Genomic DNA, 57,671 nt, shown 5'->3' on the forward strand with positions numbered 1-57,671 from the left:
GTCGCATGCGCGACCTGTAAAGGGTTAGTCGGCCGCTGTACGGCCTGGAAGTGAAAAAAGCCGGTGCTTTGGAGCACCGGCTTTTTCTTTGACCGCTTTACAGCTTTACAGCCGGCAAGGCCGGCGACTGACCCTTTACAGGCCGCACAGCGGCCGACTAACGCGCGCTCACTTCCAGCCCGAGGTGATCGGATAACGACGTTCGCGCCCGAACGCACGCGTCGTCACACGCGGGCCCGGTGCCGACTGACGGCGCTTGAACTCGTTGATCAACACCAGGCGCACCACGCGGCGCACGGTGTCGGCGTGGAAGCCCTGCGACGTGATCTCCGCCTGCGATTCCTCGCCTTCGATGAAGCGCGCGAGGATGGCGTCCAGCTCATCGTAGGGCGGCAACGAATCCTGGTCGGTCTGGTTGTCGCGCAGTTCGGCCGAGGGCGGGCGATCGATGACGGCGGATGGGATGAACTCCGGCTCGCCGTTGCGCGCGGCATGCATGTTGCGCCAGCGCGAGAGGCGATACACCACGGTCTTGTAGACGTCCTTCAGCGGCGCGTATGCGCCGCACATGTCGCCGTAGAGCGTGGCGTAACCCACCGCCATCTCGCTCTTGTTGCCGGTGGCCAGCAGCAGGCGGCCATGCTTGTTGGACAGGGCCATCAGGGTGACGCCGCGCGTGCGCGACTGCAGGTTTTCTTCCGTGGTGTCCGCGGCCTTGCCGGCGAACGCGGGGGCAAGTGCACCCAGGAACGCATCGACCATCGGCTCGATGTTGATGATGTGGTACTCCACACCCAGCTTTTCCGCCTGATCACGCGCGCCATCCAGCGACAGCTGTGAGGTGTAGCGCGTGGGCATCATCACGGCCGTCACGCGGTCGGCACCCAGCGCATCCACGGCCAGCGCCAGCGTCAAGGCGGAGTCGATGCCGCCGGAAAGCCCAAGCAGCACGCCCGAAAAACCGTTCTTGTCGATGTAGTCCCGAATGCCGCGCACCAGCGCCGCGTACAGCGTCGCCTCGATGGAATCATCAGCAGTGGTCGGCCAGTTGTCGGCGCGCAGCGTGCGTGTCTCGCTGTCGAACTCGGCCCACAGCATGGCATCGACGAAATGCGGTGCGCGGGCAGCAATACTGCCATCCGCATTCACCAGCATGGAGCCACCGTCGTACACCACTTCGTCCTGGCCGCCGACCATGTTGACGTAAGCGATGGCGCAACCCGTTTCCAGCGCGCGTGCGATCAGCACTTCCTCGCGCGAGGACTGCTTGGCGTCGTCAAAGGGCGACGCGTTGATCACCACGATCAGCTCCGCTCCGGCAGCGGCCGCCTGGGCGGCGGGTTCCATTTCCCAGATGTCTTCGCAGATCAGCATGCCCACGCGCACGCCGTCGATCATCGCCACGGCGCTGTCGCGGCCAGGGCGAAAATAGCGCTTGTCGTCGAATACGCCGTAGTTGGGCAGCGCCTGCTTGTGCGTGGTCAGCTCGATGGTGCCGCCACGCAGCAGGCTGGCCGCGTTGTACACCTCGCCCTCGCTGTGGGGATGACCGACCAGCGCGGCCACGCCATTGGTGGCGCCGGCCAGTGCATTGAGCTCGCATTGGCACGCCGCGAGGAAACTGGGGCGCAGCAGCAGGTCTTCCGGCGGATAACCGCTGAGGGTGAGTTCGGGAAAGGCCACCAGCGCCGCGCCGCCATCGCGCGCCTGCGCCAGCAAATCACCCACCTTGGCCGCATTGGCCGCAACCGCGCCTACCGGGAAATCGAACTGGGCCAGCGCGAAGCGTAGGGAAGACATACCGTGGGGATCCGTTGCCTGGGGAATCCCATTGTAACCGAGCACCCGCAAGGGCTTGCCCGGGACGGCACCCCGCAGGAATCAGGCCACCGGCTGGCGAAGCAGCATCGCGGCCAGCACGAGCATGAAGATCGCCACCGCCACGTCGAATACGCGCCACGCCCGCGGACTGCGGAACACGGGCAACAACAGGCGGGCGCCATAACCCAGCGCCAGGAACCAGGCCACGCTGGCCGTGGATGCACCCGCCGCGAACAGCCAGCGCGCCTCTCCCTCGTAGTGCGTGGACAAGCTGCCCAGCAGCACCACGGTATCCAGATACACGTGCGGATTGAGCAAGGTGAACGCCAGACATGCCAACACCACGCGGCCGCGACTCAGCGTGCCATCGCCGACGGGTTGCAGGCCGCTCTCGCCCTGCCAGGCACGCCGCAGCGCCATGGCGCCGTACGCCGCCAGGAACGCCGCACCGGCAAAACGCAGCCACTGCAGCAAGCCGGGATGCTGTTGCACCACTAGTCCCATGCCGCCCACGCCAAGCAGGATCAGGCTGACGTCGGCCACCACGCAAACGGCCACCACCGAACCCACAAAATGCCGCTGCAAGCCCTGGCGAAGTACGAACGCGTTCTGCGCGCCAATGGCGATGATCAGGCCCGCGCCTGCGGCGAGGCCGGCCAGGTAGGCCGTGGAAATCATGGGAATATCCTCCGAAAGCGCCCTACTGTGACGTAGACGTCCGGTTCAGTAAAACTAATTATCTTTACACCGATTAAGAAATTCTGAATTTGTTGCCCGTAGCTGCGCAGAGGGAAACCTATCCATGAGCCTGCTCAATCCCCAGCTCACTGCCTTTGCCGCCGTACTGGCCGAGGGAAGCTTCGACTGTGCGGCGCAACGCCTTTCCTTGACGCCTTCTGCCATCTCCCAGCGCGTCAAGGCATTGGAAGATCGCCTCGGCCAGGTGCTGATTCTTCGCCGCACGCCGTGCGAAGCCACCGATGCAGGCGAGCGCCTGCTGCGCAGCGTGCAACAGATGCGACTGCTGGAAGCGGAGACGCTGAACGACTTCCATGTCGGCGCTGAAAGCAGCGGCCCCACCACGGTCTCCATCGGCGTCAACGCGGACTCGCTCGCCACCTGGTTCCTCACCGCGCTGGCACGGCTGCACGACGAGCACTCGCTTCTGTTCGACATCCGGGTGGAAGACCAGGACCACTCGACCCGCCTTTTGCGTGATGGCTCCGTGCTCGGCGCCATCACTGCCGATGCGCAGCCTGTGCAGGGCTGCAGCGTGAAGAAGCTGGGCGTGATGCGCTACCTGCCCGTGGCCTCGCCCGCATTCGTCAAACGTCATTTTGGCCATGGCGTGAACGCCGCTTCGCTTGGCCAGGCGCCCATGCTGGTGTTCAACCGCAAGGACGCGCTGCAGTGGCGCTTCATCCATGGCGTGACCCGCGCCAGGCTCGCGCCGCCCGTGCACTACGTGCCCTCTTCCACCGCGCTCGTGGAAGGTGCCGCGCTGGGTCTTGGCTGGGCCATGGCGCCCGAGTCGATGCTGGACAAGCATTTTGCGGAAGGAACGTTGACGCCGATCGCACCCGGTCGGTCGCTGGATGTTCCGCTGTACTGGCAGTGCTGGTCGATCCGCTCGACGACGCTGGCGATCGTCACGGAGAAGTTGTTGCAGGCTGCTGCCGGTGGATTGCGTCAGCGTCGATAGAGCCGAACGTTTTGGCTCCTTGCGGGAGCCCACTTTGTGGGAGCGCACCCTGTGCGCGACTGTCCCTGTACCCAGCTTATCCATGAGCCTGCTCGCGAAGGGCTGTCGCGCACAGAGTGCGCTCCTACAACAGCGAGCCAGGCGCGTGGCGACCATGCAAAGAAAAAGGGCCGCATCGCTGCGGCCCTTTTCGTATCGGTTGTGAAAACCCGAATTACTTCTTCATCAGACCGGCGAGGGTCTTGCCGAGGTCGGCCGGGGACTTCACCGTGGTGACGCCCGCCTTCTCCAGCGCAGCGAACTTCGCCGCTGCCGTGCCCTTGCCGCCCGAGATGATGGCGCCGGCATGGCCCATGCGCTTGCCCGGAGGGGCCGACGCACCGGCGATGAACGACACGACCGGCTTGGTGACGTATTCGCCGATGAACTCGGCGGCGTCTTCTTCAGCCGAGCCGCCGATTTCGCCGACCATGATGATGCCTTCGGTCTGCGGATCGTCCTGGAACATCTTCAGGCAGTCGATGAAGCTCAGGCCGTTGATCGGGTCGCCGCCGATGCCGATGACCGTGGACTGGCCCAGGCCTTCGTTGGTGGTCTGGAAGACCGATTCGTACGTCAGCGTGCCGGAGCGCGAGACGATGCCGACCTTGCCCGGCATGTGGATGTGACCCGGCATGATGCCGATCTTGCACTCGCCCGGGGTGATGATGCCGGGGCAGTTCGGCCCGATCAGCACGGTTTCCGGATGCTGTGCCAACACGTTCTTCACGCGCAGCATGTCCAGCACCGGGATGCCTTCGGTGATGGCCACGATGACCTTGATGCCAGCATCGATGGCTTCGAGGATCGAGTCAGCCGCGAACGGCGGCGGCACGAAGATGACGGACGCGTCGGCGCCGGTTTCATCGACGGCTTCGGCGACCGAGTTGAAGACCGGCAGGCCGATGTGCTCGGTGCCGCCCTTGCCCGGGGTCACGCCGCCCACGACCTTGGTGCCGTAGTCCAGCGCCTGCTGCGCGTGAAAGGTGCCCTGCTGGCCGGTGAAGCCCTGCACGAGGACCTTGGTGTTCTTGTTGACGAGAACGCTCATGGTTCAGTTGCTCCTCAGGCCTTGGCCGCAGCCACGGCTTTCTGCGCCGCATCGTTGAGATCGTCGGCCGGCGTGATCGCCAGGCCGGAGTTGGCGAGCAGTTCGCGGCCCAGCTCCACGTTGGTGCCCTGCAGGCGAACCACGACGGGGATCTTCAGACCCACTTCCTTCACGGCCGCGATGATGCCTTCGGCGATCAGGTCGCAACGCACGATGCCGCCGAAGATGTTGACCAGGATGGCCTTCACCTTGTCGGAGGAGAGGATGAGCTTGAACGCCTCGGTGACGCGTTCCTTGGTGGCGCCGCCGCCGACGTCAAGGAAGTTGGCCGGCTCGCCGCCTGCCAGCTGGATCACGTCCATGGTGGCCATGGCCAGGCCTGCGCCGTTGACCATGCAGCCGATGGAGCCGTCCATCGTCACGTAGTTCAGGTTGTGCTGCACGGCAGCCGCTTCGGCCTGGTCTTCCTGGGTCAGGTCGCGCATGGCGGCCAGGTCCGGGTGACGGAACTCGGCGTTGTCGTCGGAGTTGACCTTGCCGTCGAGGGCGGCGAGGTTGCCGTCTTCGAGGATGGCGAGCGGGTTCAGCTCGACCAGGGACAGGTCCTTCTCGTTGAACAGCTTGTACAGGCCCAGCATGATCTTGGTCAGCTGGCCGACCTGCTTCGCGTTGAGGTCCATGGCGAAGCCGAGCTGGCGGCACTGGTACGGCTGCAGGCCTTCCACGAAGTCCACCACGATGGTGTGGATGTCTTCGGGCGTGTCCTTGGCGACCTGCTCGATGTCCACGCCGCCGTGCTTGGAGGCGATGAACGAGATCGACTTGGAATCGCGGTCCGTCAGGATCGACAGATACAGTTCCTTGGCGATGTTGGTGGCGTCGGTGACCAGCACCAGGTTCACCGGCAGCGCGCGGCCGGCGGACTGGTAGGTTTCCATGTTGGTGCCCAGCATGCCCTTGGCTGCTGCACGGACGTCGTCCAGGCTCTTGCAGAACTTGACGCCGCCGGCCTTACCGCGGCCACCTGCGTGGATCTGAGCCTTGACCATCCACTGCCCGCCACCAAGGTGCTTGGCGGCGTCGACAGCGGCATCGGGAGAGTTGGCGACCTTGCCCGGGGGCACGGCAATGCCGTACTTCGCGAACAATTCTTTGGCCTGGTACTCGTGGAAATTCATGGATACCTCGAGAGTACGGGGAACGTGGCGGCCGTGATGGACTGTGGGTGGTCCATACGGTCAGGGGAACGACGGCGGTACAAGCGCTGCCGGATGCAGTGCGCCGCCGCCTGCCTGTCGACAAGACGAAAACCGCGCAATACGGCCCGGTATTTTCGCAGCCCCGGCCCCCGATGGAAAGGGGCGGCCCTACGACATGTCCCATTCCCGGCCTCTGGCGGCCGGTGCTCACACCTTCCCGAGGCCCGTCTATACTGCTCGGAACCACCCTCAGACAGCCCGGGAGAGCCCGCCAGGTGTCCAGCACCGTGCAGCCCGCCTACCCCAATGCGCGCGCCACTCCCGAGGCCGCGCGCCATGAACTCCTGTTCCTCAACTGTTTCCGGCTGGCCCAGGCCCTGGTCTACGTCGGCCTGGCCCTGAGCCCCAACACGCTGGGCTGGCCCAAGCTGGCCGATGTGGGGCTGGCCCGCGGCGTGGCGGTGCTGTTCCTGCTGTTTGCGCTGGGCATGCTGTCGCTGACGCGCCGCTCCACCCCGTGGATGCGCTGGACGGTGTCGGGCGCCCTGACGGTGGACATCATCGCCGCCGTGCTGGCGATCATTACCATGCACGACGCCCGCATCGGCATTGCCATGATGCTGGCGGTGAACCTGGCGGCCGGCGCTCTGATCCTGCCGCTGCGCCTGTCCTGCTTCTTTGCGGCACTGGCCACGCTGGGCGTCATCGGACACTCGGTGGTCGAGGCGCAGCACGGCCAGGTGGGCATGGACCGCGAACTGCTCGAATCGAGCCTGTTCGGCCTGGCCTACTTCGCCATCACCATGCTCTGTTACGTACTGAGCCGGCAGATTCGCGCGAGCGAAGCGCTGGCCGAACAGCGCGGCGTGGACCTGGCCAACCTGGCGCAGGTCAACGAGCTGATCATCCGCCGCATGAAGACGGGCGTGATGCTGGTGGACGACGCCAACCGCATCCACCAGATGAACGAATCGGCCTGGATGCTGCTGGGCAACCCCACCGCCGACCAGCGCGACCTGGGTCGCGTGGCGCCGGAGCTGTCGCGCCGCCTTTATCACTGGATCACCTCGGGCAAGCTCGACGAATCGGCCACCCAGCTGGCCGACGGCGTGCCCGAAGTGGTGCCGCGCTTCACCCGATTGGCGCCGAACGACGACTCGCACGTGCTGATCTTCCTGGACGACACCTCGCTGGTGTCGCGCCGCGCCGAAGAGCTGACGCTCAGTTCGCTCGGGCGCCTGTCGGCCTCGATCGCGCACGAAATCCGCAACCCGTTGGCGGCCATCCGCTATTCGGCGCAGCTGCTGGCCGAGTCGGAAGACCTGCCACCCACCGACCAGCGCATGGTGGAGATCATCAACAACCACTGCGTGCGGTTGAACGAGATCATCGAGAACATCCTGCAGCTCTCCCGCCGCGAGCGCTCACGGCCGGAAACGCTGGACCTGGGCACCTGGGCCAACCTGTTCGTGGACGAATATCGCCAGGGCAACGACCTGGGCGAAGACTCGCTGCGCGTGATCCAGGCCAGCACGCCGGTGGCCGCGGTGGCCGACCCGCAGCAATTGCAGCAGGTGGTGTGGAACCTGGTGCAGAACGCCCTGCGTTATGGCCGCATGCCCGGCGAACCGGCGCGCGTGATGGTGGTGGCGCGTCATGGCGAGCATGGCGTGCCCATTCTCGAAGTGATCGACCGCGGCCCGGGCATTGCGCCCAAGGTCGCGGCGCAGATTTTCGAGCCGTTCTACACCACGCACGAGTACGGCACGGGCCTGGGCCTGTACCTGGCGCGCCAGATGAGCGAGGCGAACCAGGCATCGCTTGAGTATGTGCGCGTGGCGGGCGGCGGCAGCTGTTTCCGCCTGGTACTGACGCCGGCAACGCGCGTGGGCAAGGCGGCCGGGGATACGGCGGCGGCAGGTTAAGCGGGCAAGCCCGGCAGAGCCGCTCGCACTTCTCTCCGCTCGTTGCGGTGACGAATCACGGGCTGTCCATAAGACGATCGCGAAATGCTTCGATCGTCACTTTTCCCATACGTAGGCGCATATTCGAGTTTCAGACTTTGCCCCTTGGGAAGGCGCCGGTTATCCTAGTCGCGTCCATAGCCCACTGTGACGACATGAGCCAACAGACCGTCCTGGTCATCGACGACGAACGCGACATTCGCGAGCTTCTCACCATCACCCTCGGCCGCATGGATTTGCTGGTCGATGCGGTAGGTACCGTGACCGAAGCCCGGCGAGCCCTCGCCGAACGGCATTACGACTTGTGCTTCACCGACATGCGGTTGCCCGACGGCACCGGTCATGAGGTGGTGGAGCTCATTTCCGCCGAACACCCGGATACGCCGGTCGCCATGATCACCGCCTACGGCAACGTGGACGCGGCGGTCAGCGCGCTGAAGGCCGGTGCCTTCGACTTCGTGTCCAAGCCGGTGGACATCCAGATGCTGCGCCGCCTGGTGCGCACCGCGTTGCGCCTCGCCGAGGAAAAGCGCAGTGGCCAGGCCGCCGCCAAGCCGGACGGCAACGAACGCCTGATCGGCGACTCGGCGGCCATGCAACAGGTGCGTTCCACCATCGGCAAGCTCGCGCGCAACCAGGCGCCGGTGTACATCGCCGGTGAATCGGGCGTGGGCAAGGAACTGGTCGCCCGCCTGATCCACGAACAAGGCCCGCGCGCCACCGGACCGTTCGTGCCGGTGAACTGCGGCGCCATTCCGTCCGAGTTGATGGAGAGCGAATTCTTCGGCCATCGCAAGGGCAGCTTCACCGGTGCGGTGGGCGACAAGGAAGGTCTGTTCCAGGCCGCGCATGGCGGCACGCTGTTCCTCGACGAAGTGGCCGAGCTGCCACTGCACATGCAGGTGAAACTGCTGCGCGCGATCCAGGAAAAGGCAGTGCGCCCCATCGGCGCCCGCGAAGAAGTGCCGGTCGACGTGCGCATTCTTTCCGCCACCCACAAGAACCTTGCCGCGCTGGTCGAACAGGGCCAGTTCCGCCAGGACTTGTTCTACCGCATCAACGTGATCGAGCTGCGCGTACCGCCCCTGCGCGAACGCCGCGGCGACGTCCCCTTGCTCGCCAACTTCGTGCTCCGCCAGCTCGCCGCCAAGAGCGGCGGCGCCACCGGTCACCTGCTGCCGGCCGCGCAGCAGGCCCTGGAGGGCTACGACTTCCCGGGCAACGTGCGCGAACTGGAGAACATCCTCGAACGCGCCATGGCGATGTGCGACGGCGACCAGATCGACGTGAGCGACCTGATGCTGCCGCAGCGCACGCCGCGTTCGCCTGGCGAAGCTGCTCCCGTTGCCGCTGTACCTCATGGCATGCCCGTCGCGGAACCGGCACCGGTTGCCGCATCGCCGACGGCAAGTGGTGGCCTGGACGACTACATCAGCAACCTCGAACGCACCGCCATCATCAAGGCGCTTGAAGAGTCGCGTTACAACAAGACCGCGGCGGCCAAGAAGCTGGGCATCACGTTCCGCGCGCTGCGCTACAAGTTGAAGAAGCTGGGCATCGACTGAGATTCACTGGTCGATGCGCAACGAAAGGCCGGACTTAGTCCGGCCTTTTTGTTTCGGGGTCAAAGCCACCGTCGCCTATCAACTCCCTCTCCCCTCCGGGGAGAGGGCCGGGGTGAGGGGCGGGTGCTCGAGAAAGGACCGCCAAGCCGAGCTTCGGCTTTCGGCTTTGGGCTTTGGGCTTTGGGCTCTTCGCTCCCGGGCCCCGTATGACAGCGGCGTGCGGGTGAAGGATCAGCCCGCCAGGGTGGCCGGCAGGACGCCGGCCAGTTTGTCGTCAGGGCAGGATGCCCTGTCGACAAACCCCGCAACCCGCACGCGAACCTGGAGGGCTGAAAGCCCGGAAGGCGCGTCATCCGGGGTGCCCTTTCTTTTGGTTACTTTTCTTTGGGCAAGCAAAGAAAAGTGACCCGGCGATCGGCAGATCGTCGGAAGCCCGCGGCAGGCGAGCCAGCTCGTGAAAAGGCCGCAAAAGAGCCGAAGAGCAAAGTCACTGGATTCCCGCCTTCGCGGGAATGACGGTGAGGGGTATAGACGTCATCGCAAGGATGGCGGTGGGGGATAGGGCTTCGCTACCAGCGGGGGCAGCAAACCGTTCCCGCGAGCACCCGCCCCTCACCCCAACCCTCTCCCCGAAAGGGAGAGGGGGCAAAAAGCCGTGCCTCCATGCGCTTCAGGCACCGCTAAACGGCGCCAGAAAACCCTACAACGGCCCCTCCGGCCCCGAGGCACCTGCCTCCAACGCCTCTCTCACCGTCCTCAACAACTTCATCGTCGAGATCGGCTTGTCGACCAGGAACAGATGCTCCATCACCGGCAACTCGTCTATGTCCGGCGGCGCATCCGGCCGCGCCAGCAAAATCACCGCGCGTCGATAGCCGTGATCGAACAACGCCGCCAGCGTGCGCACACCCGTGAACAGGTTCATGTCCGCATCGAGCACCACCAGATCCGGCACGCCCTGCGCTTCCAGCCATTGCAGGGCCGCCGTGCCGCTCTGGCTTGCATGGGCCTGGTAGCCCCACGAATCGAGCGTATCGACCAGCAGCGACAGCTGGCCGGCTTCTTCCACCACCACCAGGACACGTTCGGCTTCACCCTGCAGGTTGGCGGTTTCCTGCTCCACCATCACCTCGGCAACCTGCTGCATCAGCGGGATGTGCATGTGGAAACGCGTGCCTTCGCCAGGCCTGCTATCCACGCGCATCACGCCGCCGTGCGCGGTGATGATGCGTTTGCACGACACCAGGCCAAGACCGGTGCCGCTTTCCTTGGTGGTGTAGAACGGTTCGAACAGATGCTGGAGGGCGGCGTCATCCATGCCTGTGCCGGTATCGCACACGGTCAGGCACACATAGTTGCCTTCGCGCACTTCTTCGCCAGGCTGGAAAAAGCTTTCGGGCAACGAGGCGAGCGACGCGCTGATGCTCAGCTTGCCGCCTTCGGGCATGGCCTGGATGGCGTTGAGACTCAGGTTGAGCAGGCACTGCTGCAATTCGGTGTGATTGCCGTCGAAGCTCAGGTCGTGATCGTAGGCGTCCAGTTCCAGCGTCACGTTGCGCGGCACACTGCCTTGCAGCAGCAGGCCAAGCGCATCGAGCAACGCGCCCACGCGCACCTGCTCCGCACGGCGCGCACCACGTGCGAACGACAGCATGGACTGCACCATGTCCAGGCCGCGCTTGCCGCAATCGCGCACAAGGCGACCCAGGCGAGCGAGTCGCGGGTCTTCCTGGTAATCCTGCAGGCTGTCGCCCGCCAGCAGCAGTGGTTGCAGCAGATTGCGCAAATCGTGACTCAGGCCGCCGGCCAGCATGGCAAGGCTTTCGAAACGTTGTGCGCGGATGAGCTCGGTTTCCGCACGACGTCGCGCACGCTGCGCCTCGGCCTCGCGCATGGCGCGGCGTACGGCGGACGCGAGTCGCGCAGGGTTCTGCTTGAGGATGTAATCGGTGGCGCCATTGCGCAGCGCTTCGATGGCCGCCTCTTCGCCGAGCGTCGCCGAGACGAAGATGAAAGGCAGGTCCTGGTCGCGTTCACGCAGGATGTCCAGCGCACGCTGGCCCGAAAAGCCCGGCATGCTCAGGTCCGAGAGCACGATGTCCGGCTGGAACTGTTCGAGCGCGGAAAGATATTCGCGCTCGGCGTCCACCAGGTGCACGTCGTACTCGATGTGGTCGGCATCCAGTTCGGACAACACAAGCTCGGCATCGAGCTGGCTGTCCTCGATCTGCAGTACCCGGATTCGGGGCAATGCCCACTGCTGCCTGTCCACTTTCACCCGCCCTGTCGTGGAGCTTCCCGCGTCTTCGTGTCTTTCAGGTCTGGTCCGGTGCCTGGTTGAGCACTGCCCAGAACTGACCCAAGGTTCGAACTGCTTCAAAAAACTGATCGACGTCCACCGGCTTGATCACGTACGCATTCGCGCCGATGTCCCAGCTGCGCGCCAGATCACTCTCTTCGCGCGACGACGACAGGATGACCACCGGTACGCGCCGGAAACGGTCGTCCTCACGCATCTTCGTCAGCACCTCAAGACCGTTCATGCGCGGCATCTTGATGTCCAGCAACACCACGGCAGGATCGGTCGGCTCGCGACCGGCCCATTCGCCACGGCAATAAAGATAGTCGAGGCAATCCACGCCGTCTTCGACGTGCACCACGGGATTGGCCAGATGGGCACCGGCAAGCGCATCCAGGGCCATTTCGGCATCGGCGAGGCTGTCCTCGACGAGCAGGATGGTACGGAGATCTCGAGTGTTCATTGGCGCCTCTGCGCAAAGCTTTCGGCGAGGTCCGACGATGGCAGGGTGAAGTGGAAGCGCGCACCCTGCCCCGGCTGTGCATCCGCCCACACGCGCCCGCCATGCCGCGTCACGATGCGGCGCACGTTGGCCAGGCCGATGCCGTTGCCCGGAAATTCGGAGGCGCGGTGCAACCGCTGGAACACGCCGAACAGCTTGCCCGCGTACTGCATGTCGAAACCGGCACCGTTGTCGCTGGTGACGAATTCATAGCTGCCATCGCGATGGCGTTGCACATCCACGTCGATGCGCGCGACTTCGCACTTGCCGGTGTACTTCACCGCGTTGCCCAGCAGGTTCTGCCACACGGTGCGCAGCATGTTCTCGTCGCCGATGACGATGGGCAACGGCGCAATGGACCACACGATATGGCGACCGTGCGCATCGGTTTCGGCCAGCGCGCGTGCTTCGTCCGCGAGTGACTGCATGTCGACCGGTTGCAGGCGAAGTGCACCACGACCCAGGCGCGAGAACACCAGCAGGTCTTCGATCAACAACGCCCTGCGCTTGGCGGCGTCGTTGATCACTTCGATGTAGTGGCGCGACCGTTCATCCGCGCCTTCACCCAGATGCTGGTGCAGCTTGCCGGCAAAGCCACTGATGTGGCGCAGCGGCGCACGCAAGTCATGCGACACCGAATAGCTGAAGGCTTCCAGCTCGCGATTGACGTCGGACACCTGCTCGATCTTGCCTTCGAGCTGGCGATTGAGTTCCTTCACCTGCTGCTCCACGAGCGCACGCGCCGTGACGTCGCTCAGGGTCAACAGCAGCACTGGATCGCCACCGCCGTCCTGTTCGAGGCGGCGTGCGTTGATCACCACGTGGCGATCCACGCCATCGACCGTGCGCTGGATCAGTTCGTAATCCCAAAGTTCGCGATCGAGCAGCAGCACGTCGTTGAGTCGCTGCAACAGCGCGCTGTCGGTCCAGGCGCCATCGCCAATCTCCGTAAGCGGCAGCGACAGGCGGAAATCGGGTGGCAAGCCGTAGAGTTCGCCAAAAGCGGCATTCACCAGCAGCGTGCCAAGGCTTGCATCGAGCAGCGCAATCGGTTCGCGCACCGCCTGCACGATGAGCTGCGAGCGTTGCACGGCCTGGCCTTCGCGCACTTCGGCCTTCAGTCGCCGACTGATCTGCCGCTCGGACACGATCACCACGATGGTCAGCAGCAGCACCTGCGCAATGGCGGTGATGGTCAGCGCCAGTTCGCTGTTGAATGACTCGCGGCTTGCCGCATCGCGACGACTCAGCAGCGTGTTGTTCTCGTTGCGCACGACGCCGTCGATCAGGTCGTCCATCTTGAACAGCGTGCCGGAGTCGCGCATGGCGTCGCTGGCGCCGGACTCATCGCCGTGGTCATGGCGCATGATCGCCTGCCCGCTCAGGGCGAGGCGTCCGCTCACGGTGGAACTCAGCGAACCGATCAGCGCCTGCTGGTCGGGGCTGTCGCGCGTCATCTCGCGCAGCTGCTGCAGCAACCCGGGGGTTTCATGGGTGGCACGCTCGGCGCGCAGGCGTACCTGCGGATCCTTGTCGCCATGAATGAGGCGATAGATCGCCGCCTCGCTGTCACGTGTGACATAGGCGATGCGATACGTAAGCGATTTCACCTCGCTGGAGTGCGTCACCCGCTCGTTGGCGCGAATGGCTTCACTGGCGCCACTGCGGGTCACCACGTACGGCAACGCCACGATCACCAGTACGGCAGCCAATAGGCCACCGAGCCGCCAGCGCAGGGCGACGCGGTCCTTCATGGCGGGCCGTAGTGTCGACGCCAGTTTCCAGGATGAGCGCAACATGTCAGGCATGGTTGCAGAATCACCCCGGCGAACGCCACCTCTTAACGTGGCGTTTTGCCTTCAGTTTTGCCGGAAGCAGCTGCGACCTTGGTCGAAGGGACACTCATGGAGCTCGGACGCTCACCCGCCGCCTGTCCCCATGCCCGGTTCGGCTCGGCCTGCATGGTGAAGTGCAGTTCGCCGCCCGCCACGATTTCCCCATGCTTGAGGTACACGCGGTCCAGCGGCTTGCCGTTGAGCGTCACGCTGCCGACGTACGGATGCGCATCGTCCAGCGGCTCGGCCGTGACGGTGAACGTCTTGGCGCCAGCCAGATGCAAGGTAGCGCGCGACACAAAGGGACGACCGATGGCGTATTCGTCGCTGGCCGGCGTCACCGGATAGAAACCCAGCGCGGTGAAGATGTACCAGGCCGACATCTGGCCAAGGTCGTCATTGCCAGCCAGGCCATCGGGACGCGTGGCGTACTGGCTGTCCATGATCTGCTTGAGGCGCTTCTGCGTCTGCCACGGCGCGCCGGCATAGTCGTAGAGGTAGGCCAGGTGATGGCTGGGCTCGTTGCCGTGTGCGTACCAGCCGATCAGGCCGGTGATGTCTTCGACGTTGGCGAAGTGCGACTTGTCGACCTTGGCATCGAACACGCTGTCGAGCTTGGTGACAAAGGCCTGGTCGCCGCCCATGGCCTTGATCAGCGCTGCCACATCCTGCGGCACGTACCAGGAGTACTGCCACGCATTGCCTTCGGTGTAGTCGCTGCCGTAGCCGGCGGTATCCGGGTTGAATGGTTCGCGGAAGCTGCCGTCGGTCTTCCGCGCCCGCATGAAGCCCGTCTTGGGGTCGTAGGCGTTGCGCCAGTTGCCGGCGCGCTTGTCGAACGTGGCGGCAATGTCCTTGCGGCCCATGGCCTTGGCCATCTGCGCCAGCGACCAGTCGTCGTAGGCGTATTCCAGCGTCTTGGAGGCGGCTTCCGGTTCCTTGTCGATCGGCACGTAGCCGAGCTTCATGTAATCACCAAGGCCGCCGTACGGCGCGTAGGTGGCGCTCGCCACCATCTTCTTGAGTGCCTCGTCCGCATCGAAACCGCGTACACCCTTGATGTACGCGTCGGCGATCACCGGCACGGCGTGGTAGCCGATCATGCACCACGTCTCCATACCCTGGTACGCCCACACCGGCAGGATGCCGAACGGGCTGGCTTCAGCGGAAGCGATCAACGAACGCACGAAATCCGTGCTGCGCTCGGGCATCAGCAACGCCATCAGCGGCTGCTGCGCGCGGTAGACGTCCCATAGCGACCAGGTGGAGTGGAATTCGAATTTGCCGTTCTTGTCGACGGCCTCGTGCACGGCGCCGTCCGGACCGCGGAACTGGCCGTTCACGTCCATGCTGAGCGTGGGCGACAGCAGTGCGTGGTACAGCGAGGTGTAGAAGCCGACGCGCTGGTCCTTGGTGCCCTCGACATCGATGGACGCCAGGGCCTTGTCCCAGCTTGCGCGGGCTTCGGCACGACGCGCATCGAAGTCCCAGCCCTGCCCTTCGGCATCGAGGTTGGCGACCGCGTTGGCTTCGCTCACCGAAGAAATCGCCACCTTCACTTCCAGCGGCTGCTTGAGCGTGCCGAAGTCGAACACGCCTTCCAGCGCGCGACCGCTCTGCCCGTCATGATCTTCCGGCTGGTTGCCCGGACCCTTGAAGCCCTTATAGGTGATGTCGGTTTCGCGGTTGTAGAGCGTGCGCGCCGTCATCGGCTGGGAGAAGCGCATGGCGAAACACAGTTCGCGACCGGGCGCCCAGCCGCGCGTGGTGCGGCAGCCGGTGACGGTGCCGTCGTCGTGCACGCGCCCGCTCGCCCACAGCACCTTGCCCTGGTAGTCGTAGATGCTCGGACGCAGGTCCAGCAGCAGGTGGGCCGGCTTGCCTGCGGGGAAGGTGTAGCGGTGCCAGCCGATGCGGCGACCGGCGGTCAGCTCGGCACGCACGTTGTAATCGGCCAGTGTCACGGCGTAGTAGCCCGCCTGCTCCACTTCGGTGTCATGGCTGAAGCGCGAGCGATAGCCGCTGCCCGGCTTGGCCACGTCGCCCGGTTCCAGGCGCACGTCGCCGGCAATGGGCATCACCAGCACGTCGCCCATGTCCGAATGGCCGGAGCCGGAGAAGTGGGTGTGCGAGAAGCCCAGCAGGCTGCTGTCGCCGTACTGGTAGCCGGCGGCGTACTTGTAGGCGTGCTTGAAGTCCGGCATCGCCGTGTCGGGCGACAGCTGGATCATGCCGAAGGGCACCGTGGCGCCGGGGAAGGTATGGCCATCGCCGCCCGTGCCGATGCGGGGGTCGACGTCGGCCGAATGCCCCTCGCTGGCGGCCGCCAGGACGGGTGCAGACAGGCCCATCGACACCGCGGCTGCCAGCAAAGTGGGCAGCCACGCACGGAACGGCAAATTGCGCATAGAATTCCCCAAAGTAGTGGATTTGAATCGTTCTAATTTCGCCTGACGCTAACATCCCTGCAGGCATCGTTGCATGCTGCGTCGCGCCATCGAAAGTGTTTCCGTTCGCTGGCGGGAGCAGGTTACCTTTAGATCGTTCCAATCAACCCAGGCCTGCGATGGAAAGCCAGACCCCGGTCGGTAGAAAGATCACACTCAACGACATCGCAGCGGGCTGCGGTGTGTCCCGTGCCACGGTTTCGCTCGTGCTGCGCGGCAGCCCCCTGGTCAACAAGGCCACCCGGGCGCGCGTGGAAGAGGAACTGCGTCGCCAGGGTTACGTGTACAACCGCGCCGCCGCCAACCTGCGCCGGCGTACGTCGTCCAGCGTGGCGCTGGTGATCAACGAACTGGCCAACCCGTTCTTCGCCGAATTCGCCGCCGGGGTGGACGAAACCCTGGGCGCGGCCGGCTTCGTCACCCTGCTGGGCAGCACCGGCGACTCGGCCGAGCGCGAGCATGCGGTGCTGGGCTCGCTGATCGAGCATGGCCCGGGCGGCATCATTCTTTCCCCCGCCGAGGACAGCGAGGCCCGCAAGGTGCTCGCCGCCGTCGGCACGCACACGCCGGTGGTGCTGTTCAACCGCGAGCTCGGCGGCCAGTTGCCGGAATACGCGCACTGGGACCGCCTGATGCTGGACAACGCCCGCGGCGCTCGTGCGGCCACGGAACACATGATTGCCCAGGGCCATCGCCATATCGCCTTCTTCGGCGGCCATGACCATGCCAGCTCCACGCGCGAACGCCACGATGGCTACATGCAGGCCATGAAGGCGGCCGGTTTGCCGGTGGAAACCCACTGGCGCGTGCAGAGCACACCTACACGTACCGACGCTGCGCGCGCTGTCGGCGAGCTGTTTGCCGGGCCGGGTGCCGCGCCCACCGCAGCAGTTTGCTACAACGACGCGGTGGCGCTGGGCCTGATGCTCGGCCTGCACCAGCACGGCCGCCAGGCCGGACGCGATTTTGCGGTTACCGGCTTCGACGACATCGCCGAAGCCTCCATGAGCATGCCCTCGCTGACCACGCTGTCCACGGCGCCCCGCGCGCGGGGACGGCAGGCCGCGGAAATGCTTCTTGCCCGCCTGCGCGATCCGCAGGCTCCCTCGGGCACCACCGTCGCGCCGGTGGAACTCGTCGTGCGCGAAAGCAGCAACCCTCTTTCCTGACCCACGGATTTCGCATGGCCTTCGCAGCTCCACCCGTCCAGTCGGCGACCTCGTCGCCGGCCTCCGGCAAGACGCGCTACACCGATTACCCGATGGCGATGGCGGTCACCACCACGATCTTCTTCATGTGGGGTTTCCTGACCGTCCTCAACGACATCCTGATTCCGCATCTGAAGACGGTGTTCGAACTGAATTACGCGCGCGCCATGCTCGTGCAGTTCACCTTCTTCGGCGCGTACTTCCTGATGTCGTTGCCAGCCGGCCGCCTGGTGGCAGCACTGGGCTACAAGAAAGGCATCGTGGCGGGCCTGGCCATTGCCGCCGTCGGTGCGTTCGGCTTCTGGCCCGCAGCGCAACTGCATTCCTATGCAGCGTTCCTTGCCGCGCTGTTCGTGCTCGCCACGGGCATCACCGTGTTGCAGGTAGCTGCGAATGCGTACGTGGCGCTGCTGGGTCCCGAGCGCACCAGCTCCAGTCGTCTTACGCTGGCGCAGGCCATGAATTCGCTGGGCACCACGCTGGGCCCCTGGTTCGGTGGCCTGCTGATTCTCGCCGCCGTTTCCACCGCCGTGCCCGACGGCGTGCGCAAGGCACCGGAAACCGTGCAGTTGGTGCAGACGATCAACGATGCACCGCCCGCCCAGGCCGTGGATGCCATCCGCCAGGCGAAGCCGGAACAGCTGGTCGCTGCACTCAACGACGCAGCCGCCAGCGCGCTGGACCGCCTGCCGAGCAACGACATTGGCGCCAGCATCGCGCACCTGCCGCAGGAACAGTTGCCGCAGGCCCTGGACAAACTCTCCGGCGCGCCGCTGCTTGCCACACTGTCGGCGCTTTCGCCGCAGCAACTGGCTGCGCTGCCGTCGGCCGCGCTCGCCACGGCGCTGGACAAGCTGGCTTCCTCGCGACTCGATGCCAGCGATGCCGCGCAATTGGCCAGCGTACGCGCCAACCTTCCGCAGGACACCGCGCAACAACTGGCCGGTTACCGCCAGAAGCAAGCCGAGCTGGTGCAGAAGCCGTATCTCGGCCTGGGCTGCGCGCTGCTGATTCTCGCCGTGGTGGTGTGGCTGTTCCGCCTGCCGCCGCTTACCGAATCCACCGAGCAGGCCGACACCTCGCATCACACGCTGATGGATGCGCTGCGCCACAGCCATGTCTTCTTCGGCGTGCTCGCGATCTTCTTCTACGTCGGCGCGGAAGTGTCGATCGGCAGCTTCCTGGTGAACTACCTGTCGCTGCCCGAGATCGGCCACATGAGCGAACAGCAGGCGGCCAAGTACGTGTCGCTGTATTGGGGCGGCGCCATGGTGGGCCGACTGGCCGGCTCCGCACTGCTGGTGTGGCTCAATCCGCGCAAGCTGCTTGCCGCCTTTGCCGGCGCGGCGGCGCTGCTGCTGCTCACCACCATGCTCACGCATGGCGACGTGGCGATGGTCAGCGTGATCGCCATCGGCCTGTTCAACTCCATCATGTTCCCGACCATTTTTGCGCTCGGCATCGAACGCATGGGTCCGATGACCGGCAAGGCATCGAGCCTGCTGATCATGGCCATTGTTGGCGGCGCGCTGCTGCCACTTGCACAAGGCCTGCTGGCTGACCACATGGGCATCCAGCACGCTTTCATCCTGCCGCTGCTTTGCTACGGCTACATCGTGTTTTACGGACTGCGCGGTTCGATCGTTCGCGATCCCGTGGCAGCCGCTACCCACTGACGGGCTTTACGTAGATGTCACGTACCATCCTCTGTTTCGGCGAAGCGCTGATCGATTTCCACAGTGAAGGCGGCGACGAAGCCGGTTTCCCGCGCAGCTTCGTTCCCTATGCCGGCGGTGCGCCGGCCAACGTGGCCGTGGCGGTTGCCCGCCTTGGCGGCGATGCGGCGTTCGCCGGCATGCTCGGCAAGGACATGTTCGGCGACTATCTGCTGCACAGCCTGCAGCGCATGGGCGTGAATACCGATGGCGTCGCGCGCACGGACGAAGCGAACACCGCGCTGGCGTTCGTGTCACTCGATGCCAGCGGCGAACGCAGCTTCAGCTTCTATCGCCCGCCCTCGGCCGACCTGCTGTTTCGCCCGCTGCACTTCCACGCCACGAGTTTCGATGGCGCGGCCGTGTTCCACGTGTGCTCCAACAGCATGACCGACGCCGCGCTGGCCGAAACCACGCGCGAAGGCATGCGTCGCGCGCACGCGGCAGGCGCCCTGGTGAGCTTCGACCTCAACCTGCGCCCGGCGCTCTGGCCACGCGACGTGGAACCCCGCCCGCTGATCTGGCCGGCCCTGCACCTGGCCGACGTGGTGAAGCTGAGCGCCGAGGAGTTCGCCTGGCTCGCCGTGGATGGCGAAGAAGCCACGCTGGAAAAATTGTGGGAAGGCCGCACGCGCCTGGTCATCATCACCGATGGCGACAAGCCGCTGCGCTGGTTCCATCCCGACGTGGAAGGCGAACTGCCGGTGTATGCCGTGCCCGCCGTCGACACCACGGCCGCGGGCGATGCCTTCGTCGGCGGCCTGCTGTATCAGCTCGCCACGCTGGAACACACCAACGACCGCATCGACCACCTCATCACCGAACTGCCTCGCCTGCATGCAGCCCTGCGCTTCGCATCGGCCTGTGGCGCGCTCACCGTGACGCGCCAGGGTTCGTTCTCGGCCATTCCCGACGAAGCCGAAGTGCTCAGCTTCATGGAGACCTACGCATGACCACCACGCCCGATTTCCGCAGCGAGGCGTTCCTGCGCGAACACATCGCCACCACGATGGCGTTCTACCACCCGCACTGCATCGATCCGGACGGCGGCTTTTTCCATTACTACAAGGACGACGGCACGATCTACGACCGCAGCCATCGTCACCTGGTAAGCAGCACGCGCTTCGTCTTCAACTACGCCATGGCGTACAACGAATTCGGCAACGCCGAGTATCTCGACGCCGTGCATCACGGACTGCGCTACCTGCGCGATGTGCACCGCAACCCGGCGACGGGCGGCTACGCGTGGACCATCCGCGACGGCAAGCCCGAAGACACCATGTACCACGCGTACGGCGTGGCCTTCGTCCTGCTCGCCTACGCCACCGCCAAGAAAGCCGGTGTGCATGAAGCCGAAGCATGGATGGACGAAACCTGGGAACTGCTCGAAAAGCATTACTGGGATGCCGACGCGGGCCTCTATCGCGACGAAGCCAACGACCAGTGGCAGTTCACCGATTACCGCGGCCAGAACGCCAACATGCACATGTGCGAGGCGATGCTCGCCGCCTACCAGGCCAGCGATGAGCCGCGCTATCTCGAACGCGCGCTGCAGCTCGCCGACCACATGACGCGCCGCCAGGCCGCGAAGGCCGACGGCCTGGTGTGGGAACACTACGACGTGAACTGGAATGTCGATTGGAAGTACAACCTCGACAATCCCAAGCACCTGTTCCGTCCCTGGGGTTTCCAACCCGGCCATCAGACCGAATGGGCCAAGCTGCTGCTGATCATGGAGCCGCTGCTGCTCGAACGCGGCCGCGAGGAAAACTGGCTGGTGCCGACCGCCAAGCACCTGTTCGATACGGCGCTCGCCCGTTCGTGGGACAACGAATTCGGCGGCATGGCCTACGGCTTTGCCCCGGATGGCACCGTGTGCGACGACGACAAGTACTTCTGGGTGCAGGCCGAGTCGCTCGCTGCCGCAGCACTGTTGCACGCCCGCACGGGCCTGCCCGAATACGACACGTGGTACGAGAAGCTGTGGGCTTACTCGTGGGAACACTTCGTGGATCACAAGTACGGCGCGTGGTTCCGCATCCTCACGCGTGACAACCGCAAGTACGACGATGAGAAGAGCCCCGCCGGCAAGACGGATTACCACACGATGGGCGCGTGCTACGAAGTGATCGCGCTGGTGCGCGACGGCGGCGTGCCGTAACACTGGTTGGTTCCCTCTCCCGGCGGGGAGAGGGTTGAGGCATCGGCATCTTTAGCGTGGCATTGCGATCTTTTGGCTCGTGACGGGTGAGTGGTCGCGAGAATGGCATTCTGCGGGCCTGTGTCTTTGCGCGTTTCTCGCTCCCGCGTGTCGAAAGCCTTCACCACTCCCTCACCGTCACTCCCGCGAAGGCGGGAGTCCAGTGACTTTGCTTTTTTTTTTGCGGTTTTGGTTGTTCGCAACTTCGAGCGCTGCCGCGATCTGGCCGCTCACGCCGCGGAGGCGTTTCGATCGTCTGCCGACGACGCGAAGCTAGTCCCGTGGGACGCTCGAGTCACTTTTCTTTTGCTGGCCCAAAAGATCCCACGGGGACTAGCGTTGCGTCGAAAGTAACCCAAAGAAAATGGCCTTTAGAGCCAAGGCTCGTAGCATTGCGACGGGATAAGCCCGAACGGTTGAGGTGCGTTGGCACTTGGCAACCTTCGCCGAGACACAGCGGGTACTTCATTCCGCTTCGCAACGCGCCGATGCCAAGAGGGCTTAAAGCAGGTGGTCGCTACGCTTCCCGACCACTGCGATGGATCAAAGCGAACGCTACGCTTCCCGACCGCTGTGGTGTGACAAAGCCCTCGCCCTGCTTTCCGACCACAGGGGCGATTCAAGAGACGCGCTTCGCTTTCCGACCGTCGTGGGCAATGAACTCGGATACGTGCGGCGGTACGCAACCACAGCTTTGGCTCCCTCTCCCCTCCGGGGAGAGGGTTGGGGTGAGGGGCCAATCTAGCCTCTCCCTTCCAATCGATCCTTCTTGAAGGCAGAAGCAAAGCGACCTGCCCACGACGCGATGTGCAGCAAAGCTGCACGAGCCGTCCGCTCCGCTCTTGATCCTGGGCCCCCTGTGCGGCGGTGAGGGGTGGACGAGCAGGCCCCGCAGGGGTGCCGGACATGGATGACAGGCACTTTTCGCCCGGGCAGGAGCCCGGTCGAAAAGCCCGGCCGCCCCTCACGGACTGTCTGGGCGTAGCCCAGACAGCGCCAAGCGGGGGTGCCCTTTCTTTTGGTTACTTTTCTTTGGGCAAGCAAAGAAAAGTGACCCGGCGATCGGCAGATCGTCGGAAGCCCGCGGCAGGCGAGCCAGGTCGCGGAAAGGCCGCAAAAGAACCCAAAGGCAAAGTCACTGGATTCCCGCCTTCGCGGGAATGACGGTGAGGGATAGGGACGTCATCGCGAGGATGACGGTGAGAAATAGCGACGTCGTCGCAAGGATGGCGGTGAGAAATAGCGACGTCGTCGCGAGGGCGGCGGTGAGTAGATAGACACGTTCCCGCGAGCACCCGCCCTTTATCCCCTTTTCGGGACTCACCCCAACCCTCTCCCTGGAGGGGAGAGGAAGCAGAAGCTGAAAAGGCAGCGACTACTCATCCGCCCCCGGATCCATCCCCGGAAACAACACCTCGGTATACCCAAACTTGCTGAAGTCCGTGATCCGCGACGGATACAACCGCCCGATCAAATGATCACATTCGTGCTGCACCACACGCGCATGAAACCCCTCCGCCGTGCGATCGATCACCGCACCCTTCGGGTCCACGCCCTGGTACCGGATCAGCGTGTAACGATTCACCGCCCCACGCAGCCCGGGCACCGACAGGCAGCCTTCCCAGCCCTCCTCCATGTCCTGCGACAAGGGGGTGATGACGGGGTTGAGCAGAATGGTGCGCGGTACGGCAGGCGCATCGGGGTAACGCTCGGAACGGTCGAAGCCGAAGATCACCAGCTGAAGGTCCACGCCGATCTGCGGTGCAGCAAGGCCCACGCCGCCCGCATCGTGCATGGTGTCGAACATGTCGGCGATCAGTGCGTCCAGCTCAGGGCTGCCGATCATGGCGTCGGGCACGGGAGGGGCCACCCGCAACAGTCGCGGGTCGCCCATCTTGAGGATCTCGTGGATCATGAAAAAACCTCACCTTGTCATCGATTTAGCAAAGCCGCGAAGGGTGGCGGCCAGACGATCAGTGTACGCGTCGGCCACGGTGCCGGCGTCAGCATGCGGCTAAGGCCCATTCGACCAATGGCTAATGTTTGACGGCGCATAATGGCATTGACCCCTGACGCCACCGGGTTGACCCTTGCGGGGGACTTTCCAGGAGCCAGCGCGAATGTCTACCGTCGCCGTCAAACCAAGCCCCGCAGGCAAGATTCTGTGGGCCGCCATCGCCATCGTCGGCGCCTGGTGTCTGAGCGTGGTCGCGCTGCGACGCGGCGAGCCGATCAACGCGATCTGGCTCGTAGCCGCGTCCATAGCCGTCTTCGTCATCGGCTATCGCTTCTACAGCAAGTTCATCAACGAACGCGTGCTGTGCATGGACCCAAGTCGCGCCACGCCCGCCGTGCTGCGCAACGATGGCCTGGACTATGTGCCGACCGACAAGTGGGTGGTGTTCGGTCACCACTTCGCTGCCATCGCGGGCGCAGGCCCCCTGGTGGGCCCGGTGCTGGCGGCGCAGATGGGTTATCTGCCAGGCACGCTGTGGATTCTGTTCGGCGTGGTGTTTGCCGGCGCCGTGCAGGATTTCATGATACTTGGCCTCTCGGTACGCCGTGACGGCCGCTCGCTGGGCAACATGCTCCGCGACGAACTCGGGCCAACCGCCGGCGTGGTCGCCATGTTCGGCGTGCTGGTGCTGATGATGATCGTGCTTGCGGTGCTGGCGCTGGTGGTGGTGAAGGCGCTGACGCACAGCCCGTGGGGCACGTTCACGGTCGCCGCAACCATTCCGATCGCGCTGCTGATGGGCGTCTACCTGCGCTGGATTCGCCCGGGCAAGATCCTGGAAGTGTCGATCATCGGCCTGATCCTGCTGCTGGCATCGATCTGGTTCGGCTCGCACGTCGCCGCTTCGCCCACGTGGTCGAGCGTGTTCGATTTCGACGCCAAGGCGCTCGCCTGGCTGCTGATCGCCTACGGCTTCTGCGCCTCGGTGCTGCCGGTGTGGCTGCTGCTGGCCCCGCGCGATTACCTCAGCACGTTCCTGAAGATCGGCACCATCCTGCTGCTCGCGCTGGCCATTTTCCTGGCCGCCCCGACGCTGCAGATGCCGGCCGTGACCAAGTTCATCGACGGCACCGGCCCGGTGTTCCAGGGCAACCTGTTCCCGTTCCTGTTCATCACCATCGCCTGCGGCGCGGTGTCGGGCTGGCACTCGATCATTGCTTCGGGCACCACGCCCAAGCTGATCGCCAGCGAAGGCGAAGCACGCATGATCGGCTACGGCGGCATGCTGATGGAGGCCTTCGTCGCCATCATGGCACTGGTCGCCGCATGCTCGTTGCACCCGGGCGTCTACTTCGCCATGAACTCGCCGGGTGCACTGATCGGCACCACCGCGCAACAGGCGGCCACCACCATCAGCCAGTGGGGCTTCGTGGTGACGCCGGACGAATTGCTCACTACCGCCAAGAACATCGGCGAGTCGAGCATCCTCAGTCGCGCCGGTGGTGCACCGACGCTGGCGGTGGGCATGGCCCAGCTGCTGCACGGCATTATCCCGGGCGAAGGCATGATGGCCTTCTGGTACCACTACGCCATCCTGTTCGAAGCGCTGTTCATCCTCACCACGGTGGATGCCGGCACGCGCGTGGGTCGCTTCATGATCCAGGAGATCGCCGGCCTGGTGCACAAGCCTTTGCAACACACGGAATCGTGGACGGGCAACCTGCTCGCCACGGCCATCTGCGTCGGCCTGTGGGGCTACTTCCTCTACCAGGGCGCGGTCGATCCGCTGGGCGGCATCAACACGTTGTGGCCCCTGTTCGGCATCGCCAACCAGATGCTCGCTGCGGTGGCACTGATGCTGGCCACGGTGGTGACGGTGAAGCTCAAGCGCGAACGCTATGTGCTGGTGCCGGGCATTCCGGCCATCTGGCTGGTGGTGTGCACGCTTACCGCGGGTTGGGAAAAGTTGACCGGCCCGATCAGCTTCACGGCAGCCGCGCAGAAGTACGCGCAGGCCATGGCCGATGGCAAGCTGTTGGCGCCGGCGAAAACGGCTGAGGAAATGCAGCGGATCATTACCAACAACTACGTGGATGCGGCGCTTACCGGCATCTTCATGTTGTTGATCCTGACCATGCTTGCCTTCGCCATCCGCTCCATCGTGAAGGCCTGGGGCATCAACCACCCCACGGCGCACGAGGAGCCTTATGTCGCCCTGGGCACGGTGCCCACCCGCTGAGGATCGCAACCATGAATGCGAAGCTGCAGGCGATCAGGAAGTGGGCGGTACAAACCGCCCGCCTCTGCTGTGGCGTCCCCGACTACGACGTGTATGTGAGGCACCTGCGCGAGCACCATCCCGAGCGCCCCGTGCCCAGCTACAAGGAGTTTTTCAGGGAGCGGCAGATCGCCCGCTACAAGGGCACGGGCGGGCGCTGCTGTTAAGGCAACCCCGCCACCACAGGTCATGCCGAAGGCCGCGTCCCGCCAGGGTGCGGCCTTCGGCGTCTCTGAACCCGCGCAAAGGAGGACAGAAGGCCCTAGGCTTATGCTCCCCTGCCCTTCATCATCGGGCGACCATCATGGCTGCTCGCTCCTGCCCGACTTCCGATGACCGAACATCACCACCATCCCCGCCTTCAGCCTTCCTCCGAGATCGAGGCCAGCCATAGCCTCGGCCTGCGTGTCATCGCCATCTACAAGGCGGTGAAGACGGTGTGCCTGATCCTGGTGGCGATCTTCGCCTTCCACCTGGACCGCGAGCAGAACTTCGAAAAGCTGGTGCACTGGCTGGAACACCTGTCGCTTACCGACAGCAACGGCTTGCGCTGGCGGTTGGTGGAACTGCTGCAGTCACTGGGACCGAGCAAGTTCGTCGCCATCGGCCTGGTCGCGCTTGCCTATGCCGCCATCTTCGCCACCGAAGGCACGGGCCTGTGGTTGCGCAAGCACTGGGCGGAATGGTTCACCGTCGTCGCCACCGGCTCGCTGATTCCGCTGGAGCTGTACGAAACCGTCCACAAGTTCACCTGGCTCAAGCTGGGTGCGCTCGTGGCAAACGTCGCCATCGTGATCTATCTCGTGCGCATCGCCATGCAGCCACGACCGCCAAAGCGCAAGGACTGATCGCAACACTTCCCTGTGGGAGCGCACCCTGTGCGCGACGAGACCACAGAGCGGTGACCATCCGATGCCGCAGTCGCGCACAGGGTGCGCTCCCACAACGAGCATCCGGCATTCCTACACCTCGTGATGCAGACTTTCCGCCTGCACCGCCGAACTGCGCGGCGCGAGCTCCACCAGATACATCGCCGCCAGCACCAGCGCACCGCCGGCGAGCATGCGCCAGGTCAGTGCATCCTGGCCGAACGTGACGGCAAAACCGGCAGCGAACACGGGCTCCAGCGTCATCACGATGGCCGCGCGCGTGGGCGACAGATGCGCCTGCGCCCATGTCTGTACCAGCATGGCACCGGCGCCCGCTGCCAACGCCATGTAGACCACTGCCGCCCATGCACCCGCATCAGGCGGCATCGATGGGCCGGCTGGGATCGTGGCTGCAAGGCAAATCAGGGCAATCACGATCATCTGCACGGTGGACAGCGCAAACGCACTACCGGCGCGCGACCAGCTGCCCAATCCCACGATGTGCAGGCCATACAGGGCCGCGGATGCGAGCGTGAGCCACACGCCGTAGCCAATGCTGAGACCATGCAACGCCAGCAGGCCAAGACCGCCCACGGAAAGCAGCACGGCGATCCACGTCACCGACGGCAGGCGCTGCTTCAGCAACACGGTGCCAAGCAGCGGCGTAAACACCACGTACATGCCGGTAACGAAACCGCTGATGCTGGCCGAGGTGTGCTCCAGGCCGGAGGTCTGCAGCAACTGCGCAATGCCGTACACCGCGCCCAACGCAATGCCTTGCCACCATTCCCGCTGACTCAGGCGCAGCAGTGGACGATGAAAGATCACCACCATCGCCAGCGCGGCAATGAGAAAGCGCACGGCCAGGAAATCGGCGACAGGCATGCGCGCCACGAGATCCTTGATCAGGAAGAACGTGGAACCCCAGATGGCGGTGACGGCAACAAGCCCGGCGGTAGCGATGGCCGCCATGCGTGACGCGGGCGCGGTCACGCAGCGTCCTTCGTACGCTTGCGGTTGGCCAACCGCCAGAGCTGACCGGGAATCTGCAACACGAAGTGCGACCAGATGCCGAGCCAGACCACGGCGGCGACCCACGGCTTGCGCGCATCCGGATCGAATTTGCGGAACCAGCGCCACATGCCGCGATGCTTGTGGCGGCTGACAAACACCGGGCGATGCCGGCTTGAGCTGCCCTTGCCATGCAGCACGCGCACATCACCAGCGAGCATCACGCGATAGCCCGCATCACGCACGCGACGGCACAGGTCCAGGTCTTCGCAATGCAGGAAATAGTCTTCGTCGAAACCGGCAAGGAATTCGAACACACGACGCGGCATCAGCATCAACGCGCCCGACACCGCCTCCGCTTCAACCAGCGTGTCAGGCACGGGACCTTCGATGTTGATGCCTTCGCCGGAACGATGGAACAACGTGTTCAGCGCACGACGCATCAATGGATCACGTCGATAGCACGCCGGATCAGGCGTGCCGTTTTCGTCGCACACCACCGCACCGATCACACCCGCGCGCGGATTCGCCGCCAGCAGCCCGAGCAGGCGCACCAGCGTGTCGTTGTCGATCAGGCAATCGGGATTGAGGATAAGCAGGGACTTGCCATGCGACTGGGCCGCGCCACGATTCATCGCGGGACCGAAACCCAGATTGGCGTGGTTGTAGATCACGCGCAGCCGATGATCACCTTCATGCGCCCGCGCAATGGCCTGCGGAATGCCATCGGATGACGCGTTGTCGACCAGGATCATTTCCAGCGGCACGTCGCACGCGAGCACGCGGCGCACGCAATCGCGCATGCTCGGTCCACTGTCGGCCGCCACCACGATCACGCTGATCGGCAGCACGGTGGACAGGGAGGAAGAAGCGTCGGTAGTCACGGCTACAGTCATGCGTCGTCAGTACGTTCCAAAGCTACAACGGTTGCGTTTTCCCTCAGCGTCCCAGCACTTCGTGAAGGGACACGGGTACGCCATCGCTACCCCGCGCCAGCCAAGGCTGGTCATGCTCCCAGCCGCTGAGCTGCCAGCCCGCCAGCCGATGCATGTGCCCATGCTGGCGATCCCACAGTATTTCACCACGACCACCCGACATGTTCGCGACAAACCATCGACCACCGGGGCTGATGCAAAAACGCGGACTCGCCCGATCGATGGTCTGCCCCTGCCCGAAGACGTAACGCCCGTGCTCCGCATCGGTCGCCTCGAATCTGGCGGCAAGGGTGCCATCGGAGAATTCGCCGGCTATCTCCCGCCACTCGATCCGCGCCAGCTCAATGATGTGCGCGGGCGGTCCCACCGGAGCCAGCGCCAGCTCGCTCCATTCCGGCGACGCCTGCGCGGCCTGCGTGCGGCGCACGCGATGGTCGAGCAGCGACTCCATCAGCACCACCAGCGAAAAACCGGCCAGCGCCCCGAGCAGTGCCGCGCCCCATGCGATCAGGTCTCCACCCAACGCACGTTGCACCGCGAACAGAAGGCCCGGCAATCCCCAGCGAAGCGTACGCCGGCACCATTCCGCGTAACGGACGATGCGCCGGTCGAACGCCACCGCTCCCGCCGCAGAGAGCAACACCAGTGGCAAACCTGCCCACCACGGCAACAACGCGACAAAGACAGTCCACGTCGCTGCCGGCAGTATCCGCACCAGCCAGCGCGCGACGGGGGCCATGCTAGACACTCAGCCTAGCGTGGCCCGAACGCATCAGCCGCACCACACCCGTGCGTTGCGGAACATGCGCATCCACGGCGAATCCTCGCCCCACTTCTCCGGATGCCAGCTCATCTGCACGCTGCGGAACACGCGTTCCGGATGCGGCATCATGATCGTCACGCGACCGTCGGCAGCGGTGAAACCGGTGAGACCGCCCGGCGAACCGTTCGGGTTCAGCGGATAGTCTTCGGTCGGCTTGCCACGGTTGTCGATGTAACGCAGCGCGGCACCCGCCTTCGACGGGCTGCAGCTGTACGGGAAGTTCACGCGGCCCTCGCCGTGCGCCACGGCCACCGGAATGCGCGAACCGGCCATGCCGCGGAAAAAGATGCTCGGCGAATCGAGCACTTCCAGCGTGGCGACGCGCGCTTCGTACTGCTCGGACGCGTTGCGCAGGAACTTCGGCCAGTGCGACGCGCCCGGAATGATGTCCTTCAGCTGGCTCATCATCTGGCAGCCGTTGCACACGCCCAGCGCAAACCGCGAGGCGTCGGCGAAGAACGCGCTGAACTCGGCGCGCAGGTATTCGTTGTACAGGATGGACGTGGCCCAGCCGCGACCCGCGCCCAGCACGTCACCGTACGAGAAGCCACCGCACGCCGCGAAGCCGCGGAAATCGGCGAGCTTGATGCGGCCGCTGGCGAGATCGGACATGTGCACGTCCACCGCTTCGAAGCCGGCACGCGTGAACGCCGCAGCCATTTCCACCTGGCCGTTGACGCCCTGCTCGCGCACCACCGCCACACGCGGCTTGGCGCCTCGCTTGATGTACGGCGCGGCAATGTCGTCGGCCGGTTCAAAGGTCAGCTTGGGCGTGATGCCCGGATCGGCATCGTCCAGGCGCCAGTGGTTTTCGGCATCCGCCGACACCGGGTTGTCGCGCAGGCGCTGCATGGCGTGGCTGGTTTCGTTCCACGCCTCGAACAGCGTGCGCCAGTTCCACTTGAACAAGGTGTCGCCGTTCTGGAACAGCTTGATGCCGAGCTTTTCCTTCGGACGTCCAATGCGGTACGCCATGCTGGTCAGGCCGTGCTTCACCAGCAGGGCTTCGAACGCCTCGCGGTTGGCCGAGGCCACCTGCATCACCGCACCCAGCTCTTCATTGAAGAGTGCGCGCAGTGTGGCTTCCGCCCAGCCGTCCAGATGGATTTCCAGGCCGCAATGGCCGGCGAACGCCATTTCCAGCAGCGTCACGATGACGCCGCCGTCGGAACGGTCGTGGTACGCCAGCAGCAGGCCGCCTGCGTTGGCTTCCTGCACCAGATCGAACAGCGACTTCAGGCGCTTCGCATCGTCCAGATCCGGCGGCACGCCGCCACCGCGATTGAACACCTGCGTCAGCGCGGAGCCGCCGAGACGGTCACGGCAAGCGCCAAGGTCGAGCAACCACAGTTCGGAATCGCCGCGATCAAGCCGGAGTTGCGGCGTCAGCGTGCGGCGCACGTCGGTGACGCGCGCAAAGCCCGTGATGACCAGCGACACCGGCGAGACCGTGCGCTGCACGGTGTCGCCGTCCTTCCACACGGTCTGCATGGACAGCGAGTCCTTGCCGACTGGAATGGAAATGTCGAGCTCCGGGCACAGCTCCATGCCGACGGCCTTCACGGCGTCGAACAAGGCAGCGTCTTCGCCCGGGAAATTCACCGCCGCCTGCCAGTTCGCCGACAGGCGCACTTCACCCAGCGAGGCAATGGGTGCAGCGGCGAGATTGGTAATGGCTTCGCCCACGGCAAGACGCGCCGCATCCGGGCTGCTGAGCAGTGCCACCGGTGCACGCTCGGCCATCGCCATCGCTTCGCCGGTGTAGCCGTCGAAGTCGGTGATGGTGACGGCGCAGTCAGCCACCGGCACCTGCCACGGGCCGACCATCGGGTCGCGCGCGTTCAGGCCACCGACGGTGCGGTCGCCAATGGTGATGAGGAAGCTCTTGCTGCCCACGGTAGGCAGACGCAGCACGCGCAGCAGCGCTTCGTCCATGCTGATGCCCGAAAGATCCGGAATCAGATCGACGCGCGGCTTCAGGCGCGTGGCATCGCGATGCATGCGCGGCGGCTTGCCGAACAGCACGTCCATCGGCAGGTCGATCACCAGCGTGTCGGTGCGCGGGTCGTGCACGACCAGGCGACGCTCGGCAGTGGCATCGCCCACCACGGCATACGGGCAGCGCTCGCGCTTGCAGTAATCCTCGAACTCGCCCAGGTCGTCGGCGCCGATGGCCAGCACGTAACGCTCTTGCGATTCGTTGCTCCACACCTGCATCGGCGACAGCGACGGGTCGTCGCACGGGATGGTGGAAAGGTCGATGCGACCGCCCACGCCAGCATCGTTGAGCAGCTCGGGAATGGCGTTGGACAAGCCGCCCGCGCCCACGTCGTGCACGCTGACGATGGGGTTCTTGTCGCCACGCGCCCAGCAGCTGTCGATGACCTGCTGCGCGCGACGCTCCATCTCGGCGTTGTCGCGCTGCACGGAGGCAAAGTCGAGCTCCTTGCTGGACGTGCCCGACGCCACCGACGACGCGGCACCGCCGCCCAGGCCGATGAGCATGGCCGGGCCACCCAGCACGATCACCTTGTTGCCCGGCTGCACGTCGCGCTTCTGCACGTGATCCGCGCGAATGTTGGCGAGGCCGCCGGCAATCATGATCGGCTTGTCGTAGCCGCGACGCACGCCGGCTTCGCCGGTCTCGTGCTCGAACGTACGGAAGTAACCACCCAGGGCGGGACGACCGAATTCGTTGTTGAACGCTGCGGCGCCCAGTGGGCCGTCGCGCATGATTTCAAATGCAGTCGCCATGTGCGGCGGCAGCGGGCGATCCACTTCCCACGGACGCGGCAGGCCCGGAATACGCAGGTCCGAGACCGAGAAACCGGTCAGGCCGGCCTTCGGCTTGGCACCGCGGCCAGTGGCACCTTCGTCGCGGATCTCGCCGCCGGCACCGGTGGCAGCACCGGGCCACGGCGCGATGGCCGTCGGATGGTTGTGCGTCTCCACCTTGATCGCGTATTCGATGCGCTCAGGGTGCGCACGCCACACGCCATCGTGGTCGGGGAAGAAGCGCTTGCCTTCGAAACCCTCGATCACCGCCGCGTTGTCCTTGTAGGCGGACAGCGTGTACTTCGGCGAATGCTGGTGGGTGTTCTTGATCATGCCGAACAGGCTCTTTTCCTGAGCCTCGCCATCCAGGGTCCAACTGGCGTTGAACACCTTGTGGCGGCAATGCTCGGAATTGGCCTGCGCGAACATGAAGAGTTCGGCGTCGGTCGGGTTGCGACCCAGCTCGGCGTAACGCGCAACGAGGTATTCGATCTCGTCGTCGGCCAGCGCAAGGCCCAGTTCCTTGTTGGCCTTGTCCAGCGCCGCCTTGGGTTCGCTGCCCAGCTCGATGTACACGAGCGGACCGGGCGTACCGCCCAGGAACAGGCCCTTGGCCTCATCCAGGCTGGTCAGCACCGATTGCGTCATCGCATCGTGCAGCACCGCCAGCATGGCGTCGTACTGCTCGCTGCCGGCCGCCGGCAGGCCAACGACCTGCCAGGCTACGCCACGCTCCACGCGGCGCACGTCGAAACCGGCGCCGTGCAGGATGTCGGTGGCCTTGCTGGACCACGGGGAGATCGTCCCCAGACGCGGCACGACCCATAGGGAGGCGGCTTCCGGCACGCCCTCCTTGGCTTCGAGCACCTCGAGCAGGCGGCGATGTTGCTCGCCCTCCGGCGCGCGGTCGGCGTCGATGAAATAAACGAACCACGAAGCCTGCACACGCGTGCCACGGTGAATGGCCTCCAGGCGTGCGTTCAGGCGTTCGAGACGAAAAGGCGAGAGGGCGCTCTGCCCGTCGAGTGCGATCATCGGGGAACGGGGATAGGCGAAAACACCTATTGTACCTCAAGGACGGTCGAAGCTGCCGCGACGCAGCATCGAACCCCTTGCGGTGGCGGCGAAAGCACCACCACCGGGAAACAGCCTCAAGTTACTGTTTAAACTGAAAAAATGGCGCGCCATCGCACGTGGCGGCGCGCCCGGGCTATCAGCGGTCAGCCGCCCGTCTTCAGCGCCTGCAGCAGCTCGTCAGGAGTGACGTATCCCCCGACCATGGAGCCGTCCTGCGCGATGATGGTCGGCGTGCCGGTCACGCCCAGCTTTACGCCCAGCTCGAATTCGTCCTTCACCGGGTTCGGGCAGTTGGTGGCCTTGGGCGTCTTGCCCTGCTTGGCCGCGGTGAAAGCAGCCTTGCGGTCGGCCGCGCACCACACGGAAACCATTTCGTTGTAGGTCTGCGTGGTACGGCCCGCCTCGTTGGTCACGCCTTCGCGCGGCCACGCGATGTACTCCACCGCGATGCCGGCCTTGTTGAAGTCGGCGATGTGTTCATGCAGCTGGCGGCAATAGGCGCAGTTGACGTCGGTGAACACGGTGACGTGATAGCGCGGGTTGGCCGGCGAAAACACGATGCGGTCGGCCTCCGGCACCTTGGCCAGTTCGGCCTTGCGGTACGAAGCCCAGCCATCGTCGGTGATGTTCTTTTTCTTCGCCAGATCAATCAGGGCGCCATTGAGCATGTACTTGCCGTCACTGGACACGTACACGAGGTGGCCGGAGGCAATGACCTGGTAGAAGCCCTGCATGGGAGCCGGCTGGATGGAGTCGATGCTGGCATTGGGCACCAGACCCAGCACGGCCTTGCGCACCGCAGCTTCCGGGGCGCTCGTGGCGGCATCGGGTGCGGCGCAGGCATTCAGGGCCAATCCGCTGACGCACAGCGCCAGCAACCATTTCTTGAGCATTGCAGACCTCATCGACATCCGTTTTCCCAGCTGGGAAACGTGGGGAAATCCATTCTCGCACAGGCAGATGAACGCGGATGCGGGCCGTTTGGCACACGCGATGACAGCTAACCGCGCGGGTGATGCTGGGCATGCAGCCGCTTGAGACCCTCCTTGGCCACCAGCGTGTAGATCTGGGTGGTGCTCAGCGCGCTGTGGCCCAGCAGCATCTGAAGCGCACGCAAGTCCGCGCCGTGATTGAGCAGATGGGTGGCGAACGAATGGCGAAGCACGTGCGGCGAAATGCGCTTGGACACGATGCCCACCGTCTGCGCGTACCGCTTCACCAGCGTCCAGAACATCTGCCGGGTCATGCCTTCGGCGCGATTGGAAAGGAACAGCGCCGCCGGCTGGCGTCCGCGCGCCAATGCGGGGCGGGCGGCGGCCAGATAGGCCTCGATATGGTTGGTTGCCACCTCGCCGATGGGCACCAGCCGGTCCTTGCCGCCCTTGCCGGTGACGCGCACCACGCCCTGGCGCAGGTTGAGCGAGGCAAGCGGCAGCTCGACCAGTTCGGACACGCGCAAACCCGAGGCATACATCAGCTCCAGCATGGCGCGATCGCGCAGGCCAAGCGTCGTGCCCGAATCAGGCGCTTCGAGCAGGCCCTCGATCTCGCGCTCGGCCAGTGCCTTGGGCAGGCTGCGCGGCGTCTTCGGACGTTCGATCAGCAGCGTGGGATCGTCAAATCCGGGTTCCGTACGCACCACGTGCGCGTAATAGCGACGGAATGCCGATTGCCGCCGCGCCAGCGAACGCACCGCTACCGGCTGGCTGCCGTGATAGGCGGACAGATGATGCCGTTGCGCACTGCGCAGGCTTTGCCCCTGCGTGGCGAGCCAACGCGCCAGCCCTTCCAGGTCGCGGCGATACGCATCGAGCGTGCGATCGGATAACCCATCTTCGGACCACACGCGCTCGATGAAGGCATCGATGCTGCGGCGGTCGGCTTCGGCGATACTGTTTTCTTCTTGCTGCATGGACGCGATGCTCGCTGTCGGCCTCGTGACGCGCAAGCACCCCTACGTTGCAGGCTGCCGATTCGATGAGCTCCGTCACCGCTACCGATGTCCATTGCCCGCTGTGGCGCCGCCTGCTGGCACTGGTCTACGACCTCCTCGCCGTACTGGCGCTGGTGATGGTCGTGGGCTACATCTGCCAGCGAATCACCGGCGGCAACGTGGTCACGACCGACGGTCATGCGCACATCGCCTGGTGGTATCAGCCGCTGCAGGCGCTGGTGGTGTCGGCGTACTTCGTTGCGTCATGGGTTCGCGGCGGGCAAACGCTCGGCATGCGCCCCTGGCGCATTCGCGTTACAGGTTCGGAAGGACAGCGCGTATCACTCATGCAGGCCATCGTGCGCTTGCTCGTTGCGGCAGTACCACTGCTGTTGCTTGGCCTCGCTCCATGGCTCGGCACAACGACCGCTTTGTGGTGCGTGGCTTTCGCCTGGCTGGCGTGGTTTGGCGTTGCAGCATTCGATTCGCGCAAGCGAGCACTCCACGATGTGATCGCGCGCACGGAATTGCGTAGGTAAGGAAAACTTCACATTACAGTGAGTGACTTTCAGGCAACACTTTGTGTATGCCGACGCTTGCCCTTCCCCATCGCACTGCTGCAGATGCAGATCTGAAACGCATCAACCAGGCGTTTTACGATTCGCTGTGGTCAGGTTCGCGCTTGGTGGACCCGCGCCGTTTCAATACGTGGCCCATGGTGCGCGAGCTGGCCATGGCGTTGCCGCGTCGCCTGGAAATTGCACCTGGCCTGCGTCCCCGCCTGCCGCTCGATGGCACGTATTTCGTGGACATCAGCCTGGCAGCGTTGGGCGAACTTCGCTCCCACGGCGCCAGCGCGGCCCGCGCCAGCATCAGCGCGCTGCCCTGCGCTGATGAAAGCTTCGACCTGGTGTGCGCGCTGGACATCCTTGAGCACGTCCTGGACGACGACAAGGCACTGCGCGAGCTGTCGCGCGTCGCCGCATCCGATGCCCGCATGCTGATTTCCGTGCCGCTGCACGAATCGGCATGGACCGAATTCGACGACTTCGTGGGCCATTACCGGCGCTACGAACCGGATCAGATCCTGCACAAACTGTCCCAGCACGGCTGGACGGTGGAGCAGAGCGCCATCTACGGCATGCAACCCTCATCCCGCAGCGTGCTGCGGCTTGGTCAGTGGTATCTCACCCACCAGCGCGAACGCGCCCTGTGGTGGTACAACCGGGTGATCATGCCGCTGGGCCTGCGCATGCAGAAGCCGCTGCGCTGGCAGCTGGGCATGCCCGTCTGCGACGGCGTCGACGAACTACTGCTGCTCTGTCGTCGCACGTAAGCATCTGATTCACCTGACTTGAGACTATGCCGCGGCGCAGCACGAAGGCGCCAAACCGGGTAAGATGCGGCCTCTGACCCACGTCCGGTTTCCGCCATGCTCTATCAGATTCACGAATGGCAGCGCGCCATCCTTGGCCCGCTCAGCCATTACGCCGAAGCCAGCGCCAAGCTGTTGAGCGACGTGACCAGCCCGCTTTCGCACCTGCCGGGTGCGCAGCGCATGGCGGCCGGCTACGAGCTGCTGCATCGCCTGGGCAAGGAATACGAGAAGCCCGGTTTCAACCTGCCGCAGGTCACCGCCCACGGCCAGGAAATTGCGGTGATCGAGCGCGTGGTACTGGACAAGCCGTTCTGTCAGCTCAAGCGCTTCAAGCGCTTCAGCGACGATCCGGAAACCATCGAGAAGCTCAAGAACGACCCCACCGTGCTGGTGGTTGCGCCGCTCTCCGGCCATCACGCCACGCTGTTGCGCGACACGGTGAAAACCCTGCTGCAGGACCACAAGGTGTACATCACCGAGTGGGTCGACGCACGCATGGTGCCCGCCAGCGAAGGCCCGTTCCATCTCGATGACTACGTGGCCTACATCGAAGAATTCATCCGCCACATCGGTGCCGAACGCGTGCACGTGATCTCGGTGTGCCAGCCGACCGTGCCGGTGCTGGCCGCCGTGTCGCTGATGGCCGCGCGCGGCGAAAAGACGCCGCTCAGCATGACCATGATGGGTGGCCCCATCGAGCCGCGCAGCAACCCGACCGGCGTCAACAACCTCGCCACCACACGCCCGCTCAGCTGGTTCCGCGGCAACGTGATCCACACCGTGCCGCCGAACTATCCCGGCACCGGCCGCGAGGTTTACCCGGGCTTCCTGCAGCATGCGGGCTTCATCGCCATGAACCCCGGCCGCCACCTCAACTCGCACTGGGATTTCTACGAAAACCTGCTGCGTGGCGACCAGGACGACGCCGAAGCGCACCGCAAGTTCTACGACGAATACAACGCCGTGCTCGACATGCCCGCCGAGTACTACCTCGACACCATCTCCACCGTATTTCAGCAGTTCCTGCTGCCGCGCGGCCTGTGGGATGTCTCCGGCGAGCGCGTGAAGCCCTCGGCCATCACCACGACCGCGCTGTTCACCGTGGAAGGCGAACTGGACGACATCGCCGGCCTCGGCCAGACCGAAGCCGCACACGATTTGTGCAGCGGCATTCCGGCCAACCGTCGCGAACACCGCATGGTGGAAGGCGCCGGCCACTACGGCATCTTCAGCGGCCGCCGCTGGCGCCAGACGGTGTATCCGCAGGTGAAGGAATTCATCCGGAAGTTTGACGCGCGTCCGGAGTGATTCGGGTTTCCTTGAGGACCTGAACCCTCAATCCCACGTCTCCCTCTCCCCTCCGGGGAGAGGGTCGGGGTGAGGGGCGGGTGCTCGAGAAAGCAGACCCAAAGGCAAGCCCTCGCTCCGCCCTCTATTGACTCTGCCTCTTATAAGAAAAAGCAAAGTCACTGGATCCCAGCCTTCGCTGGGATGACGGTGAGGGAAACATACGTAGTCGCGAGCGTGGCTTTTGCTTTGCTTTGCTTTGCTTTGCTTTGCCTTTGCCTTTGCTTTGCTTTGCTTTTGCTTTTGCCTTTGCCTTTGCCTTTGCTCTTAGCCCTTAGCTCTTCGGGGTCCCCGTATGACAGCGGCGGGCGGGTGAAGGAATAGCCCGCAGGGTGGCCGGCAGGACGCCGGCCAGTTTGTCGTCAGGGCAGGATGCCCTGTCGACAAACCCCGTAACCCGCACGCGGACCTGGAGGGCTGAAAGCCCGGAAGGCGCGGTCATCCGGGGTGCCCTTCTCTTTGGTTACTTTCTCTTGGGCAAGCAAGAGAAAGTGACCCGGCCTCCGGCAGGAGGTCGGAAGCCCGCGGCAGGCGAGCCAGGTTGCGAGAGCGCGAAAGAAGAACCAAACATCGTCACGCGACAACCTAATGCGAAGGCGCTGGATCCCGGCCTGCGCCGGGATGACGGTTAGGGGTAGAGACGCCATCGCGAGGATGGTGGTCAGCGATGGGATCGGCGTCGCCAAGATGGCCGTAAGGGGTTGAAACGCCATCGCGAGCACCCGCCCCTCACCCCAACCCTCTCCCCGAAGGGGAGAGGGAGCAAAGCGGCACACGATGTCAACCAAAAAACTGACGAAACGCCGCGACAGTCCGCGCCATACCCTCATCATCGATATCCAGGTGCGTCACCAACCGCAACGTCGGCAGATAGCCGATGCTGATGCGGATACCCGCACCCCGCAAATGGACGTCCAATTCGCGCAGTCGATCCGCCGGCACATCGATGAACACCATGTTCGTGTGCTGCCCCAGCAACGTCACGCCGGGAATGTCTCCCAATCCCGCCGCCAGCGCAGCCGCCCGCGCATGATCGTCAGCAAGACGCGCCACGTGATGATCCAGTGCGTATTGCGCCGCCGCGGCAAGCATGCCTGCCTGGCGCCAGCCGCCGCCCGTCACCTTCTTCCAGCGACGCGCCTTGTCGATCACGGCAGCCGAGCCCACCAGCACGGAACCCACCGGCGCACCCAGGCCCTTCGACAGGCACACCGACACGCTGTCGAAATGTTTGGCGATCTCCCGCGCCAGCACGCCAGAGGCCACCGCAGCGTTGTAAAGACGCGCGCCATCCAGATGCAGGGCAAGACCACGCTCACGGGCAAAATCGTGCGCCGCCTGCAGATAGTCCATGGGCAGCACGCGGCCATGCCAGGTGTTCTCCAGCGCCAGCAGGCGCGTGCGTGCGAAATGCGGGTCCACCGGCTTGATGGCCGCCGCCACCTTGTCCAGCGGCAGGCTGCCATCGGCATCCTGCGGAATCGGCTGCGGCTGGATGGAGCCGAGCACGGCGGCGCCGCCCCCTTCGAACTTGTAGGTATGCGCATCAGCGCCCACCAGGTATTCGTCGCCACGCTCGCAGTGCGCCATCAGCGCCACGAGGTTCGACTGCGTGCCTGTCGGCACGAACAAGCCGGCCTCGAAGCCCAGGTCCGCAGCAAGGCGCTGCTGAAGCGCGTTGACCGTCGGGTCTTCGCCATAGACATCGTCGCCCACGGCAGCATCGAGCATGGCGGCGCGCATGGCCGGCGTGGGACGGGTGACGGTATCGCTGCGCAGGTCGATCGCTTCCACGGTGCTTCTTCCGCTGGGAAACCAGAAGGCAAGCTTGAACGCATGCCTGTGCAGGGGCAAGGGCCATGAACACGGGCGCGTGACATCGACCTGGGCTAGCCTTGCGGCAGCGTCCCGGCATGACGCGGGGACAAAACACTCGAGGCCACGGCATGTCGTTCCTGCGGCTCTATGTGCGTGTCATCGCGCTGCTCGCCCCGGAGAAGAAGCTGGCGATCACGCTTGCGTTAGCCAACCTCGCACTGGCGGGCGTGTTCTTTCTTGAGCCGGTGCTGTTCGGTCGCGTGGTGGATGCACTGGGCGGCCACCCGGGCGACGCGCCTCGCCTGATCGCCCTGTGGGCGGGCGTCGGTTTTGCCGGCGTGCTGGCCAACGTGTGGGTATCGCTGCATGCCGACCGGCTCGCGCATCGGCGCCGTCTTGCCGCGATTGCGTTGTTCTTCGAGCACGCGGCATCCATGCCGATGTCGTTTCACGGCGAATATCACACGGGCCGCCTGGCGCGCATCATGAACGTGGGCGTCAGCAACCTGTTCAATCTTTGGCTGAGTTTTTTCCGCGAACACCTCGCCACCTTGCTGTCGATCTTCGTGATGGTGCCGGTGGCGCTGTGGCTGAACTGGAAGCTGGCGATGCTGATGATCGCGTTGCTGCTCTGCTTCTCCGTATTCAACGCCGTGGCGGTGCAGCGCACGCACAAGGCGCAGGGCGAAGTGGAGGAGCTGCATCAGGAGATCGCCACGCGGGCCGGCGATGTGTTCGGCAATGTGACAGTCGTGCAGAGTTTCACGCGCCTCGCTGCGGAATCGCGCGCACTGCACGACCTGATGACGCGAACGCTCAATGCGCAATATCCCGTACTGCGTGGCTGGGCGATCCTGTCGGTGCTCAACCGCGCCGCCAGTACGCTGACCATCGTGGCCATTTTTGCCGTGGGAGCGGCGCTGCATTCGCGCGGCGAGATCACCGTGGGCGGCATCGTCAGTTTCGTGGGTTTTTCCATGCTGCTGATTGGACGGCTGGAGCAATTCGCCACGTTCCTGTCTAACCTGTTTTTCCAGTCGCAGTCGCTGCGTGATTTCTTCACCGTGCTGGATCGCCAATCCGAGATTGCGGACCGGCCCGGCGCCATCGCCCTGCCCCGCCTGCGTGGCGATGTGGTGTTCGAGCACGTGAGCTTTGGCTACGACCCGGTGCAGCCGGCATTGCACGATTTGAATTTCCGCGCACCGCCGGGCAGCACTATCGCGCTGGTTGGCCCCACCGGCGCAGGCAAAAGCACGGCCTTGAGCCTGCTGTACCGCGCCTACGATCCCAGCGAAGGCAGGGTGACGGTGGATGGACACGATGTGCGGGATGTGACGGTGGAATCCCTGCGCCGGAACATCGGCGTGGTGTTCCAGGATGCAGGCATGTTCTACCGGACCATCCTGGACAACCTGCGCGTGGGCAATCCCGAGGCAGATCCCGCCCAGATCGACGCCGCCGTCGCGGCCGCCGAAGCCGCGACCTTCATCGCACGCAAGCCGGAGGGACTGGAAACGCTGGTTGCCGAGCGCGGCCGGTCACTGTCCGGCGGCGAACGCCAACGCCTGGCCATCGCACGCGCGATGCTGAAGGACGCGCCAATACTCATACTCGACGAAGCCACCAGCGCGCTCGACAACGCCACCGAGGCGCGCATCCAGCGTGCGCTTGACCGCCTTACGGTGGGACGCACCACGTTCGTCATCGCGCATCGATTGTCGACCGTGCGCAACGCCGACCTGATCCTGGTGCTGGACCAGGGGCGACTTGTCGAGCAAGGCCGCTACGACGAACTCATCGCGAACGAAGGCTTGTTCGCCCAATTGGCGCAACAAGGCAAGTTTGCGCCGGATGCACCATCGGACGAAGAGTGACCTGCAAGTTCCGCCAGGCCGCCACGTCTACGCAGCCATGTCTTTGCAGCCGTGGAAACGGTCGCCGCAGAGCGCGGCGACGCGTCAGCCGTGCTTGCGGAAGTACACCCACGCAATGATCGCGAGGATCACCGCCGGCAACAGGTTGGCGACCAGCGGCGGCACGCCGTACACGGTGCCGAAGTTCACCATCGCCTTCTGCAGGAAGTACCAGCCGATGGCGAGCAGCATGCCGATGAACATGCGCTTGCCCAGGCCGCCGGAACGCAGCGTGCCGAACGAGAACGGCATGGCCAGCAGCACCAGCACCAGTACGTTGAGCGGGTACAGTGCGCGCGTCCAGAACGCCGAGGCATACACGCCCGGGTTCTGTCCGTTCTGCTCCAGGTAGGCGATGTTCCGGCGCAGGTCGCGCATGGGCAGGTATTGCGGCTGGATCACCGACTGCTCCAGCACCTGCGGATTGAGCTTGGAATCCCAGGTCTGGCTGTCGGCGGTGGTCGAATGCGTGCCGGCATCGTCCAGCGTGGTGCTGCGCACCTTGCTCATCACCCACTGGTGGCCGTCGTGCTCGGCGGTCTGCGCCCAATCGAAGCGCTTCACCTGACCGTCGGGCGTGAGCGTGAACACGCGTACATCGTGCAGCTGCACGGTGCTGTGCGTGGCCGTGTGCTTGGCCATCCAGCCCTTGGCGTTGATGACGCGGTCGCCATCGCGTGCCCACAAGCCGGAGTCGCCACCCAGGCCCACGTTGTTGGACTTCAGGCGCAGCTGCATGGCTTGCGCCTGCTGGTCGCCCCACGGTGCCGCGGTTTCGCCGAGGATCACCACGCCAACCACGAGAATGGCCACCACGCCCACGGCCGAGGCCGCGATGCGCAACTTGGACAGGCCGCAGGCGCGCAGCGCGGTCAGCTCGTTGGTGGCCGCCAGGCCACCCAGGCCAAGCAGGCCGCCGATAAGCGCGGCGTTGCCGAACATTTCGTACAGGCGACGCGGGAACGTGACCAGCACGTACACCACGGCGTTGGTCAACGTGTAGCCGTTCTTGCCGACGTTGCCCAGCTGGCGCAGGAACTGGAATACGGCATCGAGGCCGGTGATCACCAGCCACACGGTGAGCATGGCGCCCAGCACGGTGGTGCCCACCAGCCAGTCGACGCGGCGAATACGCAAGGAAGGCATCACGCCACCGCCTTGCGCGGCTTACGCGCGGAGTACTGGTTCTGGAACATGCGCGCGGCGGCCGCAAACACGATCAGCGTGATCATCCACATGGGGAACGAATGGTGCCAATGTCCCTTGATGATCTGGCCACGGCAGATCGCCAGCAGCAGGTAGTAGAAATAGAACGTGAGGATGGCCAGGAACATGCGGCCGAAGCGCGGCTCACGTGGGCTCTGGCGCGACAGCGGCAACGCAAGCGCCAGCAGTACCAGGGTCTGGAACGGCGCGATGGTGCGCCAGGCGAATTCCGCGCGCGTGTCCGGGTTGTCGGTGCGCAGCAGCTGCGCCAGCGTCATGGAATGCGCGGGATCTTCGTCGTTGTCGTCGGACTGGATGCTGTCGAGCGAGGCGTCGTTGCGCTCGTACTTCATCTTGCGCCAGTTGTCGGCGCCCAGCGGGATGTCGTACTGGAAACCGTTCCAGATGGCGAGGAAACGGCCGCTGCCGTCGGTTTCCTGATAGAGCTGGCCATGCTTGCCGGTGACGATCTTCAGATGCGGCACGTTGTCGTGGCCTTCCCGCTCGGTGGCGATGAAGGTGTTGCCCAGCGTGCTGCCGTCGCGACTCAGTTCGTCCACGAAAATGATGCCGCCCTTGCCCGGCAGCGGCGTGAAGCGGCCGGCATCCAGGCCAGCGGCGATCACCGAACGGTTGGCCGCGGCCACCAGCTGATCCGACGTGCGCGCGGCCCAGGGGCCAAGCCACAGCGATACGGCGCCCACCAGAACAGCCAATACCACGGCCAGGATGCTGACCGGACGCAGCAAACCCGACGCACCCATGCCCGAAGAGGCCAGCACGTGCATTTCGCTTTCGCGGTACATGCGGCCCAGGCCATTGAGCACGCCGAGGAAGGCGGACAGCGGAAGCAGCGTGGACAGGCCGTCGAGCATGTTCAGGCCCAGCACCTGGAACATCACGCTGGCCGGGAAGCTGCCGTTCGCCACCTGCTGCAACACGTGCGCAAACGAGGTGCCGGCCATGACGGCCAGCAGCACGATGGCGGTGGCGGCGACGGTTTGCGCCAGCTCACGCAGGAAATAACGATCGAGGATGCTCAGAACCGGTCCTCACGCATACGGAAGGCCACGCGGGGCGCGCGGTAGGCGAAACAGCAGTGAAGTGTACGGGTTACGGCCCGGTTCTTGGGGACTGTTTCTCGACATGCGATAAGATGAAGGGCTTGGCGCCGCCCCACCCCGGATGCGGCAAACCCCAAGTTTAGCCTGTCCGGACCTTTCCGGACCTTTCCGCAGGACATCTCCATGACTCTCCAGTTCAGCCTTGGCTCCGTCGCTCCCGAAACCGTCGAAACCCCCTGCGTGGTGGTCGGCGTGTACGAGAACGGCTTGCTCACCAGTGCCGCCGCCCGCGTGGACACCGCCGCGCACGGCGCCATCAAGCGCCAGGTGGAAAGCGGTGACATTAGCGGCAAGGCCGGCACCACGGCTGTGCTGTACGCCCCGGAGGGCATCGTCGCCAAGCGCGTGCTGGTGGTGGGTCTGGGAACGCAGAAGACGTTCGATGGTGCACGCTATCAGAAGGTGAATATCGAAGCCGTACGCGCCGTGGGCCGCCTGCCGGTGGACAGCGCCGTGTCCTACCTCACCGAAGTGGACGTGCCCGGCCACGACGCCGCCTGGCGCGTGCGCACCGCCGCCCTGGGCGCGGACTTCGCCGCCTACCGCTACACCGCCACCTTCAAGCCGCGCGAAAAGTCCGCGCAGCCGGAGCTGACCGCCATCACCTTCGCCGGTGGCGATGACGCCCAGGCCGGCCTGGCCCAGGCCACGGCCATGGCCGAAGGCGTGCGTTTCGCACGCGAACTGGCCAACCTGCCGCCCAACATCTGCAACCCCGCCTACATCGCCTCGCAGGCCGAGCAGTTCGCCGCGCAGCACGACAAGGTGAGCTGCACCGTGCTGGACCACGAGAAGATGGGCGAACTGGGCTTCGGCTCGCTGCTCGCCGTGGGTCGTGGCTCCGCCAACAAGCCCAAGCTCGTCATCCTTGAGTACAAGGGCGGCAACGAGGGCGACAAGCCGTACGCCTTCGTCGGCAAGGGCATCACCTTCGATACCGGCGGCATCAGCCTCAAGCCCGGCCCGGGCATGGAAGAAATGAAGTTCGACATGGGCGGCGCCGCCGGCGTGCTCGGCAGCTTCGTGGCCACGGTGAAGCTGGGCCTGCCGGTGAACCTGGTGTGCGTGGTGCCGGCCGTGGAAAACATGCCCGACGGCGACAGCTATCGTCCCAGCGACGTGCTCACCAGCCTCTCCGGCCTCACCATCGAAGTGCTCAACACCGATGCGGAAGGTCGCCTGATCCTGTGCGATGCGCTCACCTACACCGCGCAGACGTTCCAGCCGAAGGTGCTGATCGACGCCGCCACGCTCACCGGCGCCTGCGTCATCGCCCTGGGCAAACACGCCAGCGGCCTGATGACCAAGCAGGACGATCTGGCCGCCGAACTGATCGCAGCGGGCGAGCACACGCTCGACCGCGCATGGCGCCTGCCGCTGTGGGACGACTATCAGGTGCAGCTGGAATCGGGCTTCGCCGACGTCGCCAACATCGGTGGCAAGAACGCGGGCGCCATCACCGCCGGCTGCTTCCTGGCGCGCTTCACCGAAGGTCAGCGCTGGGCACATCTGGATATCGCCGGTACCGCTTGGGACGAAGGTCGAAAGGGCCTGGGCACGGGTCGCCCGGTGTCGCTGCTGGTGCAGTGGCTGATCGATCGCGCGGCGTAACCCGCGATACGTTATATCCAAACCGTCATTCCGGCGCAGGCCGGAATCCAGTGACGGAAGCGTACGGTTTTCGCCGCCAGTCAAAGCACCCGACTTGCTGCAAAGACCGAACTGCATCGCTACTGGATTCCGGCCTGCGCCGGCATGACGAAACACGGAGCCTTCCGCCATGCCTCGCGCCGACTTCTACCTGATCGACAAGCCGCGTTTCCGCGAGCAGCCCTTGCTGCTGGTATGCGAGCTGGCCAAGCGCGCGTTCGCCGCGCAGCAGCCCACGCTGGTGCTGGCCCGCGATTTCGCGCAGGCCGAGGCCATCGACGAGCTGTTGTGGGAATTCGACCCCGACGGCTTCATCTCGCACCAGCTCGCCGGTGACGACGATGACCACGCCACCGCCGTGCTGATCGTGCCACCGGGCGTGGACACGCCCGACCGACCGATGCTGATCAACCTGCGCGAAGACTGCGCGCCAGGCAACTTCGACCGCGTGCTTGAAGTGGTGGCCGCCGAGCCGGCCGAACGCGATGGTTCGCGCACGCGCTGGACGGAATACAAGCGCCGCGGCTTCGACGTGAACAAGTTCGACATGTAACAGCGAAAAGCCGTCACCTGTGGGAGCGCACCCTGTGCGCGACAACAGGCTGGAACGGTGCGCTGACGCGCCCCTGTCGCGCACAGGGTGCGCTCCCACAGGGATATTTTCCGCTTTGGCAATGCTCAGCCGTCGACAACCTCTCGCGACGCCACAAGCTGCGCGTTGATCGCATCCTGCAACTGCTCGCCCGTCAGCGGCTTGCGCAGGAAACCATCCATGCCGGCGTCGCGTGCGCGGCTTTCTTCATCGCCGCCCGAACGCGCCGTGATGGCCACAATGGGGATGTGCTGGTCGGGTTCCTCGCGCTGGCGAATCAATCGCGCAATCTGGAAACCATCGATACCCGGCAGGTCGAGATCCAGCAGGATCATGTCGCACGTGGTCTGGGCCAATTCGGCGAGCGCCGCAAGACCATTGGCGACATAACGCACGTCGTGACCGGCACGTTCGAGCAGGCCGCGAATCACGGCGGCGACGATGGCGTCGTCTTCCACCAGCAGAATGCGCAACGGCGTTGCGTTCACCCCGTCACCACGCTGGCTCGCGACGCTCGCGGGTTCCTGCGTCACCGGCAGCGGCAGGCGAACGTGGAAGGTACTGCCGAAGGCCACCTTGGATTCCAGCTCGATGCTGCCGCCCATCATGGCCACCAGTTCGCGGCAGATGGCCAGGCCCAATCCGCTGCCCGCGCGGCGTTGCGGGCCCGTTGCCTGCTCGAAGCGCTGGAACAGGCGTGACTGGCTGGCCTCGGGAATGCCCGGACCGGTGTCGATGATGCTGAAGCGAAGACCGTCGTCGGTGCGGCGCACCCGCAGCGTCACGCCACCACGTTCGGTGAACTTCAATGCGTTGTTGGCCAGGTTGAGCAGCACCTGCTTGGTGCGAAGTGCATCGCCGATCATGCGCGCGGGAAGGTCGGCCGGCATGTCGACGTCAAAGCGCAGTCCTTTCGCCTGTGCCTGCCCCTTTTCAAGAGTCGCCACGTCGTCGATGAGCGTGCGCGGGTCGAACGGCGCGTTCTCCAGATCCAATTTGCCCGCTTCGATGCGGGCGAGATCCAGCGCATCGTTCACCAGTTTGAGCAGCATGCCGCCGGAGCGCTGCATGGCTTCGGCGTAATCACGCTGCACGCGGCTGAGCGGTGTACTGAGCAACAGTTCCGCCATGCCCATCACGCCAGTCATGGGCGTGCGGATTTCGTGGCTGAGCGTGGCGAGGAATTGCGTCTTGGCCGCACTGGCCTGCTCGGCAAGCGTGCTGCGCTGTTCGGCCAACTGCATCTGATGGCGCTCGGCGAGTCGACGACGCCAGACCTGCAACGAGAGCCATACCAGCAGCACGCCAAGCAGCACATACGCGCACCATGCCCACCAGCGCGCCCACGGCGGCGCCTGCACGTGAATCTGCAAGGGCTTCGCCAGTTGCGTCCATACGCCGTCGGCACCCGCCGCCATGACTTCCAGCGTGTAGTCGCCGTGTGGCAGTCCGGTGAGGTCGCGTTCGCCGTGATTCCCCGTGTCTACCCAGGTGTTGTCCAGGCCCACGACGCGGAAGCGATAGCGGTTGGCGGCGGGATCGACGTACGAGAACACGCGCGTGTCTACCGTAAGACCGGAATCCTTCCAGCCAATGGACAGGTGCCCTGTCTCCGGCACAGGCAGATCACGCAGCGCGCCGTTGCGACGCACGCTGATGTGGGTGATCGCCAGCCGTGGTGGTTCGGCATGCGGCATCAATCGATTGGGATTGAAGGCCATCACGCCGCCCAGCGTGGGCGAGTAGATCATGCCGTCTTTCATGCGACCGAAACCGCGCAGGAATTCGCCGTTGCTCAAGCCATCCTGCAAACCCATCTCGCGGAATTGCCCGGTCACGGCGTCGAAGCGCCAGAGGCCGTCGCGACCGAAGATCCAGACGCGATGATGCTGGTCTACCGCCAGGTCCACCACGTTGACGGATGGCCAGCCGTGCGTGGCGTCGACCTTGCGATCGAGCGCAAGTCCGTCGCCGTCGTAGTGGTAGTGCTCCAGTCCATTGGGACGCGCCATCCACATGCCATCGTCGGTGAAGTCGAAGGCATCAACGGCCTGGCGATTGTCCACGCCGGGCACGGGCTCGAAATGATCGAACGAACGATCGAGGCGCAACATGCCGCCGTCGCTGGCGTACCAGAACGTGCCGTTCCTCAGCGTGAGCTGGCTGCCCCAGCGCGCTTTCTCCTGCTCCGGGACCACACGAATGGGCGTGACGGTGAGCGTGTCCTGGTCGATGCGAAACAGGCCTTCGCCGAACGTCCGTGCGTACAACTTGCCATCGGGGCCTACCTCCACTTCCAGCGGATGTTTCATGCCGTGCGGATAGCCGTCCACCGCATCGAGCTTGCCATTCGCATAGCGGAACAACGCGCCTTGCGTGGTGACCCACAGGCGCGAAGGCACGTCTTCGGTCAGCGCGAGCACATCGCCGCGCAAACCCGAGATCACATGATCCACCTGGCCCGTCGCGGGCCACAGGCGATCCACGCGGCCGCCGCGCTCACCCACCCAGATGGAGCCTTCGTGCCCGCGCGCCACGGAATAGGCGACCGAATCGCGCAGGCTGTTGTCATCGTCGGGAATATGAGTGAAGCGGCTCACGCTGTCCCAGCCCGGCGCGAGGTAACCCACGCCACCTTCGAACAACGCAATCCACAGGCCGCCTTCGCTGTCAGGCCGGATCTGCCACACCCAGGTGCCGGGCAGGTTGCCGTAGAGCACCGGCTGGTTGGTAACGGCCTGGATGTGTGCGTCCTGGGGCTCCTTCAGGAAAAGCCCGTGCTGCGTGCCCACCCACATGCGCCCCGCGCGATCGCGCACGCTGCTGAGGATGTTGGTGTCGGGCAACTCGCCACTGCCAAGCTGCCGCGCCACGTCGTCGCTGCCCACGACGAACAGCCCGTGTGACGACGCGACGCGAATTTCATCGCCATCGCCTTCGATGCGCCATGCATCCAGCGACTTGTCCGGCGACTCGGTGGCAATCAGGTGAAACTCGCCCGCCAGGTCGCGGCGAAACACGCCGCTGTCGCTGCCCACCCACAACTGACCGCGCGCATCCACGAACAATGCGCCTACCGTTCCCAGCGCCTCGGGCGTCGCACCCGTGACCAGCACGTGGTCGAAGCCGCGACCGTCCTTGCGCATGCGGTCCAGGCCCACGGCCGTGCCGACCCAGAGGGTGTCGTCGCTGGTCTGCGCGATGGACCACGCCTTGTCGCTGGCCAGGCTCGCCGGATCGCCGGGGTCGTGCGCCCAGTGGCGAAACGCGTTCGAACGTTCGTCGTAACGGTTGAGTCCCGCCTCCAGCCCCGCGGCCCACAGGTGGCCGGCATGATCGAACATCAGCGCGGAAATACCGTTGTTGAACAGCGATTGCGGGTCACCCGCCACGTGGCGAAACACTTCGAAGCTGACGCCGTCGTAACGGGCGATGCCGCTCTTGGTGCCGAACCACATGGTGCCGTCCGGCCCTTGCAGCAGCGTATAGACGGTACTGCTCGGCAGGCCTTCGGCCGTGCCGAAGCGACGGAACTGTGGCGTGGCAAGGGCCGTGTTGCCTGTGGCCTGCACCGTCGCCGGCGGCGGCAAACCCGGCGCGGCCTGCGTGGACGCAACCACCGGAGTGGTTGTCGCCACAGACAGGACAACACTGAGCAACACGGACGGCAACATGCACTTCCCCCAGAATCTTTCGATCATGCCAGACCTGCATCGCAGGAACGAACATGGCTTTCGGCCGACTTCCCTTTCCTTGAAGGACGCGTTGCCGCAGGATGCGCCGAGCCTCTCCCGGGGAAACAATCCGTTTCCGGCGGGCGGCTGGCATCGCCCCGGCGGATCGTCCAGACTCCCGCCCATGCCAGGGTCACGCCTCCTCAGCCGACTTCTCATCGCCTTGCTGGGCGCGCTGGCGCCGTTCGCCACGACATGGGCGGCGCCGACCACGTATACGTACGACACCACGCATAGCCAGATCCTTTTCAGCATCGACCACAACGGCTTCTCGCGACCGTTCGGGCGGCTGCACATCGCCAAGGGTTGGCTGCGCTTCGATCCGGATGACTGGAGCCAGGCCGCCACCGAGCTGGACGTGGACCTCAACAGCCTGGACATGGGCGATGCCGCGTGGAACGCCGCCGTGCTCAAGCCGGCTTACCTCGACGCGGACAAGGCACGCTATGCGCATTTCATCAGCACATCGGTGGAACGCAAGGACGACACGCACGGTGTGCTGCGCGGCAACCTGACGCTTCGCGGCGTGACGCATCCGGTGGATATCGCATTCACCGTCAATCGGCGCGGCACGACCATCTACGGCATGCGCACCATCGCCGGTTTCTCCGGCACGACCACGCTCAATCGCGACGAGTACGGCATCACTGCAACGCCCAACTCCATCGGCCACGGCGTCAGCATCTGGCTGGAACTGGAAGCCGTGCAGGACGATCCAAACCATAACAACAAGGAAACGCCATGAGTCTGCGCAACACCGAGCATCAATGGGGATCGGTGGCCAAATTCTTCCACTGGACGATTGCCCTGCTGATCATCGGCAACGGCATCTTCGGCCTGTGCATGGATCTGGCCCACGGGCCCATGCAGAAGATCAACTGGCTGGCGTTGCACAAATCGATCGGCCTGACCGTGCTCGCGCTGTTCCTGCTGCGCGTGCTGTGGCGACTGGCCAACCGCCCGCCCAGGGACGAACCCGCGCCGCGCTGGCAACACTATGTGGCACACGGCGTGCACATGACGCTTTACCTGCTGGTGGCGCTGCTGCCGCTCAGCGGATGGTGGTTCAACTCCATCGTGGGCAAGCCACTGCAGTTCTTCAAGCTGTTCAACCTGCCGGCGCTTACCGACGCAAACCCGGATGCGCGCCACTTGTGGCGCGGCGTGCACGAATACCTGTTCTGGTTCCTGGTGGCGCTGCTGGTACTGCACATTGCCGGTGCCCTCAGGCATCACCTCGTCGACCGCGACAACACCTTGCGGCGCATGCTCCCCTTCGCACGCGTGCGCCCGAACCCCAAAGGAGAACGTTGATGAATCGCTCCGCATTGAAATTCGCCCCGCTGCTGCTCGCGCTTGCCCTGCCCGGCCTGGCCAGTGCCGCCGATTACGCCGTGCAGCCTGCCGGCAGCAAGCTCGGCTTTGCCGGCAGCTTCCAGGGCCAGGCGTTCGACGGCAGCTTCGGCCAGTGGACCGCTGCCATCAGCTACGACGCGGCCAAGCTCGCCACCTCGAAGTTCGACGTGGAAGTGGACCTTTCCAGCGTGAAGACCGGCGACAAGGATCGCGACGGTGCCTTGCCCGGCTCAGATTTCTTCAACATCGCCAAGTTTCCCAAGGCGCATTTCGTCACCACCGGCTTTCGCCAGAATGGCGCGCAGGTGGTGGCCGACGGCAACCTCACGCTGCGCGGCGTGACCAAGCCGGTGAGCCTCAACGTGGCGTTCAAGCCCGCAGGTACGGGCGGCACCATGGACGTGACCGGTTCGGTGAAGCGTCTTGATTTCGGCGTGGGCGGCGGTGATTACGCCGATACGTCGGTGATCGCGAATGACGTGAAGATCAACGCGCACCTGGTGCTCACGGCCAAGTAAGCCCGCAGCACTTTTTGTGGGAGCGCACCCTGTGCGCGACAGCCACTTCGCACGGTACAGATGCCCCTGAGGGCGCCGTCGCGCACAGGGTGCGCTCCCACACAGTCGATGGTTCGCGCACCCCGCTGCGGCACTCCCTGTAGGAGCGCACTCGTGCGCGACCATCACCTCGAACGACGCAGCACCGTGCCACGCTGCGGTCGCGCACGAGTGCGCTCCTACACATCAACGGTGCCGACAACGGTCATCGCCAGTGATGTGAAGGTCAACGCGCGCTCGGTGCTCACGGCCAGGTAAGCCAGCACCACTTTTGTGGGAGCGCACCCTGTGCGCGACAGCCACTTCGCACGGTACAGATGCCCGTGAGGGCGCCGTCGCGTACAGGGTGCGCTCCCACACGGTCGATGATTCGCTCGCCCCGCTGCGGCACTCCCTGTAGGAGCGCACTTGTGCGCGACCATCACCTCGAACGACGCAGCACCGTGTCACGCCGCGGTCGCGCACGAGTGCGCTCCTACACATCAACAGTGCCGACGACAGTCATCGCCAACGAAGTGAAGGTCAACGCGCGCACGGTACAGATGCGCGTGAGGGCGCCGTCGCGCACAGGGTGCGTCCCACACAGTCGATGGTTCGCGCGCCCCGCTGCGGCACTCCCTGTAGGAGCGCACTCGTGCGCGACCATCACCTCGAACAACACGGCACCGTGCCACGCCGCGGTCGCGCACGAGTGCGCTCCTACACGTCAGCGTTTGCCCACGAAAGCCGTCACGGCCGCGGCATCGAACGGCCAATCCATCTCCCGGCCGTCTTCGCGGTCGCGGAGCACCGGCACGCGGGTGCCATAGCGCTGCTCCAGTCCCTCATCGTCATCCACCCACTGACTGTCGAAGTCCGGTGCACGCGCCTGGGCCATGACGGCCAGCGCCTGGTCGCACAGGTGGCAGTAGTCGCGTTGGTACAGCACATATCGGGTCGGCATAGGGGCGGGAAGATACCTGCGGCCGGCCTTTGAGGCGATGTCGCGGCCGAAAAGCGGGCCGAAGAGGGCGTGGCTGCGGCATCTCGACCATGGTCGAGACTGGTAAACTCAAATGATAATTACTATCATTTGCAAATAAGGGCCACAGAGCCCCAGGCCGGACGCCTACAGCCCGGCTCCTTCATACCTACAAAACCATCCAAGGCTATCCCGATGCCCGCCTCTGCCTCGCTTGCGCGACGCCCGCTGCCGTTTCGCACTCTCGCTTTAGCGCTGTCACTTGCCCTCGCCTCACCGCTGCTGCACGCCGATGACACCACCACCGCGGCCGACCAGACCAAGGTGAAGAACCTAGAAGGCGTGCAGACCACGGCCACCGTGACAGGCGACGGCGATTCGTACACCACCAAGGCCGTGGATTCGGCCACCCGCCTGCCCCTGTCGCTGCGCGAGACGCCGCAGTCGGTGAGCGTGGTGACCGAGCAGCAGATGAAGGACTTCAACCTCACCAACGTCAACGCCGTGCTGGACAGCACCACCGGCGTGAACGTGGAACGCGTGGAAACGGACCGCACGTACTACACCGCCCGCGGCTTCGACGTCACCAACTTCCTGGTCGATGGCGTGGGCTTGCCGTTCGCCAATGGCGAACAGGAAGGCGATATCGACACGGCCCTGTACGAGCGCGTGGAAGTGCTGCGTGGTGCGAACGGCATGTTGTCCTTCACCGGCAATCCGTCGGCCACGATCAACTTCGTGCGCAAGCGCCCCACGGCCGACTATGAAGGCAGCATCGGCCTCACCGTGGGCAGCTGGGACAACCGCCGCCTGGACGTCGATTTGTCCGGCCCGCTGAACGACTCCAAGAGCGTGCGCGGCCGTTTCATCGCCGCCGCCCAGGACACCGACAGCTACCTGGACCGCTACAACCTGCGCAAGCAAGTGCTCGGCGGCATCGTGGAAGCGGACGTAACGGACTCCACCCTGCTCACCGCCGGCGTCACGTACCAGAAGAACAAGACCCACGGCGGCATGTGGGGCGCGTTGCCGCTGTACAACACCGACGGCACGCCGACCGACTACGACCGCTCCACCAGCACGTCGGCCGACTGGTCGCGCTGGAATGTCGCCGACACGCGCGCGTTCGTGGAGCTGGAACAGAAGCTCGGTGCCGACTGGAGCATCAAGGGTTCGCTCAACTATCGCCGCATTGCCGAGGACAGCGACCTGTTCTACGTGTATGGCACGCCGGATGCGCAGACCGGGCTGGGCTTGTATTCCTACCCCTCGGCTTACACGAGCAAGGAACGCCAGTACTTCGCCGACGTCTACGCGAGCGGCCCGGTCGAGTTGTTCGACCGTACGCACCAGCTCGTGATCGGCGCGAACTGGGCCGAAGACAACGTGCATCAGCTGTCCAGCTACGGCGAAGGTATCGGCACGCCGCTGCCGTCGCTCAACGACTGGACCGGTGATTATCCGGAGCCGCCGTTCGATGCCTCGTATGGCAACGGCGATTTCCACATCAAGCGCAAGTCGCTGTATGCCACCGCGCGCTGGAGTCTTGCCGATCCGCTCACGCTGATCACCGGCACCAGCGTCACGCACATCGAGCAATACGGCTCCAACTACGGTGTGCCGAGCAATTACGAGAAGACGCAGAGCACGCCGTTCGTCGGCCTGGTATACGACTTCGCCCAGCATTACTCCGCTTACGCGAGCTACGCGCAGCTGTTCAATCCGCAGACGTCGACGGACATCAACAACAAGGTGCTTGATCCCGTCACCGGCGCCAATGTGGAAGTGGGCGTGAAGGGCGAGTGGTACGACGGTCGTCTGAACGCCTCGTTCTCGCTGTTCCGCTCGCGTCAGGATGGCTTGGCCGAATACGCGGGCCACAGCCTGGTGACCAACCAGGATTACTACACCGGCATCGACGCGACCGCGAAGGGTTACGAGTTCGATGTGAGTGGCCAGATCACCGACAACTGGCAGGTGAGCGGCGGCTACACGCAGCTCGGCATCGTCGATCCGGACGGCAACAACGTGCGCACGTATGTGCCGCGCCGCATGTTCCGCCTCAACAGCACCTACCGCTTCGACGCCCTGCCCGGCTTGAAGGTGGGTGGTTCGTTGCGCTGGCAGGACCGCATCTATCGCGACCAGCAGGACGTGGCACTGGACGGCAGCGAGATCTTCACCTCGCAGGGCTCGTACACGGTGCTGGGCCTGATGGCCGGCTACGACTTCGGCCAGCACTGGAGCACCACGCTCAACATCGACAACGTGACCAACCGCAAGTACATCACCAGCCTGTACTGGAACCAGGGCTTCTACTCGGCGCCGCGCAGTTACATGTTGAATGTGAGGTACACGTTCTAAGCGTATCCCTGGCTCGTCATTCCAGCGAAAGCTGGAATCCAGTGACTTCATCACGAGCCCAAAGACACTGGATCCCAGCTTTCGCTGGGATGACGAGCCATAGGCAAGAGCTCCATCCATACGCCCGCGCACCGACCGCATCGCTGCACCGCGCAAAACTCCGTCACACCACCCGCGTAGAATGGACGGTTCTCCCCGCCCACTTTGCGTGTCTCCATGGCTGTCAGCGTTTTCGACCTCTTCAAGATCGGCATCGGTCCGTCCTCCTCGCACACCGTGGGTCCCATGCGCGCCGCGGCGCGCTTTGCGGAACGGTGGCTGGAAGAAAAAGGCGTGCTCGATCGCGTGGTGCGCGTGCGCGCGGAGCTGTACGGCTCGCTGGCCATGACCGGTCGCGGCCACGGCACCGACAAGGCCGTACTGCTGGGTTTCGAAGGCGAGCACCCGGATACGGTGGACCCCGACCATATTCCCGACGCCTTGCACCGCATCCGCACCACGCATCGTCTGCGCGTGCTGGGCAAGCACGAGATTGAGTTCGAGGAAAAGCGCGACCTGGTGTTCAACAAGCGCCAGAAGCTGCCGTTCCACACCAACGGCATGCGCTTCTCCGCCTACGACGCCGAAGGCCACGAGCTGGCCACGCGCGACTACTACTCCGTGGGCGGCGGCTTCGTGGTCAATCACGACGAAGCCGCGGAAGATCGCATCGTCGCCGACACCACCGAACAGCCCTACCCGTTCTCCACCGGCGACCAGCTGCTGGAGCTGTGCGAGAAGAACAACCTTTCCATCGCGCAGCTGATGATGGAAAACGAAAAGGTGTGGCGTCCGGAAGCCGAAACGCGCGCCGGCCTGCTCACCATCTGGAAGGCCATGCAGGATTGCGTGAACCGTGGCCTGCGTTCGCCCGGCGTGCTTCCTGGCGGCCTGAAGGTGACGCGTCGCGCACCGCAGATGGCAGAAGACCTGCGCTCGCAGCCGGAAGCCGCATTGAAAGATCCGCTCACCATTCTCGACTGGGTCAACCTCTACGCGCTCGCCGTGAACGAGGAAAACGCCGCGGGTGGCCGCGTGGTCACCGCGCCCACCAACGGCGCGGCCGGCATCGTGCCGGCAGTGCTGCACTACTACCACCGCTTCTGCCCGAAGTCGGACGAGAACGGCATCGTCGACTTCATGCTTACGGCCGGCGCCATCGGCATCCTCTACAAGGAAAACGCCTCGATTTCCGGCGCGGAAGTGGGCTGCCAGGGCGAAGTGGGCGTGGCTTGCTCGATGGCTGCGGGTGGGCTTACCGCCGCACTCGGCGGCAACGTGCTGCAAGTGGAAAACGCTGCCGAAATCGGCATGGAACACAACCTGGGCCTCACCTGCGATCCCATCGGCGGCCTGGTGCAGATTCCCTGCATCGAACGCAACGCCATGGCCTCGGTGAAGGCCATCAATGCCAGCCGCATGGCGCTCAAGAGCGATGGCAAGCATCGCGTGTCGCTGGACAAGGTGATCGCCACCATGCGCGACACCGGCCGCGACATGAAGGACAAGTACAAGGAAACCTCGCGCGGCGGTCTCGCGGTGAATGTGATCGAGTGCTGAGGAAGCGATGGATGTGGTGATGCCGGAGAAATCCGGGATCACCATGCCAATGAGCTCACCAAGGCACCGTACTGTGGGAGCGCACCCTGTGCGCGACTGCGGAACGGCCGTGGATACTCAGTGCGAGGCTGTGGCGAACGGATTCATCACTTCACCGCCCTGTAGCCTGTCGCGCACAGGGTGCGCTCCCACAATGGTCGCGCCACAACTTTACGAACCCGACGCCGTCTGCGCTCCCACATCCGCGTCCACCCGTGCCTTCAGCTGGGTGAGCTGCGCAGGCGTCAATTTCGCCGCTGCCTTGGCCAGGTAATCGCCGGCGCTCTTGAGCTGCTGCTGGTTGTCCATGCGCTGCGCCAGCGAGATCTGGTACCAGCCTTCCGCCGGATTTTCGGCAACGCCCGCCCCGGTCACATAAGCGACGCCCATGGCGTAGTGCCCGAGCATTTCGTGGCCGGCGATGGCCTTCTTCGCCAGCGCTACACCGCGCGCCGCGTCCGGAGGCACGTTTTCTTTTCCCGTAATGAGGAAGTAAGCCAGCGTGCCCTCGGCCTTGGCACTGCCCTGGTCGGCCGCCGCCTGCAGCCACCGTTGCCCGGCTACCACATCGTGTTTGCCGAACAGGCCGGTGATGTAGAACTGGCCCAGCGACAACTGGGCATCGACGTCGCCCTTCTGCGCCGCCGTGGTCATCAGTTTCTCCGCGAGCGCAGGGTCCTTGGGCAGGCCCATTTCGCCGGACAGGCGCGCCATGGCGAGCACTTCCATGCCTTTGGACGAACCCTTGTCCGCCGCCTTCTGCGCCCACTGCAGCGCTTCCTGCGTGCCACCGGTGGCCAGCAATGCCACGGCGAGTACCGCCAT

43 protein-coding genes (1 of these 43 running past the window's edge) are annotated in these 57,671 nt (G+C 64.8%); 21 read left to right on the forward strand and 22 right to left on the reverse strand.

Annotated elements, in window-relative coordinates; genetic code table 11:
* Positions 1-168: 168 nt before the first annotated feature.
* Both DK366_RS03595 and DK366_RS03600 read right to left on the reverse strand, forming a co-directional pair.
* Positions 169-1,800 carry an NAD+ synthase gene (locus tag DK366_RS03595; RefSeq protein ID WP_109124139.1) on the reverse strand — a complete coding sequence of 544 codons (1,632 nt, stop codon included), beginning with the start codon at positions 1,798-1,800 and terminating at the stop codon, positions 169-171.
* Positions 1,801-1,881: 81 nt separating this feature from the next.
* The gene (locus tag DK366_RS03600) at positions 1,882-2,499 is read right to left on the reverse strand and encodes a LysE/ArgO family amino acid transporter (RefSeq protein WP_109124140.1); all 618 of its coding nucleotides are present in this window, start codon (positions 2,497-2,499) and stop codon (positions 1,882-1,884) included.
* Positions 2,500-2,623: 124 nt separating this feature from the next.
* On the opposite strand from DK366_RS03600, the gene DK366_RS03605 reads away from it, so the two are divergent.
* Positions 2,624-3,523 (forward strand): LysR family transcriptional regulator ArgP, encoded by a 900-nt coding sequence (locus tag DK366_RS03605; RefSeq protein WP_109124141.1) that lies wholly within the window; start codon positions 2,624-2,626, stop codon positions 3,521-3,523.
* Positions 3,524-3,737: 214 nt separating this feature from the next.
* On the opposite strand, the gene sucD is transcribed toward DK366_RS03605, so the two are convergent.
* Together sucD and sucC are read right to left on the reverse strand one after the other, a co-directional pair.
* On the reverse strand, positions 3,738-4,613 hold the full coding sequence (sucD, locus tag DK366_RS03610) for a succinate--CoA ligase subunit alpha (protein ID WP_109124142.1): 876 nt from the start codon (positions 4,611-4,613) through the stop codon (positions 3,738-3,740).
* 14 nt (positions 4,614-4,627) lie between these two features.
* Entirely contained in the window at positions 4,628-5,791 is a 1,164-nt protein-coding gene (gene sucC / locus DK366_RS03615; protein ID WP_109124143.1) for an ADP-forming succinate--CoA ligase subunit beta, read from the reverse strand.
* 296 nt (positions 5,792-6,087) lie between these two features.
* Here sucC and DK366_RS03620 point away from each other — a divergent pair, with 296 nt between their 5' ends.
* Together DK366_RS03620 and DK366_RS03625 are read left to right on the forward strand one after the other, a co-directional pair.
* A complete protein-coding gene (locus tag DK366_RS03620) occupies positions 6,088-7,737 on the forward strand; it encodes an ATP-binding protein (protein ID WP_198651402.1) in 1,650 nt (549 codons plus the stop codon).
* Positions 7,738-7,931: 194 nt separating this feature from the next.
* Positions 7,932-9,341 (forward strand): sigma-54 dependent transcriptional regulator, encoded by a 1,410-nt coding sequence (locus tag DK366_RS03625; protein WP_109124144.1) that lies wholly within the window; start codon positions 7,932-7,934, stop codon positions 9,339-9,341.
* A 700-nt stretch (positions 9,342-10,041) separates the two neighbouring features.
* Here DK366_RS03625 and DK366_RS03630 read toward each other — a convergent pair.
* The 4 genes from DK366_RS03630 to DK366_RS03645 form a co-directional block, all read right to left on the reverse strand.
* Positions 10,042-11,592, reverse strand: a complete 1,551-nt coding sequence (locus tag DK366_RS03630; RefSeq protein WP_109124281.1) for a response regulator — start codon at positions 11,590-11,592, stop codon at positions 10,042-10,044.
* A gap of 64 nt (positions 11,593-11,656) precedes the next feature.
* Positions 11,657-12,103, reverse strand: a complete 447-nt coding sequence (locus DK366_RS03635; protein ID WP_109124145.1) for a response regulator — start codon at positions 12,101-12,103, stop codon at positions 11,657-11,659.
* Positions 12,100-13,896 (reverse strand): ATP-binding protein, encoded by a 1,797-nt coding sequence (locus DK366_RS03640; RefSeq protein WP_109124146.1) that lies wholly within the window; start codon positions 13,894-13,896, stop codon positions 12,100-12,102. Before DK366_RS03640 ends, DK366_RS03635 begins: the two co-directional genes overlap by 4 nt.
* 86 nt (positions 13,897-13,982) lie before the next feature.
* Positions 13,983-16,328 carry a GH92 family glycosyl hydrolase gene (locus DK366_RS03645; RefSeq protein ID WP_198651413.1) on the reverse strand — a complete coding sequence of 782 codons (2,346 nt, stop codon included), beginning with the start codon at positions 16,326-16,328 and terminating at the stop codon, positions 13,983-13,985.
* Between the two features lie 215 nt (positions 16,329-16,543).
* On the opposite strand from DK366_RS03645, the gene DK366_RS03650 reads away from it, so the two are divergent.
* Genes DK366_RS03650 through DK366_RS03665 form a run of 4 tightly spaced genes read left to right on the forward strand, consistent with a single transcriptional unit; the run spans position 16,544 to position 21,508 of the window.
* Positions 16,544-17,593 carry a LacI family DNA-binding transcriptional regulator gene (locus DK366_RS03650; protein WP_109124148.1) on the forward strand — a complete coding sequence of 350 codons (1,050 nt, stop codon included), beginning with the start codon at positions 16,544-16,546 and terminating at the stop codon, positions 17,591-17,593.
* Positions 17,594-17,607: 14 nt separating this feature from the next.
* Complete coding sequence (locus DK366_RS03655) at positions 17,608-19,308, forward strand: sugar MFS transporter (RefSeq protein ID WP_109124149.1); 1,701 nt, start codon at positions 17,608-17,610, stop codon at positions 19,306-19,308.
* Between the two features lie 14 nt (positions 19,309-19,322).
* On the forward strand, positions 19,323-20,300 hold the full coding sequence (locus DK366_RS03660; RefSeq protein WP_109124150.1) for a carbohydrate kinase: 978 nt from the start codon (positions 19,323-19,325) through the stop codon (positions 20,298-20,300).
* Positions 20,297-21,508: an AGE family epimerase/isomerase gene (locus DK366_RS03665; RefSeq protein WP_109124151.1), complete on the forward strand. Its 1,212-nt coding sequence runs from the start codon at positions 20,297-20,299 to the stop codon at positions 21,506-21,508. Before DK366_RS03660 ends, DK366_RS03665 begins: the two co-directional genes overlap by 4 nt.
* Positions 21,509-22,682: 1,174 nt before the next feature.
* Here DK366_RS03665 and DK366_RS03670 read toward each other — a convergent pair.
* Together DK366_RS03670 and def are read right to left on the reverse strand one after the other, a co-directional pair.
* The gene (locus DK366_RS03670; RefSeq protein ID WP_109124152.1) at positions 22,683-22,871 is read right to left on the reverse strand and encodes a hypothetical protein; all 189 of its coding nucleotides are present in this window, start codon (positions 22,869-22,871) and stop codon (positions 22,683-22,685) included.
* 51 nt (positions 22,872-22,922) lie between these two features.
* Entirely contained in the window at positions 22,923-23,462 is a 540-nt protein-coding gene (def, locus tag DK366_RS03675; RefSeq protein ID WP_109124153.1) for a peptide deformylase, read from the reverse strand.
* Between the two features lie 205 nt (positions 23,463-23,667).
* On the opposite strand from def, the gene DK366_RS03680 reads away from it, so the two are divergent.
* The 3 genes from DK366_RS03680 (at position 23,668) to DK366_RS03690 (ending at position 26,630) form a co-directional block, all read left to right on the forward strand.
* On the forward strand, positions 23,668-25,743 hold the full coding sequence (locus DK366_RS03680; protein WP_109124154.1) for a carbon starvation CstA family protein: 2,076 nt from the start codon (positions 23,668-23,670) through the stop codon (positions 25,741-25,743).
* A gap of 11 nt (positions 25,744-25,754) precedes the next feature.
* Positions 25,755-25,949 (forward strand): YbdD/YjiX family protein, encoded by a 195-nt coding sequence (locus tag DK366_RS03685; RefSeq protein WP_109124155.1) that lies wholly within the window; start codon positions 25,755-25,757, stop codon positions 25,947-25,949.
* Between the two features lie 165 nt (positions 25,950-26,114).
* Complete coding sequence (locus DK366_RS03690) at positions 26,115-26,630, forward strand: DUF2127 domain-containing protein (RefSeq protein ID WP_232820889.1); 516 nt, start codon at positions 26,115-26,117, stop codon at positions 26,628-26,630.
* Between the two features lie 114 nt (positions 26,631-26,744).
* On the opposite strand, the gene DK366_RS03695 is transcribed toward DK366_RS03690, so the two are convergent.
* The 6 genes from DK366_RS03695 to xerD all read right to left on the reverse strand — a co-directional run bounded on the left by DK366_RS03695 (position 26,745) and on the right by xerD (position 35,184).
* Positions 26,745-27,623 carry a DMT family transporter gene (locus DK366_RS03695; protein WP_109124283.1) on the reverse strand — a complete coding sequence of 293 codons (879 nt, stop codon included), beginning with the start codon at positions 27,621-27,623 and terminating at the stop codon, positions 26,745-26,747.
* Positions 27,624-27,640: 17 nt separating this feature from the next.
* Positions 27,641-28,546 (reverse strand): glycosyltransferase family 2 protein, encoded by a 906-nt coding sequence (locus tag DK366_RS03700; RefSeq protein WP_255412541.1) that lies wholly within the window; start codon positions 28,544-28,546, stop codon positions 27,641-27,643.
* Between the two features lie 55 nt (positions 28,547-28,601).
* Complete coding sequence (locus DK366_RS03705) at positions 28,602-29,336, reverse strand: hypothetical protein (protein ID WP_109124157.1); 735 nt, start codon at positions 29,334-29,336, stop codon at positions 28,602-28,604.
* Positions 29,337-29,369: 33 nt separating this feature from the next.
* Positions 29,370-33,230, reverse strand: a complete 3,861-nt coding sequence (purL, locus tag DK366_RS03710) for a phosphoribosylformylglycinamidine synthase (RefSeq protein ID WP_109124158.1) — start codon at positions 33,228-33,230, stop codon at positions 29,370-29,372.
* A 185-nt stretch (positions 33,231-33,415) separates the two neighbouring features.
* Entirely contained in the window at positions 33,416-34,165 is a 750-nt protein-coding gene (locus tag DK366_RS03715; protein WP_109124159.1) for a DsbC family protein, read from the reverse strand.
* A gap of 107 nt (positions 34,166-34,272) precedes the next feature.
* Positions 34,273-35,184, reverse strand: a complete 912-nt coding sequence (xerD, locus tag DK366_RS03720; RefSeq protein ID WP_109124160.1) for a site-specific tyrosine recombinase XerD — start codon at positions 35,182-35,184, stop codon at positions 34,273-34,275.
* Positions 35,185-35,249: 65 nt separating this feature from the next.
* On the opposite strand from xerD, the gene DK366_RS03725 reads away from it, so the two are divergent.
* From DK366_RS03725 to phaZ, 3 genes are all read left to right on the forward strand, one after another.
* The gene (locus tag DK366_RS03725; protein WP_109124161.1) at positions 35,250-35,744 is read left to right on the forward strand and encodes an RDD family protein; all 495 of its coding nucleotides are present in this window, start codon (positions 35,250-35,252) and stop codon (positions 35,742-35,744) included.
* 47 nt (positions 35,745-35,791) lie between these two features.
* Positions 35,792-36,541, forward strand: a complete 750-nt coding sequence (locus DK366_RS03730) for a methyltransferase domain-containing protein (protein WP_109124162.1) — start codon at positions 35,792-35,794, stop codon at positions 36,539-36,541.
* 96 nt (positions 36,542-36,637) lie between these two features.
* A complete protein-coding gene (gene phaZ / locus DK366_RS03735) occupies positions 36,638-37,891 on the forward strand; it encodes a polyhydroxyalkanoate depolymerase (protein WP_109124163.1) in 1,254 nt (417 codons plus the stop codon).
* 819 nt (positions 37,892-38,710) lie between these two features.
* On the opposite strand, the gene ltaE is transcribed toward phaZ, so the two are convergent.
* Entirely contained in the window at positions 38,711-39,724 is a 1,014-nt protein-coding gene (gene ltaE, locus DK366_RS03745; protein ID WP_109124165.1) for a low-specificity L-threonine aldolase, read from the reverse strand.
* Between the two features lie 152 nt (positions 39,725-39,876).
* Between ltaE and DK366_RS03750 the strand changes: the two genes are divergently transcribed.
* Positions 39,877-41,625, forward strand: a complete 1,749-nt coding sequence (locus tag DK366_RS03750) for a glucan ABC transporter ATP-binding protein/ permease (RefSeq protein WP_109124166.1) — start codon at positions 39,877-39,879, stop codon at positions 41,623-41,625.
* An 84-nt stretch (positions 41,626-41,709) separates the two neighbouring features.
* Here the strand turns inward: DK366_RS03750 and lptG are convergent, their stop codons facing one another.
* Positions 41,710-42,810 carry an LPS export ABC transporter permease LptG gene (gene lptG, locus DK366_RS03755; RefSeq protein ID WP_109124167.1) on the reverse strand — a complete coding sequence of 367 codons (1,101 nt, stop codon included), beginning with the start codon at positions 42,808-42,810 and terminating at the stop codon, positions 41,710-41,712.
* Positions 42,810-43,907 carry an LPS export ABC transporter permease LptF gene (gene lptF, locus DK366_RS03760; RefSeq protein ID WP_232820900.1) on the reverse strand — a complete coding sequence of 366 codons (1,098 nt, stop codon included), beginning with the start codon at positions 43,905-43,907 and terminating at the stop codon, positions 42,810-42,812. Before lptF ends, lptG begins: the two co-directional genes overlap by 1 nt.
* A 210-nt stretch (positions 43,908-44,117) precedes the next feature.
* Between lptF and DK366_RS03765 the strand changes: the two genes are divergently transcribed.
* Complete coding sequence (locus DK366_RS03765) at positions 44,118-45,605, forward strand: leucyl aminopeptidase (protein WP_109124169.1); 1,488 nt, start codon at positions 44,118-44,120, stop codon at positions 45,603-45,605.
* A 169-nt stretch (positions 45,606-45,774) separates the two neighbouring features.
* Positions 45,775-46,197 (forward strand): DNA polymerase III subunit chi, encoded by a 423-nt coding sequence (locus tag DK366_RS03770; RefSeq protein WP_109124170.1) that lies wholly within the window; start codon positions 45,775-45,777, stop codon positions 46,195-46,197.
* A 125-nt stretch (positions 46,198-46,322) separates the two neighbouring features.
* Here DK366_RS03770 and DK366_RS03775 read toward each other — a convergent pair whose 3' ends face one another.
* Complete coding sequence (locus tag DK366_RS03775) at positions 46,323-49,910, reverse strand: hybrid sensor histidine kinase/response regulator (protein ID WP_109124171.1); 3,588 nt, start codon at positions 49,908-49,910, stop codon at positions 46,323-46,325.
* A gap of 184 nt (positions 49,911-50,094) precedes the next feature.
* Here DK366_RS03775 and DK366_RS03780 point away from each other — a divergent pair, with 184 nt between their 5' ends.
* Genes DK366_RS03780 through DK366_RS03790 form a run of 3 tightly spaced genes read left to right on the forward strand, consistent with a single transcriptional unit; the run spans position 50,095 to position 51,844 of the window.
* Positions 50,095-50,715 carry a YceI family protein gene (locus DK366_RS03780; protein ID WP_109124172.1) on the forward strand — a complete coding sequence of 207 codons (621 nt, stop codon included), beginning with the start codon at positions 50,095-50,097 and terminating at the stop codon, positions 50,713-50,715.
* Entirely contained in the window at positions 50,712-51,284 is a 573-nt protein-coding gene (locus tag DK366_RS03785) for a cytochrome b (protein ID WP_109124173.1), read from the forward strand. The genes DK366_RS03780 and DK366_RS03785 overlap by 4 nt, the downstream gene beginning before the upstream one ends.
* Positions 51,284-51,844 (forward strand): YceI family protein, encoded by a 561-nt coding sequence (locus tag DK366_RS03790; RefSeq protein ID WP_198651404.1) that lies wholly within the window; start codon positions 51,284-51,286, stop codon positions 51,842-51,844. Before DK366_RS03785 ends, DK366_RS03790 begins: the two co-directional genes overlap by 1 nt.
* 745 nt (positions 51,845-52,589) lie before the next feature.
* On the opposite strand, the gene DK366_RS03795 is transcribed toward DK366_RS03790, so the two are convergent.
* Entirely contained in the window at positions 52,590-52,826 is a 237-nt protein-coding gene (locus tag DK366_RS03795) for a glutaredoxin family protein (protein WP_109124174.1), read from the reverse strand.
* A gap of 213 nt (positions 52,827-53,039) precedes the next feature.
* Between DK366_RS03795 and DK366_RS03800 the strand changes: the two genes are divergently transcribed.
* Both DK366_RS03800 and DK366_RS03805 read left to right on the forward strand, forming a co-directional pair.
* Positions 53,040-55,208: a TonB-dependent siderophore receptor gene (locus DK366_RS03800; protein ID WP_109124175.1), complete on the forward strand. Its 2,169-nt coding sequence runs from the start codon at positions 53,040-53,042 to the stop codon at positions 55,206-55,208.
* Positions 55,209-55,424: 216 nt separating this feature from the next.
* Positions 55,425-56,807: an L-serine ammonia-lyase gene (locus tag DK366_RS03805; RefSeq protein WP_109124176.1), complete on the forward strand. Its 1,383-nt coding sequence runs from the start codon at positions 55,425-55,427 to the stop codon at positions 56,805-56,807.
* A 210-nt stretch (positions 56,808-57,017) separates the two neighbouring features.
* Here the strand turns inward: DK366_RS03805 and DK366_RS03810 are convergent, their stop codons facing one another.
* A protein-coding gene (locus DK366_RS03810) for a tetratricopeptide repeat protein (protein ID WP_109124177.1) crosses the window boundary here: on the reverse strand, positions 57,018-57,671 show its 3' portion. It continues 339 nt past the right edge of the window; 654 of the gene's 993 nt are visible here — the last part of the coding sequence; its start codon lies beyond the right edge, outside the window — the gene reads right to left on this strand; its stop codon occupies positions 57,018-57,020.

Source organism: Dyella sp. C11 (assembly GCF_003121485.1).
Lineage (GTDB): Bacteria > Pseudomonadota > Gammaproteobacteria > Xanthomonadales > Rhodanobacteraceae > Dyella.

What these genes read in the sequence shown, in the direction of transcription:
- DK366_RS03595 (WP_109124139.1), bottom strand. Translation starts at nt 1,800, where the DNA reads ATGTCTTCCCTACGCTTCGCGCTGGCCCAGTTCGATTTCCCGGTAGGC.
- DK366_RS03600 (WP_109124140.1), bottom strand. Translation starts at nt 2,499, where the DNA reads ATGATTTCCACGGCCTACCTGGCCGGCCTCGCCGCAGGCGCGGGCCTG.
- DK366_RS03605 (WP_109124141.1), top strand. Translation starts at nt 2,624, where the DNA reads ATGAGCCTGCTCAATCCCCAGCTCACTGCCTTTGCCGCCGTACTGGCC.
- sucD (WP_109124142.1), bottom strand. Translation starts at nt 4,613, where the DNA reads ATGAGCGTTCTCGTCAACAAGAACACCAAGGTCCTCGTGCAGGGCTTC.
- sucC (WP_109124143.1), bottom strand. Translation starts at nt 5,791, where the DNA reads ATGAATTTCCACGAGTACCAGGCCAAAGAATTGTTCGCGAAGTACGGC.
- DK366_RS03625 (WP_109124144.1), top strand. Translation starts at nt 7,932, where the DNA reads ATGAGCCAACAGACCGTCCTGGTCATCGACGACGAACGCGACATTCGC.
- DK366_RS03635 (WP_109124145.1), bottom strand. Translation starts at nt 12,103, where the DNA reads ATGAACACTCGAGATCTCCGTACCATCCTGCTCGTCGAGGACAGCCTC.
- DK366_RS03640 (WP_109124146.1), bottom strand. Translation starts at nt 13,896, where the DNA reads ATGAAGGACCGCGTCGCCCTGCGCTGGCGGCTCGGTGGCCTATTGGCT.
- DK366_RS03645 (WP_198651413.1), bottom strand. Translation starts at nt 16,328, where the DNA reads ATGGGCCTGTCTGCACCCGTCCTGGCGGCCGCCAGCGAGGGGCATTCG.
- DK366_RS03650 (WP_109124148.1), top strand. Translation starts at nt 16,544, where the DNA reads ATGGAAAGCCAGACCCCGGTCGGTAGAAAGATCACACTCAACGACATC.
- DK366_RS03655 (WP_109124149.1), top strand. Translation starts at nt 17,608, where the DNA reads ATGGCCTTCGCAGCTCCACCCGTCCAGTCGGCGACCTCGTCGCCGGCC.
- DK366_RS03660 (WP_109124150.1), top strand. Translation starts at nt 19,323, where the DNA reads ATGTCACGTACCATCCTCTGTTTCGGCGAAGCGCTGATCGATTTCCAC.
- DK366_RS03665 (WP_109124151.1), top strand. Translation starts at nt 20,297, where the DNA reads ATGACCACCACGCCCGATTTCCGCAGCGAGGCGTTCCTGCGCGAACAC.
- def (WP_109124153.1), bottom strand. Translation starts at nt 23,462, where the DNA reads ATGATCCACGAGATCCTCAAGATGGGCGACCCGCGACTGTTGCGGGTG.
- DK366_RS03680 (WP_109124154.1), top strand. Translation starts at nt 23,668, where the DNA reads ATGTCTACCGTCGCCGTCAAACCAAGCCCCGCAGGCAAGATTCTGTGG.
- DK366_RS03685 (WP_109124155.1), top strand. Translation starts at nt 25,755, where the DNA reads ATGAATGCGAAGCTGCAGGCGATCAGGAAGTGGGCGGTACAAACCGCC.
- DK366_RS03690 (WP_232820889.1), top strand. Translation starts at nt 26,115, where the DNA reads ATGACCGAACATCACCACCATCCCCGCCTTCAGCCTTCCTCCGAGATC.
- DK366_RS03695 (WP_109124283.1), bottom strand. Translation starts at nt 27,623, where the DNA reads ATGGCGGCCATCGCTACCGCCGGGCTTGTTGCCGTCACCGCCATCTGG.
- DK366_RS03705 (WP_109124157.1), bottom strand. Translation starts at nt 29,336, where the DNA reads ATGGCCCCCGTCGCGCGCTGGCTGGTGCGGATACTGCCGGCAGCGACG.
- purL (WP_109124158.1), bottom strand. Translation starts at nt 33,230, where the DNA reads ATGATCGCACTCGACGGGCAGAGCGCCCTCTCGCCTTTTCGTCTCGAA.
- DK366_RS03715 (WP_109124159.1), bottom strand. Translation starts at nt 34,165, where the DNA reads ATGCTCAAGAAATGGTTGCTGGCGCTGTGCGTCAGCGGATTGGCCCTG.
- xerD (WP_109124160.1), bottom strand. Translation starts at nt 35,184, where the DNA reads ATGCAGCAAGAAGAAAACAGTATCGCCGAAGCCGACCGCCGCAGCATC.
- DK366_RS03725 (WP_109124161.1), top strand. Translation starts at nt 35,250, where the DNA reads ATGAGCTCCGTCACCGCTACCGATGTCCATTGCCCGCTGTGGCGCCGC.
- DK366_RS03730 (WP_109124162.1), top strand. Translation starts at nt 35,792, where the DNA reads ATGCCGACGCTTGCCCTTCCCCATCGCACTGCTGCAGATGCAGATCTG.
- phaZ (WP_109124163.1), top strand. Translation starts at nt 36,638, where the DNA reads ATGCTCTATCAGATTCACGAATGGCAGCGCGCCATCCTTGGCCCGCTC.
- DK366_RS03750 (WP_109124166.1), top strand. Translation starts at nt 39,877, where the DNA reads ATGTCGTTCCTGCGGCTCTATGTGCGTGTCATCGCGCTGCTCGCCCCG.
- lptG (WP_109124167.1), bottom strand. Translation starts at nt 42,810, where the DNA reads ATGCCTTCCTTGCGTATTCGCCGCGTCGACTGGCTGGTGGGCACCACC.
- DK366_RS03765 (WP_109124169.1), top strand. Translation starts at nt 44,118, where the DNA reads ATGACTCTCCAGTTCAGCCTTGGCTCCGTCGCTCCCGAAACCGTCGAA.
- DK366_RS03770 (WP_109124170.1), top strand. Translation starts at nt 45,775, where the DNA reads ATGCCTCGCGCCGACTTCTACCTGATCGACAAGCCGCGTTTCCGCGAG.
- DK366_RS03775 (WP_109124171.1), bottom strand. Translation starts at nt 49,910, where the DNA reads ATGTTGCCGTCCGTGTTGCTCAGTGTTGTCCTGTCTGTGGCGACAACC.
- DK366_RS03780 (WP_109124172.1), top strand. Translation starts at nt 50,095, where the DNA reads ATGCCAGGGTCACGCCTCCTCAGCCGACTTCTCATCGCCTTGCTGGGC.
- DK366_RS03785 (WP_109124173.1), top strand. Translation starts at nt 50,712, where the DNA reads ATGAGTCTGCGCAACACCGAGCATCAATGGGGATCGGTGGCCAAATTC.
- DK366_RS03790 (WP_198651404.1), top strand. Translation starts at nt 51,284, where the DNA reads ATGAATCGCTCCGCATTGAAATTCGCCCCGCTGCTGCTCGCGCTTGCC.
- DK366_RS03795 (WP_109124174.1), bottom strand. Translation starts at nt 52,826, where the DNA reads ATGCCGACCCGATATGTGCTGTACCAACGCGACTACTGCCACCTGTGC.
- DK366_RS03800 (WP_109124175.1), top strand. Translation starts at nt 53,040, where the DNA reads ATGCCCGCCTCTGCCTCGCTTGCGCGACGCCCGCTGCCGTTTCGCACT.
- DK366_RS03805 (WP_109124176.1), top strand. Translation starts at nt 55,425, where the DNA reads ATGGCTGTCAGCGTTTTCGACCTCTTCAAGATCGGCATCGGTCCGTCC.